General features: G+C 41.0%; 35 protein-coding genes (1 of these 35 running past the window's edge). 14 read left to right on the top strand and 21 right to left on the bottom strand.

The features are described 5' to 3' along the window. A partial coding sequence (locus V7783_RS13620; RefSeq protein ID WP_335679176.1) for a carboxypeptidase-like regulatory domain-containing protein occupies positions 1 to 441 on the bottom strand: 441 nt, incomplete at its 3' end. 43 nt (positions 442 to 484) lie between these two features. Further along, positions 485 to 1,339 carry a S1/P1 nuclease gene (locus V7783_RS13615; RefSeq protein ID WP_335679175.1) on the bottom strand — a complete coding sequence of 285 codons (855 nt, stop codon included), beginning with the start codon at positions 1,337 to 1,339 and terminating at the stop codon, positions 485 to 487. A gap of 219 nt (positions 1,340 to 1,558) precedes the next feature. On the opposite strand from V7783_RS13615, the gene V7783_RS13610 reads away from it, so the two are divergent. Together V7783_RS13610 and V7783_RS13605 are read left to right on the top strand one after the other, a co-directional pair. Further along, complete coding sequence (locus V7783_RS13610; protein WP_442961379.1) at positions 1,559 to 2,449, top strand: hypothetical protein; 891 nt, start codon at positions 1,559 to 1,561, stop codon at positions 2,447 to 2,449. Continuing rightward, positions 2,446 to 3,381 (top strand): hypothetical protein, encoded by a 936-nt coding sequence (locus V7783_RS13605; RefSeq protein ID WP_335679173.1) that lies wholly within the window; start codon positions 2,446 to 2,448, stop codon positions 3,379 to 3,381. The genes V7783_RS13610 and V7783_RS13605 overlap by 4 nt, the downstream gene beginning before the upstream one ends. A gap of 43 nt (positions 3,382 to 3,424) precedes the next feature. Here the strand turns inward: V7783_RS13605 and ushA are convergent, their stop codons facing one another. Both ushA and V7783_RS13595 read right to left on the bottom strand, forming a co-directional pair. Next, positions 3,425 to 5,062, bottom strand: a complete 1,638-nt coding sequence (ushA, locus tag V7783_RS13600) for a bifunctional UDP-sugar hydrolase/5'-nucleotidase UshA (RefSeq protein WP_335679172.1) — start codon at positions 5,060 to 5,062, stop codon at positions 3,425 to 3,427. Positions 5,063 to 5,148: 86 nt separating this feature from the next. Beyond that, complete coding sequence (locus V7783_RS13595; RefSeq protein WP_335679171.1) at positions 5,149 to 5,346, bottom strand: hypothetical protein; 198 nt, start codon at positions 5,344 to 5,346, stop codon at positions 5,149 to 5,151. 261 nt (positions 5,347 to 5,607) lie between these two features. On the opposite strand from V7783_RS13595, the gene V7783_RS13590 reads away from it, so the two are divergent. Beyond that, positions 5,608 to 6,351: a peptidylprolyl isomerase gene (locus V7783_RS13590; RefSeq protein WP_335679170.1), complete on the top strand. Its 744-nt coding sequence runs from the start codon at positions 5,608 to 5,610 to the stop codon at positions 6,349 to 6,351. A 54-nt stretch (positions 6,352 to 6,405) separates the two neighbouring features. On the opposite strand, the gene V7783_RS13585 is transcribed toward V7783_RS13590, so the two are convergent. After that, positions 6,406 to 6,825, bottom strand: a complete 420-nt coding sequence (locus V7783_RS13585) for an MAPEG family protein (protein WP_335679169.1) — start codon at positions 6,823 to 6,825, stop codon at positions 6,406 to 6,408. Positions 6,826 to 7,000: 175 nt separating this feature from the next. Here V7783_RS13585 and V7783_RS13580 point away from each other — a divergent pair, with 175 nt between their 5' ends. The 5 genes from V7783_RS13580 to V7783_RS13560 all read left to right on the top strand — a co-directional run bounded on the left by V7783_RS13580 (position 7,001) and on the right by V7783_RS13560 (position 12,380). After that, the gene (locus tag V7783_RS13580) at positions 7,001 to 9,880 is read left to right on the top strand and encodes an insulinase family protein (protein ID WP_335679168.1); all 2,880 of its coding nucleotides are present in this window, start codon (positions 7,001 to 7,003) and stop codon (positions 9,878 to 9,880) included. 127 nt (positions 9,881 to 10,007) lie between these two features. After that, the gene (locus V7783_RS13575) at positions 10,008 to 10,526 is read left to right on the top strand and encodes an RNA polymerase sigma factor (RefSeq protein WP_335679167.1); all 519 of its coding nucleotides are present in this window, start codon (positions 10,008 to 10,010) and stop codon (positions 10,524 to 10,526) included. A 12-nt stretch (positions 10,527 to 10,538) separates the two neighbouring features. Then, positions 10,539 to 10,919 (top strand): DUF6768 family protein, encoded by a 381-nt coding sequence (locus V7783_RS13570; protein WP_335679166.1) that lies wholly within the window; start codon positions 10,539 to 10,541, stop codon positions 10,917 to 10,919. 24 nt (positions 10,920 to 10,943) lie between these two features. Continuing rightward, positions 10,944 to 11,774 (top strand): alpha/beta fold hydrolase, encoded by an 831-nt coding sequence (locus V7783_RS13565; protein ID WP_335679165.1) that lies wholly within the window; start codon positions 10,944 to 10,946, stop codon positions 11,772 to 11,774. Between the two features lie 18 nt (positions 11,775 to 11,792). Further along, positions 11,793 to 12,380 carry a DUF1287 domain-containing protein gene (locus V7783_RS13560; RefSeq protein WP_335679164.1) on the top strand — a complete coding sequence of 196 codons (588 nt, stop codon included), beginning with the start codon at positions 11,793 to 11,795 and terminating at the stop codon, positions 12,378 to 12,380. 125 nt (positions 12,381 to 12,505) lie between these two features. Here V7783_RS13560 and V7783_RS13555 read toward each other — a convergent pair whose 3' ends face one another. After that, positions 12,506 to 17,842: a S8 family serine peptidase gene (locus V7783_RS13555; RefSeq protein WP_335679163.1), complete on the bottom strand. Its 5,337-nt coding sequence runs from the start codon at positions 17,840 to 17,842 to the stop codon at positions 12,506 to 12,508. A 202-nt stretch (positions 17,843 to 18,044) separates the two neighbouring features. On the opposite strand from V7783_RS13555, the gene V7783_RS13550 reads away from it, so the two are divergent. After that, complete coding sequence (locus V7783_RS13550; protein WP_335679162.1) at positions 18,045 to 18,449, top strand: DUF1801 domain-containing protein; 405 nt, start codon at positions 18,045 to 18,047, stop codon at positions 18,447 to 18,449. A 46-nt stretch (positions 18,450 to 18,495) separates the two neighbouring features. Here V7783_RS13550 and V7783_RS13545 read toward each other — a convergent pair whose 3' ends face one another. Next, a complete protein-coding gene (locus tag V7783_RS13545) occupies positions 18,496 to 20,676 on the bottom strand; it encodes an OsmC domain/YcaO domain-containing protein (protein ID WP_335679161.1) in 2,181 nt (726 codons plus the stop codon). Between the two features lie 250 nt (positions 20,677 to 20,926). Here V7783_RS13545 and V7783_RS13540 point away from each other — a divergent pair, with 250 nt between their 5' ends. Then, the gene (locus V7783_RS13540) at positions 20,927 to 21,361 is read left to right on the top strand and encodes an MbcA/ParS/Xre antitoxin family protein (protein WP_335679160.1); all 435 of its coding nucleotides are present in this window, start codon (positions 20,927 to 20,929) and stop codon (positions 21,359 to 21,361) included. Beyond that, entirely contained in the window at positions 21,361 to 21,834 is a 474-nt protein-coding gene (locus tag V7783_RS13535) for an RES family NAD+ phosphorylase (RefSeq protein ID WP_182717571.1), read from the top strand. The genes V7783_RS13540 and V7783_RS13535 overlap by 1 nt, the downstream gene beginning before the upstream one ends. 148 nt (positions 21,835 to 21,982) lie before the next feature. On the opposite strand, the gene V7783_RS13530 is transcribed toward V7783_RS13535, so the two are convergent. Together V7783_RS13530 and V7783_RS13525 are read right to left on the bottom strand one after the other, a co-directional pair. Next, on the bottom strand, positions 21,983 to 23,365 hold the full coding sequence (locus V7783_RS13530) for a Na+/H+ antiporter NhaC family protein (RefSeq protein WP_335679159.1): 1,383 nt from the start codon (positions 23,363 to 23,365) through the stop codon (positions 21,983 to 21,985). Positions 23,366 to 23,672: 307 nt separating this feature from the next. Beyond that, positions 23,673 to 24,578: an AraC family transcriptional regulator gene (locus V7783_RS13525; protein ID WP_335679158.1), complete on the bottom strand. Its 906-nt coding sequence runs from the start codon at positions 24,576 to 24,578 to the stop codon at positions 23,673 to 23,675. A gap of 176 nt (positions 24,579 to 24,754) precedes the next feature. Between V7783_RS13525 and exaC the strand changes: the two genes are divergently transcribed. From exaC to V7783_RS13510, 3 genes are all read left to right on the top strand, one after another. Further along, a complete protein-coding gene (gene exaC / locus V7783_RS13520; protein WP_335679157.1) occupies positions 24,755 to 26,275 on the top strand; it encodes an acetaldehyde dehydrogenase ExaC in 1,521 nt (506 codons plus the stop codon). A gap of 150 nt (positions 26,276 to 26,425) precedes the next feature. After that, on the top strand, positions 26,426 to 27,928 hold the full coding sequence (locus V7783_RS13515) for a S41 family peptidase (RefSeq protein WP_335679156.1): 1,503 nt from the start codon (positions 26,426 to 26,428) through the stop codon (positions 27,926 to 27,928). Between the two features lie 103 nt (positions 27,929 to 28,031). Then, on the top strand, positions 28,032 to 28,229 hold the full coding sequence (locus V7783_RS13510) for a CPXCG motif-containing cysteine-rich protein (RefSeq protein WP_335679155.1): 198 nt from the start codon (positions 28,032 to 28,034) through the stop codon (positions 28,227 to 28,229). A gap of 13 nt (positions 28,230 to 28,242) precedes the next feature. Here the strand turns inward: V7783_RS13510 and V7783_RS13505 are convergent, their stop codons facing one another. The 12 genes from V7783_RS13505 to V7783_RS13450 all read right to left on the bottom strand — a co-directional run. Next, complete coding sequence (locus V7783_RS13505) at positions 28,243 to 29,211, bottom strand: alpha/beta fold hydrolase (RefSeq protein WP_335679178.1); 969 nt, start codon at positions 29,209 to 29,211, stop codon at positions 28,243 to 28,245. A 210-nt stretch (positions 29,212 to 29,421) separates the two neighbouring features. After that, entirely contained in the window at positions 29,422 to 32,382 is a 2,961-nt protein-coding gene (locus V7783_RS13500; RefSeq protein ID WP_335679154.1) for a TonB-dependent receptor, read from the bottom strand. A gap of 72 nt (positions 32,383 to 32,454) precedes the next feature. After that, entirely contained in the window at positions 32,455 to 35,109 is a 2,655-nt protein-coding gene (locus V7783_RS13495) for a family 16 glycosylhydrolase (RefSeq protein WP_335679153.1), read from the bottom strand. A gap of 480 nt (positions 35,110 to 35,589) precedes the next feature. Continuing rightward, entirely contained in the window at positions 35,590 to 36,747 is a 1,158-nt protein-coding gene (locus V7783_RS13490) for a BamA/TamA family outer membrane protein (RefSeq protein ID WP_335679177.1), read from the bottom strand. A 158-nt stretch (positions 36,748 to 36,905) separates the two neighbouring features. Further along, the gene (locus V7783_RS13485; RefSeq protein ID WP_335679152.1) at positions 36,906 to 38,099 is read right to left on the bottom strand and encodes a hypothetical protein; all 1,194 of its coding nucleotides are present in this window, start codon (positions 38,097 to 38,099) and stop codon (positions 36,906 to 36,908) included. Continuing rightward, the gene (locus V7783_RS13480; protein WP_335679151.1) at positions 38,099 to 39,712 is read right to left on the bottom strand and encodes a VWA domain-containing protein; all 1,614 of its coding nucleotides are present in this window, start codon (positions 39,710 to 39,712) and stop codon (positions 38,099 to 38,101) included. Before V7783_RS13480 ends, V7783_RS13485 begins: the two co-directional genes overlap by 1 nt. Further along, positions 39,705 to 40,454 (bottom strand): VWA domain-containing protein, encoded by a 750-nt coding sequence (locus V7783_RS13475; protein ID WP_335679150.1) that lies wholly within the window; start codon positions 40,452 to 40,454, stop codon positions 39,705 to 39,707. The genes V7783_RS13480 and V7783_RS13475 overlap by 8 nt, the downstream gene beginning before the upstream one ends. A gap of 65 nt (positions 40,455 to 40,519) precedes the next feature. After that, on the bottom strand, positions 40,520 to 41,281 hold the full coding sequence (locus tag V7783_RS13470) for a hypothetical protein (RefSeq protein WP_335679149.1): 762 nt from the start codon (positions 41,279 to 41,281) through the stop codon (positions 40,520 to 40,522). Between the two features lie 203 nt (positions 41,282 to 41,484). Further along, a complete protein-coding gene (locus V7783_RS13465) occupies positions 41,485 to 43,809 on the bottom strand; it encodes a TonB-dependent receptor domain-containing protein (protein WP_335679148.1) in 2,325 nt (774 codons plus the stop codon). A 300-nt stretch (positions 43,810 to 44,109) separates the two neighbouring features. After that, positions 44,110 to 44,535 carry a hemerythrin domain-containing protein gene (locus V7783_RS13460; protein ID WP_335679147.1) on the bottom strand — a complete coding sequence of 142 codons (426 nt, stop codon included), beginning with the start codon at positions 44,533 to 44,535 and terminating at the stop codon, positions 44,110 to 44,112. A gap of 185 nt (positions 44,536 to 44,720) precedes the next feature. Further along, positions 44,721 to 46,769: a S9 family peptidase gene (locus tag V7783_RS13455; RefSeq protein WP_335679146.1), complete on the bottom strand. Its 2,049-nt coding sequence runs from the start codon at positions 46,767 to 46,769 to the stop codon at positions 44,721 to 44,723. Between the two features lie 92 nt (positions 46,770 to 46,861). Continuing rightward, positions 46,862 to 47,368: the 3' portion of a TonB-dependent receptor gene (locus tag V7783_RS13450; RefSeq protein ID WP_335679145.1), read on the bottom strand. 2,118 nt of this gene lie beyond the right edge of the window; 507 of the gene's 2,625 nt are visible here — the last part of the coding sequence; its start codon lies beyond the right edge, outside the window — the gene reads right to left on this strand; it ends in the stop codon at positions 46,862 to 46,864.

Here is a 47,368-nt window from a genome sequence, read left to right as displayed (position 1 = left end):
TAAATCTTCTAAAGTGAATGTTGCGGCAGGACCTGTTCCACCAGACATGCGGCTAATTGCACGACCTGTTACTACGATTTGTTCGATATTAGATTGTGGTTCAAGCGTTACGTTTACTGGGTAATCAGCACCTACTTGTAAGTTGATGTTATTAAATGATTGGTCTGCAAATACATCAGAATCTACTACAACACTGTAAGGGCCGCCAACACGAAGGCCTTTTGCAGTAAAGTAACCAGCATCATTAGTTTCAGTTTCTTTAGTTGAACCTGATGGAATGTGAACAATAGTAATTTTTGTGCCTGCAGCAGGGTTACCGTTAGGCCCTTTGATCTGACCTTTAATTGCAGAGGTCGTCTCATTTGCAAGCGCTGCGCCACTTACGCCAACACAAGCTGCGATAGCGAGTGAAAGTGCTGTTTTGCGTAGTTGAATTTTCATTATGTTGTTTTCCCGTGTTAAGGTTATGTTTAGTTTAATGATTTTAATTTATGTTAGCGGGCATCTTCAGTGCCTTTACTAACGGTTGTGCTGAACTGTCAAAAATTAAGTTTAACAATCCGGCAAGTCTTATTCCGCTTTGCTGTAAGCGGGTTTTTATAATTGGCATATTCTTATAAATATATTGATAACTGATTTTTGTTTCATGCTGATCATAAATAGAGTTTGCTATGTTATGTGATTCCTGTAGCCACTGAACTGGTGTACTTTGTAAGTACTCGGCAATCAACTGTTTATTATCTGTGTCTATAAAACCAGCAAATTCAGTGTAGGATAAATTTTCGTCTTCGATAAGTTTTGAATCCCACAAACTATGCAGATTGGTATCCTGCCCGAAGAATGTGACAGAAATATTATTGCCACCACGATCATCTTTTCTTCCAGCATGAAATGGTTGATGGCTGTCGCCGACTAAGTGTACAACAAAACGTAAACTGAATCTTTTTGCGTCTATTGAGCTGTTTGTATCTTTGAGAACGTCAATATTAAAAAGTAAGGCATCAAGGATATTAGAGACGGACTCTTTTGAAGAGTGATGAGAAGAAGGGTTATTTAAAGTGGCAGCATCAGCGTTGATATAGTGCCAGCGAGATGATTTTTTTTGCCAAAATTCACCGGGTGCAGAGCGCATTTCGTCAGCCCATGTCGCTATTTGCGGTAAGCTTTCGCCTTCAAGTAGCGGTTCTAATGCTTTAACTGTGGCTGGAGTTAAATGGGAATTGGCTACTTGCGCAACAATTCTGTGTCCATTTTGGCCCCACGCAAAAACACTATTACTGGTGAATAACAAAATCAAGCTACCCGCACTGATCAATAAGTTACCTATTTTTTGTAACATTTGTCATTTTCCAAACTGTAGTTCATAACTGAATCAATATTTCTAAAACCAATTGTCCTGATTTTCTAGCAAGATAGAAAGGACTCAATAAAATTCATAATTTCTTATTCTAATTATTATAAAAACAATCGCTTAACTTTATTAGGTAAAATTACTTGTTGTAATAAGTAATTTAAATTGGTCAAATAGAAGGGAGCTAAATAACACTGGCAGTAAACTTTGAATCGAGTACGACTAATTTCTTTAAAAACTATAATTGTTACAGTTTTGTTTCTGTTTGCCAGTTTGTTTTGGTGGGCAGGTAGTATCAGCGTCCCTAGTGGTAATGAGCCAATTCCAACATTTATAGATACATCAGTGCGTTGCCAAACAACGTCAGCTGCAAATCAAAATGTGTTAATTGTTTATGTGCCAATTAAATCAATGGCTAGTGATGTCACAAATGTTCTGTGTGATGATGCTGTAGTGGCAAAACAATATGGTGAAGTTACTACTTACTGGGGAAATAAGTCATCGGATACCATAGACTTTTTAGGTAAAGGTATTGCTGATCTGATCCTTGCGAAAGAAAATTTAATGGATGCGTTTATGGCGCAAACCACCTACAGCTATAAAGCAGTGGTTGGCTTTCCTAGTTACACCGCGTTTATTATTTCGAGTAAAGAAAAACCAAAAATAGAAAAACAGTACTTTTTAGATAAACGCATTGGCTTACTCGATTATCCCACCAGTCGCTCTGGGCATATACTACCAAAACAGATGTTTAAACAGTTAGATATTAATATTAATAACTTAAACATTACTTATGCCAGTTCCCATCAAGAGCTAAGGGAGTTATTAGCAGCAGGCAGTGTTGATTTGATTTCCTCTTATTGGCAAGAAAGCGATCAAGTACTGTTTTCAAAAAACTACATTACACCTATCAGCGATAATATCAGTGGTAGTCGCTGGTTTTTAAAAATGCAGTCGGAAAATACCGATTTATTGTGCGCTGTACAAGATCGATTAATGTCATTGTCGAAAGAACAAAATTCAAAGTATTTCAATCATGTTGAATCCTATTGGCAATGCAATGGCCAATCAGCACTGTTTGTTGGTAATCAAAGATGAAAAAATATATTAGCTTATTTTGTAGTGTATTTAGCTTGCTGTTAGCCGTCTTTTTTGTTGCAAATACAGTGCAAACGCAGCAGCAGGAGAAGCTCGCTCAATTACAGATTTTAAATCGCATTGCCTTAGATTTACCGCACATCAACTTGGCAAATGCATTTTTGAGTCACTCTGGTAGTGAAGATGATATTAAGCAATATATAACGCAACTTAACCAGCAATTAAAAATTAGCAACTTAGTTGTAGTGATCGCAATCGACGGTATTTCAATAAAAGCGATTGATGAGAGTATGGTTACAAATCAGCTGGTCACGCCAAGTAGAGATATTACGGTGGTGTTTTCACAAACACATCACTATACCGCAGCTTTTTTTATGCTAGTGATATTGATGGGGGCACTGGGATCTGCATTTATTGTCTGTTTAATTAGAATGCGCGACATAAAAATAAATTCATTGTCAGCGCTTAATAAAGGTAACCAAGAGCAAGTAGAGAATATTGTTTCAATTGTCAAAATTGATCTCAATAATAAAACGTTAGGCTTAAATACTAACCAAGAATTAGCGATTGCGCTTGCTAACAAGCCACTGTGTTTTTATTTAGCTTTAATCGAGTTTTGTGTTGAGCATCCTGCTGTAACACTCAATCAAAACAAAGATGTACCGGATGAGTTAATTGAATTGGCAAACAAGTATTTTTACCGTCTAACTCAGCTTGGTCACACTATTCGTAAGCGTCCTAACTTTACCAATAGTTTGGAAAAGACCTTAAGTGAAATTAGAGCCGCATTGGATGAGCTACTGATTGAACACCCTGAGCTGAAAGAGATCTATTATCCGCCTAAGGCGCATGGGGAAGGATCTCGCTCGCGGTTACACAGCTATGGCTTATCGAATATTAAAGTATCTGATATTGAAGTAATTGGTAAGTAATAGTGAGCAGATCTCACTCAATATAAGTGAGATCAGCTTTTAATTATTGTGGGGTAAACTCAATCGCTTTAACTGGACTATTTTCAGTAAAGAAACGTTTCAGCGCTTGCGCATCTGTTTCATCAGTACTGACAAAACCTTTACGTTTCAGCAAAATAGGGTAACCATCGCCGCCAGAGGCATTGTAGCTATTAATACTCATACGATAGGTTTTGCTTTTATCGAGGGGTTGTTTGTTGATCATCACTTTAGTCAACGTGTTATTACTGCGCTCAAAGCTTAAGTGATGGTATTGCAAGTATGCACCTGAGTCAGGTGGAAAGCTGGTGACCGTTTCTAGGTAATCCCAAAGCTCTTGGCCTTGCCAATCAATATAGGTAATGCGATTTTTAAATGGGTGTACTTTTAAAATATCTTTATAACTTACGTCACCAGCAGCAATACTGTCACGTACGCCACCACCACTGATAATGCCAAAGTCAGCGCCTACAACATTCATTTGTGACTGCACAATAACACGCGCTAAGTTGGTTTGTTGATAACGTACTTTATTACGATCACCTTCAAGCTTGGCATCAACATAACCAATTTTACCTTCAATCTGCTTTGCACCTATAGCTTGGTAATCAGCCAAAAAAGCCTTTAATTGAGGATCTGGTGTAATATAGTCATTGGCAAGTACGGGTTTTGTAGTGCCGTCTGCTTGTTCTTGATGAATGTATAAATTTACCGGCAGTAATTTATAGTCAAGCAAAGTGAGTTGGCCATTTTCGAGCTTAAATTCTGCTTTACCAACGTATTTTCCCCATTCATGAGCTTGCATGATCCAGGTGCCATTTTGTTGATCGGGTTTACATGCCATACCGGGTTTAAAGTTATCATCGTTTTTATTCTCGCTTGCCATACACACTGGTTCTTGTGAGTGGCCACCGATGATCATATCAAGGGTGTTTTTTTCAAGAGAGCGAGCTAGAGTAACATCGCCAGGCGCATTAATACCAAAATTGGCATCAACATAATGGCCCATATGAGTTACCGCAATGGTAATATCCGGCTGATATTGTGTTTTAATTTTGTCCGCTAATGCTTGTGTTACCGCAACAGGCTCCTCAAATTCAAGGTCGCCGATATATTGAGGGTTACCAATTTTAGCTGTGTCAGTCGTTGTTAGGCCAATTACCGCAATTGTTAGCCCTAGCTGCTGAAATATTTTATATGCTTGAAAGGCATTTTTGCCGGTTTTCTTATCAATAATATTGGCAGAGAGTAGTGGGAAATTTGCCCATTGTTGTTGCTGTTTTAAAACACTTAATGGATTGTCAAATTCATGATTACCAATTGCCATGGCATCGTAACCAATTAACGACATACCTTTAAAATCAGGCTCTGCAAATTGTAGATCAGATTCTGGAATGCCTGTGTTTATATCACCACCGGAAAGTAATAACACAGCATGACCATTTTGCTTTGCATCCGCGCGTAATTGGTCAATCAAGGTTTTACGTGCAGCCATGCCGTATTCGCCTTTTTCGTTATGCCAAAAACGGCCGTGATTATCATTGGTGTGTAAAATAGTGAGGTAGTGAATATCATCGGTTGATGAATGGGTATCAGGGGAAGGTTGGTTACTAGTGCATGCACTGATGCTTAGTAATAGAAAAAGAGAAATTAATATGCGCATAATGTGACCCGTGTTGTCAGTGTTCTGCTGTTCATTAAGCGCATAGTTTAAACTAGTTTTATTACTAAATAACGCAAATAACGTAATTATTCTATTTTCATATCGTCTTGGAAATTTAGTTTTCCTGTTGCGGCTAATTGACGTCGATGTAACTCTTGCTCTGCCAATGCTGATTTTTCATGGTTACTACCCACCATCCAGTTCAAAAAGCTGGCTGGCAACTTAGTATATGCTTCGCCCTGATGTAAGCCGAAATCGCATATCTGCTGTTCATTATTAGACATGGCAATGAATCCTGTTGTGTGTGTTTTTGTGTTGAAATAATACTAACAAAATAAATCAGTCTATTAAGACGATTTCGTTTTAAATAAAACTTACTTATAACGTGAGTGAATAACAATGAAATGTAACTACATGTAATTTAAATGTAATCAATTCGGTCTGATTTGTTTAAAGGTACGTTTTGCTATCGTATTTAGTTCATTGATTCTTTACTATTTGCATTGTATTTACATTAACACAACATTCTTCAGGACAAAAAAATAATGAAAAAACTATTACTGGGCACCTTGTTAGCTACAGCTGCGTTTGCAAGCAACGCGACTGTGGTTGAAATGCAGACTTCACAAGGGACAATTAAAATTGATTTATTTGATCAACAAACACCAAAAACAGTGGCAAACTTTTTAAGCTATGTTGAGAGTGAAGCATACAACCAAACGGTGATCCACCGCTCGATAGAGAAGTTTATCATTCAAGGTGGTGGATTTACTTTTACTGATGATTTTGAAGCGATTGAAACATCCCCCGCAATTATCAATGAGCCTGTGTTATCGAATGTAAAGGGCACAGTATCGATGGCCAAGCTAAGTAATAACGCAAATAGTGCTACAAGTCAGTGGTTCTTTAATCTTAAAGATAATAGCGCTAATTTAGATGTACAAAATGGGGGGTTTACTGTTTTTGGTCAGATCACTCCAGACAGCTATGCGGTGCTTGATAAGATTTCGGCGTTAGTACATTGTGGCGAAATTCCTGTAGTGGATATTACCAAAGAGCAGTGTGCAAATGCGGATACGACCTTAACCATCGCCAATTTAGTGGCTATAAACAGCGCGGTTATACTGGACGATGATCCTAACTCATCAGTAAATCTATCACCGAAAGAAAATACGCTAATCGATAACGTGAACCCAACGGATCCTAGTTCTGGTGATAGCTCAAGCGGTAGCATGAGCTGGTTATTACCATTATTATTATTAGGCTTTAAACGTCGTCGCGTAGCTTAACAAGAGTATGTACTGGCTATCGGGTTTATACCCGATAGCATCGGTTAGCTTTATTTAAAGCGCAAATACTCGCATCACTAATAAAACCCACATAGTTAAAACCAACAAACAGCCAAGCAAAAAACTATAATAACGCGGTTTTACGCTATTACTGCCTAGATGAATAATGCTGTGAATGACGCGCGAAATAACAAATCCCCATGCTAAAGCGACAAACACGTAACCAGCCGCATTGAGTTGTAGCCCTGTTACACAGGCAACAAAAAACAGCACCGGTATTTCGAATTGGTTAATATAGTTACGCCCGGCAATATGTACGTCATCGCCTGCCTTATCTAATTGCATAGTCGCAAAATCCTGCATCGAAATAGTTTTGTTACGTGCTGCACTAAAACGTCGGCGGCCCATCACTATCATTACGGTAAAGGTCAGCATGACTTGAGCGAACATAGCAAGTAATAGATATTTTTCCATTTTAGTTTCCTTTATTAATTATTTTTCTGTGTAGGGCTATTCAATTGCTTGTTTAGACTAACAGTTTGTTTTTGCAATTTACAATGTGTTACAAAGTATATAGGAAAATGATTGCATGCATTTTGATATTTACTGATCATTCAAATAATAAACAAGTGATGGATTAACTCTCGATATGAAAAAAATAATTACTCTAAGCGCGATTGCCCTTGCGGTACTAAGTGGTTGTGGTACTACAACTACATCAGTGCCACCACAAAGCGCATTATTGTCAGACACTCTGGTAATTAGCCCAAATGATACTCGCCAATATAAAACCCTAAAATTGGCAAATGAAATTGAAGTGATTTTAGTCTCAGATCCAAGCGCTGAAAAATCAGCGGCAGCATTAAGTGTGGGGGTTGGTTTATTACACGATCCAATGAGTCAACAAGGCATGGCGCATTACTTAGAGCATATGTTATTTTTAGGTACTGAGCGTTACCCTGATACCAAAGGGTACTCTGATTTTATGACCAAAAATGGCGGTGCACACAACGCGTATACTTGGCTTGATATCACTAACTATATGTTTAAAGTAAATAACGATGCCTACGACGAAGCGCTTGACCGTTTTGCTGACTTTTTTAAATCGCCAAAGCTTTACCCAGAATACACAGATAAAGAGAAAAATGCGGTAAATGCTGAGTGGTCAATGCGCCGTGAAATGGACTTTTTTGGTCAGTTTAAACTTGCCCGTAAAATGATGGGGGATCATCCAGCCAACCGCTTTTTAATCGGTAACCTAGAAACTCTCGGTGATAAAGAAGGCAGTTCACTGCATAAAGAAACTGTTGATTTTTATAATAAATATTACTCTTCTAATATTATGAAAGTGGCAATGATTTCAAACCTGCCACTTGGCGAGATGGAAGCCAAAGCACAAAAATACTTTGCTGATATAGAAGATAAAAAAATCGAAAAACCAACCGTTACTCAAAAACTAGATTTTGGTAACGTTGGCGGGAAACGCGTACATTACGCGCCAAATGAAGATGTAAAACAGTTACAACTTGATTTTACTATCACTGATAACAGCGACGAATTTGCCGTTAAACCTAACCGTTTTGTCGCGTATTTATTAAGTAATGAAATGCAAGGTAGTCCGGCCCAAATTCTGCGTGATAAAGGCTGGGTATCACAACTTTCTGCAAGTGCGACACCAACACACTACGGTAATTATGGTGCGCTGACAGTCGATGTACAGTTAACAGATGAAGGCATGAAAAACCGCGAAGCAATCGTCGCAACGATTATGCAATACATTGACTTAATTAAAAAAGAAGGCGTAGATAGTAAATACTTTAATGAAATTCGCACTTCACTCAATAATGAATTTCAATTTTTGGAAAAAGGCGATGAGTTCGGTTATGTTAGTAATCTAGCTGGCAGCATGCAGGATTATCCGCTTAACCATGCGATCAATGCGCCATATCATTATGCTAAATTTGATGCCGCTGCGATTAATAAAGTACTTAAGCAGTTAAATGCTGACACTTTACGTATTTGGTATACCTCTAAACAAGAAGAAACTGACTCACAATTGCATTTCTACGATGGTAAATACCGCATTGAAGATATCAGCGATGCAGAGATCGCCAGCTGGAGTAAGCCAAGCCAATTTGCGTTAGCATTGCCAACTGTTAACCGTTTATTACCAGAGAGCTTTGCTATTAAAACAGCACAATTTGCTGAGCAAAAGCATCCTGCTTTGGTGTATGACAAAAATGGCGTAAAAGTATGGCGTCAAGCAAGTCAAAACTTTGCCGAGCAGCCTAAAGGGTTGGTTGAAGTTTATTTAAACACGCCAGATGCGTTGACGGATATAAAAGCAAAAGTACTTTACTCAGTATGGGCTGATTTATACAACCTACAACAAAGTAAACTCAGTACTGAAGCCGCGGTTGCCGGTATGAGTGTTGGTCTTGAAGCGAGCAATGGCCTTATTTTATCTCTGAGTGGCTTTACAGATAAGCAAGATGCATTGCTGGCGCAAGCGCTGGAAAATATAAACGTACAAGTGACAGAGCAGGGCTTTGCCCAAGCTCTTGATCGTTACCAGCGCGCTTTGTTAAATGCACAAAAACAATTTCCTTTCTATCAAGCGTTTGATGAATATTCAAAACTGATTAGAACGGGTAGCTTTGATACGGATGCATTAGTAAATACAGCGGGTACACTAACTATTGCCGATTTTGAGCAGCTCAAACAACAGACATTTGGCAATAACGAACTGCGCGTATTTACCTTTGGTAACTACAATCAGCAAGATGTTGACTCAATTGCTAAAGAGCTAACGACAGTCTTACCTAAAAACCATCAATCTACCGCGTTTGCACGCAGCAAAGCCTGGTTGCCGCAACCTGGTGAAACTATCGTGTTGCAAAAAGACATTGATGTAGCCGATGTAGCGATTATTGATATGACCGTGCACCCAGTTGCAGGTTATAAACAAAAAGCACAAGCGCAAGTGCTACAAGGTCACTTTAGTACTATCGCATTTGATAAATTACGTACCGAAGAGCAACTGGCTTATGCGGTAGGCGGATTAGCTCGTCCAATTGAAGACTTCTCTGCAATTGGCTTGTTTATTCAAACACCGGTTAAAGATGCACAAGCAATGCAAGCGCGTTTTGAAGAGTTTAAAAAGCAATACGCTGTAGAGCTTGATAACATGAGTGAAGAAACCTTCGCGCAGCTTAAAAACGCAGCCTTAGTATCACTTAAAGAGCAGCCAAAAAATCTCAGCGATGAGATGGGCCCGTTAATTGGTGATTGGTATCGTGAAAACTTTGAGTTTGATTCAAAAGAAAAGTTAATTGTAGAAGTTGAAAAAGTAACCCTTGCGGATATTAAAGACTACTACAAAAAAACCATGTTAAACCCACAAGCTGCGCGTTTAAACGTGCAACTGCGTGGTAGTAAGTTTGCTGACAAAGCGTTTGCAGATTTACCTAAGCAAACTTTAGTGACTGACTTACAAGCGCACTTTGATGGTATTAAATTGCAAAAGTAACTGAGCTGTTTAAGCATTGATTTATAATGAGCCCAAGCAATTGCTTGGGCTTTTTTTGTGAAAAATAAAAAATTGCGAACCTTTTGCTTAGCAACACCGTCTTGTAAAAAAGATATTAAGGAAATGCATGAATTCGACGCAAATAGCGCTTGCTGTAATTAATGCGCAGCAGGGGGATGAGCTGGCTTTTAACTCATTATGTAACTGTTTATATAAACCAAGCTTTCTCTTCGCGATGAAGCTGTGTAAGCAGACAGACCTAGCAAAAGATATTACGCAGGAAGCGTGGGCTGTGGTGGCAAAAGATATTCGCAAACTAAAAGAGCCAAGTGTATTTAAAGCATGGTTGTTTAGGGTGGTGTATCACAAATTTATAGATACAACTAGACAAACTAAGGGCTTCGAGAGTTTTCAGCTAGATAAACATGAACAAACAAGAGATATAACAAGTAGTACTGAGCAATCTATTGATTTACTGAAATTGATAAATAACCTGCCGGATAGTGAGCGACATAGCATCTATCTATTTTATTTAGAGCAAATGTCAATTAGTGACATCGCCTTAATAACGGATGTAGCGGTTGGCACAGTAAAGTCACGCTTGCACCGAGCGAGAGCACAAATGGCAACATGGTTAAATGAATAATTGGAGATAAAAATGAACTTAGATGAGAAAATAAAACAGAGCTTACAAGCAGAGCAACACAATTTAGAGTCTATTTTGGAGAGTGATCCTGGCTTATTTAAGCAGCTTAGCGGTGTATATAATGGAAATATGCGACGTTGGACTATTTTAGGGACGTTTTTCGCTTTTATACTTACAGCCATTTTTATACTATCAGCGTATCAATTTTTTAATTCCGAGCAGCAATTGTTTTGGGCAGTGTGTTTTGTCAGTAGTTTAATGATGCAAATTGCCATAAAGCTGTGGCTGTTTATGGAAATGAACCGACAATCAATCATTAAAGAAATTAAGCGAAGCGAACTTGAAATTAGGCTGATGCTCAGTGAGCATTTAAGCTCCAACAGTCAAACCTAAGTTAAAATGTAAAAGGAAAATACAATGCAGTTAAGATCTTTAGGTATTAATACTAATCGCTTCTTGTTACTCACTCTCTTTTTATTGTTTGCTGCAAATGTTAAAGCGGCAGTTGTAAAAGTGGGAGAGTTTGAGTTGGAATATGAAGTTGCAGGTACTGGCGAGCAAGTTGTATTACTAGAGGCGGGGGGCAGTGCAGGCTTAGACGATTGGAACTCGGTTTTTAGTTCCATAGCTGAGCAAACTAAGGTTATTCGTTACTCGCGTGTAGGTAATGGCAACTCAACAGCAATTAAGCGGCATTTTACGTCAATGGACTATGCCGATCATTTGAGTGAGTTCTTGTTGGCGCTGGACATTTCAAAACCAGTAATACTAGTTGCGCACTCTTATGGTGGCAGTGTCGCGCGAGATTTTGCTGCAAAATATCCACAACAATTAAATGCATTACTCATGCTCGATCCTTCCTCTGAGCACGATGTAGATATACTGCGTGCCATAAATCTAGAGCAGGGTAATAAAGAAATCGCGCAAATAAAACTAAGTGATATGGCAAATGGGATGTCGAATCAATATTTAGACTTTTGGAGTAAAAGGCCCTTACCAGATTATCCGCAGATTAAAGATATACCCGTTACAGTTATAGCGTCAGTGCGAAAAGTAGCTGAACCGAGTAATTTGTTTTTTACAGACAAGGGCCGAATGATGTGGGGAGAAATGTGGCAGAATTGGGCTGCTGAATTTCCTCAAGGGCGCAGTGTGTTAACAGAAAAAAGCGGTCACTTTATTCAAAATGATGAGCCTATGCTGGTGCTACGAGAGTTAAAGCGACTAATGAAGTTTAAAGAGCGTTAGAATTTACAAGGAGTGATTATGAATTATGTACTTTGTTTTTTGCTGTTATTGTTTTCTGCTTTTAGTTATAGCAATACATTTACTGATGGATTGGTAAACGCCGCAAATGATAGAACAACGCACAATGTCCGTTATGACGGTGCATATCATCGTATTGCTTACCCAAACGGTGACGTACCAGCCAATATTGGCGTGTGTACTGACGTAATTATTCGAAGTTATAGAGCTCTAGGCATTGATTTACAACAGTTAGTGCACGAAGACATGCGCGATAACTTCTCTTCTTACCCTTCAAAAAGAATATGGGGTTTAACTAAAGCCGATAGTAATATTGATCATCGTAGAGTACCCAACTTACAAGCTTTTTTTAAGCGTCATGGCACAGTGCTGCCGATCACTAATAATGCTGACACTTATAAAGCAGGTGATATTGTCACTTGGATGCTACCTGGCAATTTGCCGCATATAGGTATAGTGGTGAATGAGTTCGCGGTAGATAACAAAACGCCGCTTATTGTGCATAACATCGGAGCCGGGCCGCAACGAGAAGACGTGCTGTTCCGCTATAAAATCACCGGACATTATCGCTATGAGACAGAGGATTAACGATATAGTGAAACTTTAAAGTATAAAAAATGCCAGTGACATGAGGCACTGGCATTGGTTACAACTAATTACGTTGTTAAGGGTTCGTTAGGCTGCGCTGTGAGCTACAGCGCAGTAAAATAAGCTTATCGCTTAAGTTTACGACGAAGTACGGCTGGAATTGCCAATAACATCAGTAGTAAACCTGAGGTTGAGCCTGAATCTTTGTCTTCTTCAGGTTCAACAGCTTCATCAACCATAACGGTAACACTTTGTTGGCTTTGTAATTCGCCGTCACTGACTGTAACGATAAATTGATATTCACCAGCTTGTGTTGCATTAAAGGTTGCAATAGCTGTGCTACTGTTAGCAAGCATTACGTCTGTACCTGATGTCTGTTCCCATTGGTAAGTTAATTCATCAGATTCGGCATCTTTTGATTTACTTGCATCTAAAGTTACAAAGTTACCAACAGTGGCATTTGTTCCTTTAGCGATGACTACAGGTGCTGTGTTCTCAATTTCAACAGGTGGTGCTTCTTTTTCAACCACAGTGAGTTTAAGTTCTTTTGCTACAGTAAACTCGCCGTCTGTTACTGTTACATTGAACACATATTCACCCATCTCAGCAGCATCAAAACTAGCAATGGCTTGGTCGGTATTAGCTAAGGTAGCTGTTGGGCCAGACACTTGTTGCCAAGTGAAGCTAAGTTCATCATGTGTATCGGTTGAGCCGCTGGCGTCCAGTGTTACAGTCTCACCTAAGAAAGTATTCTCAGCTTGAACCATTACAGTGGGTGCTGTGTTTACTTTATTTACCGAAAGAACGAATGGTTGGCTCGCTACATCACCTGATGCTACGCTGTCACGTACATGTAGAACTAGGTCTAGGTCGCCATAGGCACCGATATCAGGTGTTATTGTTACTGTGCTGCCACTTTCGTTACCAGACACTTGGTAACTGATATGCTCACCTTCAACTTCAATCAGGTTGCTGACTTTGTTTTTGTCGGTGTAAGTGACAGTGAAGCTAACTGGTTGGCCTGCATCAGAGGTCATATCTGCAACAGGTAATAACTCAAGGTTACCAGCCACTTCCAGATCAAGCGTTAGCGTTTCATTTTCAGCGCCTTCTAGGCCATTACTTAGTTCAAGCGTCTGTGTTTGACCGGCAGCAGTTTGCGTAACATACCCTTGGAATGCCACGTTAAATTGTGATTCCTCAGGACCGGTGTAATCCATACAAACAACTAACTCATCACTAAGAACATCAGTTAAGTCATTGAATGCAATTCCTTCACCGTAATAGTGTTCAACGGGTGAACCATTAATAACAGTACGTCCAGCATATGATTTAAAGCCGATACTACCTTTTTCGTCAGCCATTGAAAGATTGTCGTAGGCAAACATCATTTCATACTCACCTGGCTCGTAGTTGATGTTTGTTCTTAAAAAAGCTTCAAAATCAACAGATTGACCTTCTGTATTACGACGTTCTACGTTATCCCATTCAAGTACTAACCATTGACGATCGGCTGTGTAACTAGGTGTAACACCCGCATTGAGGTCATATTGCCCTGATAACGCATCAAAACGAGTTAACATGTTATCACCAACCCAGTATGGCGCAATCATGTGCTCAGGGGTTGGGATCGTTGAACCTGTAGGGAATGGAGTGTGCGCTGAAGGCAGACGACGGTTACTCCAATAGATAGCACCAGCAGGGCTTATCTTTAATGATGTATAGTTTTCAAGGTTAAAGAACGGGAAACTAACATCTAGATCAGTGTACATTAGATCTTTAAGTGAGTACTCAAAGCTATTTGAGTATCTACCTTCAACATCAACGAGCGTACGCCAACCATATTGTCGAAGATCTAAATAGCCAGGATGTGGTGAACCTGCAACACGCAAAGAACACATTTCATCAGTGGTACTTGTGGTAACTTTATAGTTACGTTCAACATTTTTCGATGATTGTTGTGTTCCTGCAACATGCCATGCTTGATCATTTACAATCACTTCGCTAGGTGTTGAGTGTGATGCAATTACTGAATCAGCAACTAACTCAATGCCTTCTGGAAGTGCTAAATCAAGGGCAAAGTTTCGCGCTTGTTCGGTGTTGTTGGCAATAACCTTAACATTGAAGTCAACGATATCGCCCACTTTTGCTTTGCTTTTACTGGCTGTAAAGCTTACATCTTCATCGACTTGCGATAAGATCAGTGGAATAAAGCCAACATTTCCTATGTCATTTGGGTTTGAGCCAATATCGACGCCGCCAAAGTAAATATCGCCTATTTCCATATCTGGGATGTTGTAACCAATATCAATGGTGTAATCTTCGTAACCTGATACTTTTTCAGGTGCGCTCACAGTCATGTTACCGGCATCGGTGCTTAATACAGCAGTCGCGACACTTGTTTCACGTGGGTCTGAGTTATATACATTTGATATCACAGTCCAATATTGGCCCTGCGCTGGATCATGAATAGCACATGTATTTGTTACTGTATAAGCAGTTGACATACATAGCATTTCATCCCATGACGGAATACCGTCGCCATTGCTGTCTTGGCCCATGAAAATAAGCTTACGCTGAGTATCATCGCCAATAATTTGTGAAATAATAAGCGGGGTATTCTCAGGCACAGTACTGAAAGTAACGAGTACTTCATCTAAATTATCAAATGGTTCACCAACTGTTGAATCTATAGACAAGGTTTTAGTTGCAACCTCTGCTTTTTGGAAACCATAATTTTTACTTGCAAAATCAGAGATATCACCAGTGATCATAGGTCCAATTGTTGCTACACCAGATGTACGGTGTGCATCAATAGTGACAAAATCAGGAAGACCTGTATCACCATTGTAAGTCCATACTGGTAACTCAAGCGTTGGTGATGCTGTATTTGCTGGCGTTAGTACGAGTTGCCCTTGATTGCCGATATAATCAATTTGCCCTGTAATGCCAGGTGCACGAACAGTTTTTGCTTTTACAACCAGAGCAACAGTTTCACCTTTTTTAACTGTAAATTCGCTTGGAGTAACTTCAATTTCAAATCCGTCAGTAAAAGTGTCAGATGTAGCTGTCCAGTTGCCATCTTCAGTCGCTTTAAAAGTACGGATCCAATTACATTCATCAACACACTCGGTGTTAACCATGTAAGCTGTATTCAAATTTTCGACAAAGCCACCTAGATTTGGATTAGCTTCTTGCATGTTTTCCATATTTTCATCAAGTACAAGGCCCACTTTATCAGCAAGATCAACATGCATTCGACCTGCGCCTGACTCACCCATAGAAGAGTTGTAACCACTTGATTCATAATTAGCTAAAAATTTAGAAGAATACAGATCATTACTCGCAGTCATCAATAATGCCGATTGTATTTCCAGTGGAGACCAATCTGGGTGAGACTGCTTTAATAGCGCCGCAGCACCCGCAACATGTGGGCTTGCCATTGAAGTACCCGACATCATCATCCACTGGGCAGTTCCTGGATTGGCAGTGAATGGCTGATCGGTTGAACCTGGTGCGTAGATATCAACACCCGGCGCTGCAATATCTACAAACAAGGTGTTTAGACCATAATACGAAGGACCTTGACTTGAGAAGTAAGCCAAATTATGGCCTTCAACATCTTCAATTTCAGCAGCGGTTGAGGTGATTGTCGCCATGTGACCTTTACCTGAAGATAGCCATGTAAAAATCTCTTGCGCATCTGAGTTTTTAATATGAATTGCAGGAATAGGATGTGGTACATCTGGTAAATCAGCTGAATCATAGAAACTAGATTGATTATAGATGATTAACCCTTCAGCGCCACCGTTAGCAACATTAATGCCTTTGTAATATAAAGGGTTAGAACTACGTTTACACACGACAATAACAGCTTGCTCTGACTCGTTAATATCTGGTGTTTCAGGGTCATCAGCAAAATCAAAAGTGCCTTCTGGGAACTCGTTATCACAGTTTGGTACCCAAGATGAGATAGGTTCATTTGGATTGTCAAACTCAGCAGCATTAACCACTAAGCCTGTTATTTCTTCAAATGTAACTGAGCGGCCAGTCATATCCAAAGGCGCAGCTGTGTCTCCACCGGTCATATTGCTTAACGTTTTTTCAGAGTACGCGATACGACTACTTGGCGTGCTTGCAGCTACTGTAGTTAACCAAGGAGATGAGTGGTCAGCACTCATTATTTCAGGGCCATTATTACCCGCTGCGGCAGCTATAAATATACCGCTTTTCGCGGCGTTGAAAAAAGCTTGCTCAATTGGATCTGTCCACGGGTCTTGTTCAAGGCCACCGATTGAGAAGTTGATCACATCCACATTATCAATCGCGGCTTGCTCAATGGCTGATATGATCGCGGTTTCAGGACAACCTGAGTATGGATCGCCCGCACTACCAGCAAAACATGCTTGGTAGGAAATAATATTTGCATGCGGAGCCATACCTGATAACTGTTCAAACTCAAGGTTAGTTGGAAGACCATCCCCTTGTACCAGAGCTTCTGTTAGTAAGTACTTTTGATTATATATAATATTACCCGCGGAAGTACCCGCAACATGCGAGCCATGGCTATGATAATCTTCACCATTTTCTGGGCGAGATTCTGCATAAACGGGGTCAGAATAAGTCGAAGTAATTTCAGGGTATGAGTAAACACCAATCAGTTTACTATTACAAAGTGATGCATCAGCTTGACAATCACCTAAAAAATTATCAGCACCTAGTGGGTTTATATGCTGGTAACCGTCATCGCCTACTGCTGCAAATGAAGGGTGATCAGTATTGATACCGGTATCAATAATACCAACAACAATCTCTTCACCTAAGTTTTTACCTGTGCCAGAAGCTGGGGTGTTCCAAACAGCGTGTGCGCCAGTGTCACCCACTGAATTAAAGGTTTGCAGTTGCTTCATGGTTGAGCGTTTGATGTGTTTTACACCCGGAACTTTAGCAAGCTGTAGTGCTTGTTGCTGGGTCATTTGAGTTGTAAAACCATTAAGCGCTACAGTGAACGAACGCTCAGATTGCACACTTAAACCTTGTAGCTTTTGCGCGTTACTTAGCACACTGGTTTGCTGTTGTTGTAAATAGTTTTGATATTGAGCCAATGCGCTTTGTTTTAAGTCTAAAGGACGATTTGACGAACGCGCAGCTTGAACAAGACTTTTAGTTGCAGTGTGACCGGCAACACCACCGTCATAAGAGGTTAAAGGCGCATCTTCTAATTGCACTATGTAGGTATGTGTACCCGAGATGTTTTGTTCTGCCTTGAAAATAGAGCTTTGTTTTTTTACTTGTTGATTAAGTTTATTAGGCCAGTCTAATTCAGGTTGTGCTTTAATTTCAGCTTGGTTTGCTGGTGCTGTCCACTGGCTATTATTGTTATTAGTATCGCTCGCAGTGGCCGCGGATGCAGCATATAGTGCACTCGTAACTACAACGGCAATTTTAGTTTTGTTAAACATAGAAACTCCAAAATGATAAAAGGGTGCTATGAATCTATTCAATAAATAATCTGTTGATGAATATTCAAGCAGCTGCATTATCACTAAAAGTTTTCAGTCTGGCATCACTGTGGCAACAAATGATACACAATGCTACATTTGTTTCGGTTAGTATTCGCCCTTATATTATGGGATTAGTTGTTTATTGGAAGGAGGCTTATTGATGGATGAACATGTAAAAAAAAAGTTTATAACCTATCCAGCAGCGGTCTCGATTGTTTTAAAACAAGTTAGAGCGCTGATACTCGCTGTTGCCGAGCAAGATGGCATCACAGATCTTGAAGAAACCCTAAAGTGGGGTGAGCCGAGTTATATCTCAAACAGTGGTTCCACAATCAGGTTTGATTATAAAGACAAAGCACCGCAGCATTTTTGTATTTATTTTAACTGTAATACTAAGCTGGTGGAGACATTTAAAGAGTTGTACGGCGATACCTTTGTCTATCAAGGCAATCGTGCGTTGGTATTTGAGCTTAGCCAAACACTGCCAAATAAAGAGCTCGCGCATTGTTTGTCGCTGGCTCTGCGCTATAAAAACATAAAGCACCTGCCATTGCTAGGTGCTTAGATTTAATAGTGAGTGTAGGCGTAAGTTTACCTCGCGCTCACACTTTTTACTTAGCCTTTGCAGCGCGTGCGGCGTGTAGTTTTTTATAGCTGTCAATTAAGCGTTGATGACGCTCTAACCCTTCAAGTTGCATGTTGGTTGGTGTTAAACCATAAAACAATACATCGCCATTGATAGAGCCGACCACGGCATCCATGACCTCTTGGCCAAACATGCGGGTAAAGCTATGAATGTAGTCTTCAATCTCAAGGTCATCACTGAGTGCGACTTCGAGTGTTGCGTGCATTGCTTGATAGAACAACCCGCGTTCAACGGTGTTATCGTTGAATTGCAAGAAGGTTTCAACCAGTTCCATTGTCGCTTCTAAGTCACCCAGTGCTAAGTAAATTAACAGCTTAAGTTCAAGTATCGTTAACTGACCCCAAACCGTATTTTCGTCAAACTCAACACCAATTAGGGTAATAATGTCGATGTAGTTATCAAGCTGGCTGTCTTCTAGGCGCTCAACTAAATCGGCAAGCTGATCTTCATCTAAGCTGTGCAGATTTAAAATGTCTTCACGGTACTTAAGGGCTTTGTTGGTGTTATCCCAAATTAAGTCTTCTACTGGGTAAACTTCAGAGTAATCAGGCACTAAAATACGACACGCTGTGCCTAGGTCTGAAAACTCAGCAATGTAAGCTTCTTTACCTAAGTCTTTTAAAATACCGAACAAGCTTGCGGTTTCTTCTTCGTTAGTGCCGGAGAAATCCCATTCAACAAAGTCATAATCGTGCTTCGCACTGAAAAAGCGCCATGAAATTTTACCTGTTGAGTCAATAAAGTGCTCAACAAAGTTTTCAGGCTCTGATACGGCCATGCTGTTAAAGGTGGGTTTTGGTACGTCATTTAAGCCTTCAAAGCTGCGACCTTGTAATAGCTCAGTTAAGCTGCGCTCAAGGGCGACTTCAAAGCTTGGGTGTGCACCAAATGAAGCAAACACACCGCCGGTTTTTGGGTTCATTAAGGTAACGCACATCACTGGAAACTGTCCGCCAAGGGAGGCATCTTTTACCACAACTGGAAAGCCTTGCTCTTCTAAGCCTTTAATACCAGCAACAATACCTGGGTATTTAGCAAGTACTTCTTCCGGTACATCAGGCAGTACAATTTCTTGTTCGATAATTTGGCGTTTAACCGCGCGCTCAAAAATCTCAGATAAACATTGTACTTTGGCTTCTGCAAAGTTATTACCGGCACTCATACCGTTACTTAAAAATAAGTTTTCAATTAAGTTTGATGGAAAGTATACGGTTTCGCCGTCAGATTGACGCACATACGGGATAGAGCAAATACCGCGCTCAATATTACCTGAGTTTGTGTCGATAAGGTGCGAGCCGCACAGTTCATCTTCAGGATTATAAATGCTTAGCGTGTAGTCGTCTAAAATGCCTTCTGGCAGGGAGTCGTCATCGGTAAGCGCAAACCATTTTTCATTTGGGTAATGAACAAACTCACTGTTGGCAATCTCTTGTCCAAGGAATTGGTCATTATAGAAAAAGTTACAGTTTAAACGCTCGATAAATTCACCCAGGGCTGAGCATAATGCACTTTCTTTAGTGGCACCCTTGCCATTGGTAAAACACATGGGTGATGCGGCATCACGAATATGTAATGACCATACGTTTGGTACGATATTGCGCCATGATGAAATTTCAATCTTCATGCCTAAGTCGGCTAAAATCGCCGTCATATCAGCAATAGTTTGTTCTAGCGGTAAATCTTTACCAAGAATGAAGGTGTTTTCATTGCCTTCAGGCTTTGCCATTAACATGGCTTGAGCGTCATTATCTAGGCTTTCTACCGCGTCAATTTTAAACTCGGGCGCAGTTTGAATAACTCGCTTAACCGTACAGCGGTCAACTGAGCGCAAGATGCCAGTGCGGTCTTTTTCAGAAATGCTTTCAGGTAGCTCAACTTGAATTTGGAATATTTGGTTGTAACGATCTTCCGGGTCAACAATGTTGTTTTGTGCAACACGAATACCATCGGTCGAAATATCACGAGCATTACAATACACTTTTATAAAGTACGCAGCGCATAAAGCTGACGATGCTAAAAAATAGTCAAATGGACTTGGCGCAGAGCCATCGCCTTTATAACGGATTGGTTGATCCGCAATGACTGAGAAATCGTCAAACTTAGCTTCTAATCTAAGGTTATCGAGAAAATTAACTTTAATTTCCATTGAGTTGGTCCACCTTCATGCGCACTAATAAGTAAGGCTGCTAAGTGTTTGCGCCAGACTTCGTCAGTGTATTTTCATTTAGCTGCAATTATCCGCTTTTTAGGGGAGTACATACAAGTAATAGTCGCGGTTAATTTTAAAAGAGTGAAGTTAGTGAGGGTAAAGTTAGCGAGGGTGAAGGTAAGGTTGTTACCTTGCTAGTTTTGACACTTGGTATTATAATTAACGACAATTGTCGCTGGAGGTGTTTATGGAAACTTTAAAGTTTGATTTTATAGAAGTAGTGAGTGGTGGGTTAATCACTAACAACTCTAATGCATTAGAAGAAATTACTGTTGCTACTACAGGCTTGAAAGCTTCTTCCATCTTCCTTCTTAGTAAATCGCTTGGATGGGAACAAAAACTAATAGCTAAGACTATTGGTACTACTACGCGAACATTAGAGCGACATGTAAAAGAGCGCAAACGTTTAGGTATTAACTTAAGTCAAAATGCATTGGAAGTTGCACGTTTGTCATCTATAGGTATTTCATACTTTGGTGATGTAAAACGTTGGAATGAGTGGTTGAACACCGCTCATACGCAGTTCGATGGCAAAGCGCCAAAAGAGTTTTTGCATACCATTCGCGGCCGTGAGTTAATTAAGCGAATTATTAATGGGCTAGAGTATGGATTCACTGCTTGATGATTTGTTATAGAATTGCCCCAACTGAACATAACAATTCAAATAACGCGCTATCAGGCCTAGGTGGGCTTTATGCAGAAGGTAGATGGCACATGGTTGGTAAACCTGTTGTTTACACAGCAAGTAGCCGTTCACTTGCAATGCTTGAGAGGTTAGTGAACGACTCTACGGATATACTTAACAAGCAGTTATCAGTCACATCGATATTAATACCTGATAAACTGAAAATTAAACGCTTGGTTGTATCTGATCTACCAAGTGACTGGGATGATCACCCTTATATATTAAAAACCCAAATAGTGGGTAGCGACTGGTTAACGAGTATGGGAGAAGCTGTACTGCAAGTTCCTTCCTCTGTTTGTTCAGATGAATATAATTTTATAATAAACCCCGCACATACTGATGCGCATGAAATAAAATGCGTTGAATGCCAACCATTTAGCTACCCTAAAAGATTAGCTTTAAAGCTTTAGTGATTTAGTAAGCGGCTGATTCGACCACTTACTATCTGGTACAAAGTTGCTTGCTCAATTAGAGTGGCTGGCTAGTTAAATGAGTTTTTTAACCTTAACCTTAACCTTAACCTTTAACCTTGCCAACTTTCCTCTTCAATCTATCTGCCTAAGCTATCACTAGAAATCCGACAAACGCGCAGGCTGCTGCAATGAGTGTATACGGCAATTGGGTAATTGCGTGGCTCATTAAGTTACAACCTGAGCCTTGGGCTGCAAGCACAGTTGAATCAGAGTAAAAGCATGCTTGGCTACCAAATGATGAGGCAGATAACAGCGCACCAATCACCAGCGGTATATTTGCATCAACCGCGACGGCAAGTGGCATTACAATCGGGATGGTTACTGCAAAAATTCCCCAGCTTGAACCCGTTGCAAACGCTAAAATGGCCATGGCTAAAAATACCACCGCAGGTAAATAGCCAGCAGTCATAAATGGGCTAAGTGACTCAATCACAAACTGTGGTAATAATAATTGGTCGCAGACATCTTTAAAAATGAACGCGGCAATCACCGTACCAATTGCTGGTAGCATGCTTTTAAAACCATCGAGCATTTTTTCAATCATTTCGGCAAATGGCATTAGCTTTTGCAACATATAAAAGGGGATTGTCACGGCAAATGTGGCTAATAATCCTTTGTATACATCAATATCGAAATACACAGTAAAGGCAACGAGTAATAAAATAGGCAGTAAAAAGTTATACAGTTTACCGTGGCTATCTGCGCTTTCAAAGCTTTCTTCAACGGCTTTTACCGCGTATTCATCGGCTGTTTGCACTTCGTTGTATTGTGCTGGGTCGACTTGTGGCTGCTGTTGCATTGCTTGTAATTGGGCTTTTTTCATCGGCCCAAATAAAGGAATAACGCCTAATACCACTAACGGTACGATTAACATGGCAAACCATGCGTACAACATGTATGGAATGGCTTGCATATACACAGCAATACCTTGGCCTTCGTCGGCAATGTTATTATCAACCAATAATCCGCCAAAGAACACGGCCCAGGTAGATAGCGGCACTAATACACAAATTGGTGCTGCAGTAGAGTCGACCACGTAGGCAAGCATTTCGCGGCTGATTTTAAATTTATCGGTAATGCGTTTCATGGTTTCACCCACAGTGAGCGCATTAAGGTAGTCGTCGATAAAAATCACGATACCGAGCAAGAAGGTCATGATCAACGATGAGCGTGGGCCTTTACAAAAACGCAGTGCAAAGCTGCCAAATGCAGCTGCACCACCGGTGCGCACTAACAATGCGATTAACGCACCAAAGCCACCGCACACGAGTATTAGCCAGCCGATGGTTTCATCGACCATCACTTTTAACGATGCCGCAGCAAAGTTACTCAGCATGGCAGCAGGGTTTAGCATCGCAAGGCCAACTAAGGCACCGATCAGCAAAGATAAAATAGGACGACGTAACACGATCGCCAAAATTACCACCACAATTGGCGGCACAAGACTTAACGCAGAAGGTTCAAGCATTTAAGTATTCACAAAATAAAAAGCACTTGAGTGATTGGCTCAAGCTACTTAACAAAAACAAAGAATGTTAGCCACATGGCTGATATTCCAAGTCACTGCTTTTGCACGCAATCATTACTGTTGGCTTTCGCGGTGGGATGAGCACAAGTGCGACACAGTAAAGTGCGTTGGCTTGGCGCCAGACGGTGCAGGGGATGCATGCCGCTATTGTTTATGCCGATAAAAACATCAGCGGGAAAATAATCTGCAATTGCGTTTGAGTCAACAAAAACTTTTAATTTAGTTAAAAATTCTTGGTGTTTGCATATTAATGCTTGTAGTGCTTAGGTGGTACGCCAAACGTTTGTTTAAATAAACGGCTAAAGTGACTCGGGTTGGTAAAACCGAGTTCATAACAAATTTGAGTCACTTGCTGGCCAGATTGCAGCAAGTGTCGGGCTTTTTTCAATCGTAGTTGTTGTTGGTATGTAGCAGGGCTTTGTCCAAAGGCGAGTTTAAATTGTTGATAAAACTTACTGCGACTCATACAGGCTATTTTGCATAACTTATCAATATCGAGCGTTTGGTTTAGGTTTTCAGCCATGTAATTGAGGGCCTGATTAAGGCTGCAGTTAATCATAGGTTGCTTACAGCTTGAGAGCATTAAATCGCGGCTTTGTTGTTGTAACAGGCGAGTGATTAATTCATTAACTGAAAGCTCAATTAAATAATGACGATCTTGCTCGTTTTCACTGAATAAACCAATCATACGTTCAAGTAACTGTTGGGTTTGTTGATTATGCTCGGTATGGATAAGTTTAGGGATGTATTGAAAAAAATCATCACTGCTTATTTGTTGCTGTATATTAAGTGCATCAGCCACTTGGCTAATTTTATCACGGCTAATTTCAATCGCTAAACAGGTGGTTGGTTGTTTAATTGACGCTTCTGGAAAATCAATCAACACACCTTGCTCCGGTGCTAGTACAAATGACTGCTGTGGTAAAAATTCTTTGTGGTAATCACTGTCGCCAACATGCATGATTTTTTTACCGCTGATCATGCCGCAAAATAGTAGTTCGCTGGAGTGCAGCGCCACTTTTTGTGCATCTTGGTAGGTATCATAAATACTCAGCTCAGCGTTATCTGAGGCAAAAGTAACTTTGTTTTCGATAAGTACATCAACCGCTTGGCGCTTTTTGGTGAGCTTTTCTTTGCTTAAATAAGCCGCCATTTTACCTCACTTGTAAGTCTGGACACACAGACACGTTTTTTGGACAGGTAATCAAGTTTGTATGCCTGTTATGCGCTAATGTCAATAAACGACGGATAAATAACCAACAATCTCCCGTCAAACTTAGTCAATCTGATTAAATTAAAAAGCAACATTTTGAATAAAGGACACACACAATGATTTACGCAAATCCTGGCAGCGACGGTGCGCTAATTAACTTTAAATCTCACTATGGTAATTATATTGGTGGGCAATGGGTCGAGCCAGTTAACGGTCAGTACTTTGAAAATATTAGCCCCGTTAACGGTAAGGTATTTTGTAAAATACCACGCTCAGATAAAGCGGATATTGAGCTTGCGCTTGATAAAGCCCACGAAGCAAAAGCGGCATGGGGCACAACCTCAGTGACGCAGCGTAGCAATATTTTATTAAAAGTTGCTGATCGTATTGAACAAAACTTAGAGCTACTTGCTGTGGCTGAAACCTGGGATAACGGTAAAGCAATTCGCGAGACCTTAGCGGCCGATATTCCGCTAGCAGCAGATCACTTTCGCTATTTTGCCGGCTGTATTCGCGCCCAAGAAGGGACAATAGGTGAGATAGATGAGACCACCGTTGCCTATCACTTTCATGAGCCGCTAGGCGTAGTAGGGCAAATTATCCCCTGGAACTTCCCAATATTAATGGCGGCATGGAAGCTAGCCCCAGCGCTTGCAGCGGGTAACTGCGTAATATTAAAGCCGGCTGAGCAAACACCTGCATCAATATTGGTGTTAATGGAAATCATCGGCGATTTACTGCCTGCTGGCGTACTTAATGTCGTGAACGGCTTTGGTAAAGAAGCTGGCGAAGCACTGGCAACCAGTACTCGTATCGCTAAAATTGCCTTTACTGGCTCGACTCCTGTTGGCTCGCATATTTTAAAATGCGCCGCAGATAACATTATTCCATCCACTGTTGAGCTTGGGGGGAAATCACCCAATATATTCTTTAACGATGTAATGGACAAAGATGATTCATTTCTAAGTAAAGCCATTGAAGGGGCTGTGCTTGCCTATTTTAATCAAGGTGAAGTATGTACCTGTCCGTCGCGTTTATTTATTCAAGAAGATATTTACGAGCAGTTTATTGAACGTATTTTAGAGCGCACATTAAAAATTAAACGTGGCAATCCGCTGGATAGTGAAACCATGGTGGGCGCGCAAGCGTCAAAAGCCCAGTTTGATAAAATTCTTAGTTATATAGAGATTGGTAAAAACGAAGGGGCGCAAGTTCTTACTGGCGGTAATGTTGAGCAATTAAGTGATGAGCTAAATGGCGGTTATTATATTCAGCCAACGCTGTTAAAAGGCACTAACGATATGCGCGTGTTCCAAGAAGAAATTTTTGGCCCGGTTATTTCTATGTCGACTTTTAAAGATGAAGCTGAAGCACTTGAACTTGCAAACAGCTCAGAGTTTGGTTTGGGGGCAGGGGTGTGGAGCCGTAATATGAACCGTGCTTATCACTTTGGCCGCAAAATAGAGGCAGGCCGAGTGTGGACTAACTGTTATCATATGTACCCAGCTCATGCTGCATTTGGTGGCTATAAAAAATCAGGCATTGGCCGCGAAACCCACAAGCTCGCACTTGATCATTACCAGCAAACTAAAAACTTGCTGGTTAGCTACAGTGAAGATCCACTCGGTTTTTTTTAAACACGGTTTAAGCGAAGCTGTAATTTAATTGAGTAATGTAAAGCGTGGCCACTGGCTGCGCTTTTTTGTATAAACTAGTTACATTTTAGAGCTGAGTTTGGTTTACTTAAGTATCAGTAAGTTAGAATATAATAATTAAAAAGGATTTATATGAGAAAGGTGATTAAATCATCCCCTAAGATACTTGTGGTCGTTATGTCTTTAATGGCACCAAATGTTTTTGCACAAGATGATAAAAACAGCTCTTCGCAAAGCTTACCGAGCACAGCTGCGCAGTGGCAAGCAACAGCGCAGCGCGACATTGAAGCCGCATATCAGCAATCAGTTGCCAATCACCCGGGTATGTATGACAGCTATAACCCAGACTTCCCTAAGCTACTTGAAAGCGCTAAACGAGAAGGATTAGCGCTTGCACAGCAGATCAATAATGCGCAAGGTTACGCAGCTGCAATTGCGCGTTTTAATACCGTTTTGCAAGATGGTCATGCCGGAGCTGTGGCGCTTTTACCTAAAGAATTAAAGCAACCACGCCGCTGGCCTGGGTTTTCGGCAGTATGGCGAGGTAATGGCTTAAAAGTGTATTACTCTGAGCATAGTCAAATTGCCAAGGGCGATAAAATAATACGCTGTAATAACACGCCAATTGAGCCATTAATGCGCAGAACCATTTTTACTTTTCGTGGGCAGGTTGAGCAGCCAGGCCATTGGTGGCATAACGGGCGGCGCTTACTTATTGATGATGGCAACCCTTTTTTACCCAAACTTAAAACATGTGACTTTGCCAAAGCGAATGGCTTCACTTACAGCGTGCAATTGCAGTGGGCTGAGCGCCCCGAAAGTGTAAAGCAGCATTTGGTTAATGCATACAATGGCGATGAACTCCCAATAGGTCTTCATTGGCCAAGCAAAGATATTGCGTGGATTGCAATGCCAACATTTTCGCCTAATGAGCAACAAAAAGCAGATTACCAGCAGCTGTTTGTTGATTTAGCAAAACAGCGCGCCCAGTTATTAACGGCCAAAGCTGTAATACTTGATCTTCGTCATAACCAAGGTGGTTCATCTTTTTGGAGCTTAAAAGTTGCAGAGCAGTTATGGGGGCAACAAGTTGTTAGCTATCGTAGAGCGCAAGCAGGCGAAAAAACTCAAGTTTGGTGGCGCGCCTCAAAAGACAATACCGAATATGTAGAGTCATTAAAGGTAATATTAAAAGACCAACCTGAAATGTACGAAATGGTTAAAGAAGTATCTGCGGGTATGCAGCTATCGCTAAATGAAGGAGCCCCGTTTTACGTAGAGCATAATCAGCCTCCTGAGCAAAGTTTAGCTGAAGTAACAAGCAGTGATTTTCAAAACAAAGCTATGGTGATAGTACCTGGGCAATGCGGTAGCGCCTGTCTTGATGCAGTTGACACCTTTAAGCTGTTTTCAAATACGGTATTATTTGGCGCGCCAAGTAGCTCTGATTCTACGTATATGGAAGTAAGGTTAGTCGATACACCATCTGGGTTGAGCAAGGTGATTATTCCTAATAAAGTATATGTAGATAGACCCCGTGCAAACGGATTCTACTATCAGCCTGATATTCCATACTATGGACTTGAATGGACAACAGAAGCCTTGCTTAAGCAACTTAAAAGCACCTTAGAGTAGCTGTATTAGCTTGTTTTGTAGGCATATTAAACAAGCTAGTTAATTTAAGCTTAGATTATTTACAGCGTATTTCACAAATAAAACACCGACAGGAGCTTCATTTATGAATCAATTAACCGAGAAAACTATTGCATGCCCGTATTGTGGTGAGCATATCGAAGTACTGCTTGACCCCGCTGACGTAGACCAACAATATATAGAAGACTGCCAAGTTTGCTGTAAGCCGATTAACTTTTTAGTTTTTGAAACGATGGATGAGGAACTCTCTGTCACCGTTTTTAGCGATGACGAGAGTTACTAGCTTTAACTTTTAATTATTTACTTGCTAATGCTTTTATAAACACGGCTTTAAAGCGATCAAAGTCTTCAATATGCGGTAAATGTCCTAAATCGGCCAGTTCAAATAGTTCAGCGTTAGGGATTACTGCTGCAGCCGCTTTACCTAATTTATCGTAACGGCCAAGCTCATAATCAACGCCTGATTTTTTCCAATTACGGCCAGGGCCGGTTCTATCTCGGGTGCCAATAATTAACTTAACCGGCATAGTGAAATTTTTAAACTCAGTGATCACCGGCTGGGTAAAAATCATGTCGTAGGTTTTGGCGTTAACCCATGCCACTTGCTCTTTATCAGGGCCTTGAATTTGGCCAGTAATAAAGTCGGTGAGGGCGGCGTAATCACTATTCCATTTACCGTCATAATAGTTCTTTTGTTGATACGCTTTAACGCCAGCGGGTGTTTTAGCAAGCTCATTTTTATAGAAAAAGTCGGTGTCTTTGTATTGCACAAATTGCAAATAATTTTCAAGGCCGATGGGGTTGAGCAAAACCAGCTTTTCTGTGCTTTGCGGATACATCAGCGCAAAGCGACTAGCCAGCATCCCGCCCATAGAGTGACCTAAAACAATTGATTTATTTATATTTAATGACGTCATTAAAGCGTGAGTATGCTGCGCTAAAGCTGCAAATGAAAACTGATAATCGGCTGGTTTTGACGATTTACCAAAGCCAATTTGGTCCGGTATAAATACACCATAGCCTTGTTTTTGTAAGTAGTTTGCAGTTGTACTCCAGTAATGGCCGTTAAAGTTTTTACCATGCAGTAAAGTTACAACCGGTTTGTCGCCTTTGGCGGGTAAGTAAGTGTAGGCCATTTTAAGTTGTTGGCCTTGGGATGAAAAATTATAATATTTAACGTCAAAGTCGTAACGATAGTTAGTTAGCTGCGCGTCGTAAGCGAGTGTATCTTTTGGCTCTGCGAATACGGTTGATGTAAAAAACATCGCGCATAGTAATATCAGTGTTTGCTTCATTGTTATACTCCTTTAATCGCTATTGTTGGCTACTAGCTTAACACGATAGTTTTTTATTTTGTAAGTTAGACCGCAGAGTTAAGTCACGTTTATACCCAAATACCTATACTCAAGAAGAAGTCAGCAATAAAAAAGCCGCTCAATAAAAAGAGCGGCTAAGTTGGGCTTCAAATCGCTGTATTAAAATGTATAACGCGCGCCGAGTGTATAGCGTGGTCCGTACTGGCGAGCAAATAAGAACTGCTCTTCATAACGGCCATAACCTTGCTCGGTTTCGTTCGTTAAATTTATTCCTTCTGCGAATACGGTGACATTTTCTGTCACGTCGTAATTCACACTCATATCCCATTGCGCATACTCTTTAGCATACTGTGGCGGTGCATCAGCTGAGCCTTGTGCTTGGCCTACACCAATTAAGTACGCGTCGCGCCATGCGTAAGTTATTTTAATTGATAAGCCATCCATTTCATAAAATGCTTGAAAGTTAGCCGAGTCACTTAAACCTGTTAGAGGTGCTTGTTGATCTAAGCTGTCGCTATCAAACTCGACATCACCATCAACAATGGTTGCATTCACGCCTAAGCCAAACCCCGTTTCACCAAATAAGTGTTGCACGGCAACTTCAAAACCATCAACTGATTTACTATCTGTATTGGTAGGCTGGCTAATGTTCCACAAAATTAGTGGATCATTACTGCTCGGTTCTATTTTGCCGTCAGCGTTACCATTACCGTTTGCGAGCATTTGCGCAAAAATAGCATCGCTGGTGGCTTGTTCGCCGCGCGCTTCTACATCTGACACAGCTTGTTGGTAACGAGGACCGTTGAGGATATCGTGTAAACCTTCAATGGTAGTTTCAGTTATGGTTGTTTGAATAAAGTTATCGACATCTTTTTTGAAATAACCAATTGATGCGTAACTGCCTTCGCCATAATAATACTCTAATGATAAATCAAGGTTAGTTGATTCATACGGTAAAAGATTAGTATTACCTTGGCTGCCAGTACGTGAGCCAGGTTTAGGGCTGCCTGTTAAGCTGCGACCGCCTGCAAGATTACCAAGTGGTGCCCGTGACATAGTTTTACCCCAAGAGATACGAGAGACTAAGTCATCGGTGATATCAACACGAATATCAATATTAGGTAGTAATACGTCGTAGTCGCCTTGTTGGGTTAAAAAGTTATCTGTACCACCAGCTTCATATTGCATAATCCATTCTGAGGCACTTTCCCAATTAACTTGTTTTTCTACGCGTTGGCGCACGGTGCTTTCTACATCAGTTTGCTCGTAGCGTAAGCCTGCATTAACTTGGACATAGAAATTTGAAACATCAAATTCCCACTTGGTATTTAGATAAATACTATCGGTTATTTCTTCTACACTGCTTTGGCTGTCGATACCATCAAAGTAGGCATCAGTTGAATAAACATCACCACCCATTACATCTTCTGTTAGATAAGCGAGTTGACGCGCAACGGCTTCGTCAAAGTCATAGGTGTAATAGTAATTAGGTTGTAAATCACTACCACCACCAGCAAATGCATCGAGTAAGTCACCGGTATCGTGGCGAGTAAACATACTGTCTGGGAATATCTCTGTAAACGAAGGGTTGAAGCCTGGTCCGCCACGCAGGCCACTCCATGCTTCATAGCCGCCAGTGGTTTGTTTGGTTCGTGCTGCGCCGAATTTAATGCTGTTTAAACCAATATCAAAGCTGTCGTTATACCAGGTTGTATCAAGCTGAAGTTGCTTAACTTGTGATTCACCCGGTGAGTGAATAAACTGGCTAAAGTTAGAATCTATTTCACCTGGGCTGAGCTCTGAGGTGCCATTTTTCCAATTTACAAGTGCGCTTGGGATATCGCCAGTTCGATAATCATAAAGTTTATTAACCAGTTGATCAGAACCTAATATAACTTGGCCAGCACTTCCCATGCCTTTATCTGCACCATTATCGGTCTCATTTTTTGAGTCATGATAGTCCAGTTCAATTTCCCAGTTACTGCCAATTTGCCACTCTAGGTTTAAGCCAATTGAGCGGGCTGTTACTTCAGTGGTATTGCGGTTAGCGGTGAATGAAGCGTCATTACCACCAATATCGGCGTATAATGCTGTGCCGTTTTCATCCAGCTCATAGCTATTAATATTGCCACCAAACTCGTTCCAAATACCCCAGCCAATGCTGTTTGAGCCTGTAACCGCTTCACTTGCAGTATAATCAACTGTGGCTACAAAGTTATCGACAGGTGCAAATTGCAAGGTTACTTGGCCATTTGTACGCTCGCGTTGTAGGTCTTCAATGCTGTAGTTCATATCTTTAGGGAAGAAGTGATTACCGACACGGTTGCCTTCTGCATCTACAGCGCGAGGGTCTACAAACGTGCCTTCCTCTAAGCTGGGTAAGTCAACGTTAGCTTGCCAGCCTTGAATATTAGCCGTTTGTTTTTGAAAATCACGACGTTGATGTGAAAATGAAAAGCCAACACCAAACATTTCATCATTAAAAGTATTGCTATAAACTGCTGATACTTCAGGCGTTACATCATTGCCTTGCTCATTTGAGCTGTCATAAATAGCTTTAGCAGAGGCACTGAAATGTTGGCCAGGTTGCTGTAGTGGGCGCGTAGTTACAATATTTACTGTGGCACCTAAACCACCGCTTGGAATATCTGCTTTAGCTGTTTTATAGACTTCAAGGGCGCTAACACCTTCAGATGCCAAGTTTTCCATATTAAACGAACGGGTGTTACCTGTGCCTGGCATCTGACGGCCGTTCAAGGTAATTAAGTTATATGATGGGCCAAAACCACGTACCGTGATTTGGCTACCTTCGCCGTTAGCACGACTCACTGATACGCCGGTAATACGTTGTAATGACTCAGCTAAGTTCGTATCTGGGAACTTGCCCATTTCTTCGGCTGAAATAGCATCCATTACACCCGTTGCATCACGTTTTAAATCCATGGCACGAATAAGCGAGCCTTTAATCCCTTTTACTTGGATCACTTCAATATCAGGGCTATCGTTTTCATTTAAGTTTTGTTCTTGAGCGTAAACGGGTGTAGCAGTTGAAATGCCTGCTGCAATGACAAGCGACACCGTTGCTGCAATATGACTCTTTTTAAAATTAATTGTGTTCATAATAGTCTGCTTATATACAAATTTGTTGCCAAGGCTGGCAAGCGCACTTACCAACCCGATTAATTGACGCTGTTATTGTTGCCCGATTATGGCGTTATCAATGCGATAGACCGCGCCGTTACCTGTGCCCCACGCAGGGAACACCATAACAACATTGATAGCACTAATATCAAGGCCTGCGTCATACAAGTCTTGTACATTAAAGGTAAAGGTTTGCCATTGGCCAACAAGTACGTCTTGTCCTTCATTACTGGCTGTTAAAGGAAATTCGGCAAAGTTATCATCAAGTGTTGATTCTATTTTAAATAGCCATTGCGAGTCAGGGTTTGAAGGCGCTGAGACTACCTTCATATCAAATTTCACAACACCATCGGCTAATAAATGTGAGGCATCAAACGATACCTCGTCATCGGCTAAAAAGCCCATAACAGTTGGCTCGCTACCAATCATAAATTGGGCAACTGTACCGTGATCGCTATCGTCAGCTTCTTCAGTCGGTTTAGAGCCACCACAGCAGTCCCAAATACTCCACTGCTCAGGCGTGCTGTCTTTAAATAACACTAAGTCACTACCGGTTGGCATAGCTGCTGGGTCGTAAATTTTTACGTTATCAACACGATACACAGCGCCTTCTCCTGTACCCCAAGCAGGGTAAATCATGACTACATCAATAGCGCTTACATCTAAGCCAGCACCTGCTAAATCAGTTAATGAATAGCTATAGGTTTGCCATTCGCCCAAAACAGGCGCATCACCTACGTCTGTTAACGGTAATTCAAGTGCTGTATCACTATCATTTGACTCTATTTTCATCATCCAAGTGGCGTCTGGACTGCTAGGACTAGAGATAACTTTTAAGTCAAAACTAAACACACCACTACTTAAAATGCTGGTTGCATCAAATGCTTTACCACCGCCGCCAGCGGATGTACGGGTATTAAAGCCCATTACTGTAGGTTCGGCACCGATGCTAAATTCTGCTGTTAAGCCATGCGCTTCATCGTCCATTGCTTCAACGGGCGTTGAGCCTCCACAGCAATCCCACATCGGCCAATCTAGGTTTTGTTCATCAGTGAAAATAGTGAGTTCTGATGACACTACATCGCCTTCAATCGTAACATTAGTGATTAAGTATTCTGCACCTTCACCTGCGCCCCATGCAGGGAACATCATTAGTACATCGATAGCACTTAAATCTAGGCCTTTTTCTTGCAGTATGGACAGTGGGAAAGTGTAGGTTTGCCATTGACCCGTAACAGGATCCACGCCTTCCATGCTTTCATTTAGTGCAATTTCACCTGTACTAGGATTACCATCACCGGCTTCGGCCTTAAATAGCCAAGGTGTACCTGCTGCTGGTGGAGTCACTACTTTCATGTCAAATGTTAGACGGCCATTTAATTCAAGTAAGGGTGAAGCATCAAATGGCGACGATGTTCCGCTAAAGCCTTCAGGTAAATGACCACCACGCGTTGAAAAACCTAAAACAGTGCCATTGTTGTCATTAATATTAAATTTAACAACTTCGCCTTTATCTGGATCAGCAATGATCTCTGGTGTTGTACCGCCACAACAATCCCAAGCAATCCAGTTTGCATCCAAGCTGCCATTAAAGATATCAAGATTTTTTGCAACGCCATCACTCGGTGGGGTAGGCACGGGTGCTGCACCTTCTACTAATGCATCGTCTAAGCTATCGTATCCTGGGCGAACGGTTTCACAACCTTTGCCAGTATCTGGGTTTGATGCACATTCATAAACGCGTACATAATCAATCGTGTAGGTTTGACCTTCAGTAAAAGCGCCTGCGTCTACGCCAAGGTTATTCACGTTTTCAGGCCAATCACCACCGACAGCAAGGTTAAGAATAATAAAGAAGTCTTGATCAAATGGGGCACTGTCCCAGTGAGTAACCAGTTCACCTGAGCCTTGCTCATAATATTCAGCAAACCAGCCGCGGTGTTTTAAACCAACCGCTTCGCCCTTTGAATTATAACGTACTTCAGATTGGCGTTGTGTTGCATACAGTTCATTATCAACATACCAACGAATTTCACCTTCTTGCCATTCCACCGCATAAGTATGAAAATCGTCGGCTGGGTTCATATCTTGCGGGAACTCAAATGCTTTACCTGTGTGTGCATTGTTTGGCCATTCTCGGCCATAATGCAAAGTGCCATGGACGTTTGATTCAAGTGAACCGTCTTCATTAGCTACTTTAAGGTTTACCGCCTCAAGAATGTCAATTTCTCCTGAGCGTGGCCACTCTCCATAGACAGAATCTGTGGGCATCATCCAAAATGCAGGCCAACTGCCTTGACCGGATGGAAGCTTAGCGCGCATTTCAAAACGACCATATTTGAAATCGGCTTTGTATTGCGTAGTCAATCGAGCTGACGTGTAGGGAAGGTCTGCACCTTCTTCTGCAGGTAGCGCAACGATGTTAAGCATACCATCGCTTAAAAAAGCATTTTCACTGCTGTCGGTATAGCATTGTTTTTCGTTATTACCGCCGCCGGCACAGTTAATTTCGTAGTTCCACTTGGCAGCGTCAATATTTGAGCTGTCAAATTCATCACTCCATACCATTTGCCAGTCAGAAACAGGCTCTGTTGGATCGACCTTAGTAAAGTTTGATTCGGTCTCTGCGCCACCACCACACCCTACAAGGGTTGCCATAGAAATAGCGACGAAGAGTCGGCTTAATGTGATTGTTGTCATGTTCATTAGTTGAACCCCAGTTCGACAAAAAATTGTAAGAACATCGTTGATGATTATAATTGTGTATTCCAACGAATCCTGTAAGCGCTTACATTGCGAAGTAAAAAATATATACCATCAAATGTAAGCGCTTACAAAAGCGTATGCCAATGTTCATAGTTGGTCAACAAAATTAAGTGTTTTTTTTAACTTATATTTAACGCTAGTGGTATTTTTGGTCTTTTAGTATTGGCTTTTATTATTTTTCTAATTATTTACTGTTGAGTAAAAAGCTGGACTTGCTCCGTTAACCATTGCATAAAAACACGGTTTCGCTTAGGAACATGGTCATGAAAATCGCTGGATGACTGCGCAGCGCTTAGAAGTGTCGGGCGGTATGTTATTGTAATAAGTGATTTGTGCGACGAGGTGCTCGACTTGTAGCATTTCGTTGTACTGTTATCTGAATCACCAAGACCAGGTTCACATGGCAATTATATAAGCGGGTTACCACGTAGAGCCTGCTTGAATATATACAACATCTTGCTCAGGGCCGTGGGCAACGTCTAAGCCAATATTTATTCCATAATGTTCATCGATTAAATATCTAAAGCCCATGCCAACAGTGTTTATTGTTTTTGTGTCAGCCAGTGTTGAAAAGTGTTCCGCTGCCCAACCCATGCCGGTAAATGCACTGAGTTTAATTTTTTCAGTGATTTTATAACTGCCTTCAAGTTCAGTGACTAATACATTGAGCCCTTGGTAGCGAGAGGCTGATACTCCTCGTAAACTAATGCTCGGCGGGATGTAGACAGGCAGCTTTCTATCGTCTTTATTATTTACGGTGTCAAATTCTACGCGCAACGCTAAGTTAGTTTGTGCGCTCACTGCCCAATAGTTTAGAGCTGAAAGCTTAAAGCTGGTGTAGTCTATATCACTGCCAATTGCTTGGTTATACATCATGTACTCGGCTTTATAGTTTAAACCTTGCTCAGGATTTAAGGGGTTATCGCGGCTGTCATATTCCATAAGCGCACCTAAGCCTGAGGTGTTGATATCAGTTTTTAGTTGCTCATTTAATAGTCCCTCCGGGATGGTCAAATTTTCAAAAATAGGTTCCGCTAAACTAAGATCAACATGACGATAAAGCTGTTTAGCACCAAAAAAGAAATTACTGTCTTTATAACGTACTTTTACATTTTGCAATAACGCGGGACCTTCAATATTAAGTGACAGCGGAGTAAGTAAATCGATGTCAGAGAAGGTGTAAAAATCCAGATTAATACTGGCGTAGCCGATAATGCCTTGATAGCGAATTCTGTCTTCATCCCAAAACGTGACATGGCCAAGGGCAGCGCCTTTGGTGCCATTTTTTGTTGCCAGTGCGCCGACAATACTGATACTTTGCGGTAACGTTGCACCTTCTTTTTTAGGCTTTTTATTTTTATTATCATGAAAAAAAAGCCCGACAACACCTAACCCTGGACCCACTGCGGGTTCGGTTATAAAAGTCGGAATTGGTAAAAATGAAATCGGTTTATCCGCTTTAGGCGTTTGATTATCTAATTGTTTCTGTGTGGGTGTTAGCACATGATCTTCATAGGCATTGTTGGCAAAGCTGTGAAAAGAAATACACATAAAGCTGATACAACAAAGTGTAAACATTCTGATCAATGTAGTTGTTCCTAATTAGATATGAATTTCGCGTTTAATAGCATTAGTGTAAGCCCTTTAGTTGTTAATTTAAATGGTAGATTTTCAGTAAACTATAAATAACAAGTAAAGAGCCTATGATGCAGGCAATAAAGATCCAACCAATGTACTTAAGGGTTGAGTGGACTTAGTACATCTTTTTGCTGTTTATTTTCATTTTTTAGTGCAGCTCTAAATTGTTTCAACAGCATAGTAAAGTCATGAGGCACAGCTTTATTGTTATACAAAGCTTGCTCAAAATATAGTGTTATTGATTGGTTTTGTTGTTGTAAGGCCTCACTTTTCTCTATCGCCGTTTGCCAGCTGTTTCGCCAAGCAATAAAAGCACCATAGTGTGCTTTATTCACGCCAGTATGCTGAATTACTTTTTTAAAGTGAGCGTACTCACTTTGTTGGTAGCGCAGCCAGTAAAATTGCCCGATTCGATAACCACCCCACACAATAGCTAAGCCAATGAAAGCGAAAAAAGTTCGCCATAACCATGTTTTTAAACTTGCGGGCGGATCAGCAACAATCACTTGGCTGCCTTTGACTTCTGCGGTTTGAATACTGTTTGTGCTTGGCTGGAAATAACTTATGGTAATGCTAGGCAGATTCAGGTTGCCCGCTTGCTTGACGACAATATCTTGTTGTTCGGTACGTAGCCCTGTGAGTGTGCCGGTTCTATCATTTAGAGTGTCATTACTAGTAGCAGTAATAGGGTAGCTTTGTTGTTGTTCGGTATTAGCTGTATTCATCATTTGCGGAATAAACAATGCTGAGCTATCTGTGATTGTCGCGCTAATTTTGCGTTCTATGCTTTGCCCTGCAACTAACTCGTCAGGTATTTTAACTTCTTCTTGCAAGGTAATGTTTTGTGCAATTATCACGGGCTTAAGCGTTTTCGCGAGTTCAGGCAAAGTGGCATTAAAAGTAACTGGGGAAGGCGTCACCTCACGTTCTACAGTTTGGTTATTTTCATCCATGAAGTGAATTTTCAATGTCGGTAGTTTTAGCTCAAAACGGCCATTGGTCATCGCGATCACAGGGTATTCTTTAATAACTCCTGTCCAAGTTGAGCTGCCTATACGCTCAGAGGTTGGGTAAGTACTTTTATTGCCTTTAACACTAATGACATTCACAGTGTCAACCTCATCAAAATACAAAGGCTTAGCAAACCACGTTGGCACTAAGACTTTTATTTTAACGGTCGTAACTTGGCCTACTAGTGGGTTTTCATTACTAAGGCTGACCGTGACTTTAGGTTCCGCGGCTAAACTGGGTAATGAACAAAAAGCCAGTAAACAAATGAATAGAAATCGCATTATTGGCTCCTTTGATTATTTGCTTCAGTGGCAAACTTATTTTTTAAAAAATCGCCCATTTCAGAATCCACACTGCGCATCCATTGTTCTTTTGCATCGGGGGAAAGGGTGTCAGCCACTTGGTAATCTTGCGAGTTACCATCTTGTTTTTGACTTACCTCATTACCATCGACCTCTGTGGTGATGCTTTGCTCCGCATCAACGCCGCCGGCTTGTGCCATGACTGCTGCAAAAGCATGTTCTGCAATGGCTAGGTTTCGCTGCGCATCTAAGTATTCAGGCTGTTGTTTTAACACTTGTTTAAAGCCAGCAATTGCTGCTTCATATTCTTGTGCTTTTAATAGTGCAGTCGCGCGATTATAAAAGCCTTCGATACTACTCAATGAGCCGTAAATTTGCGCGGCTTGAGTATACTTACCTAGTTCAAATAACGCTTTTGCTTGCCATTTTGGGTCAGAGAACAGCACTGCTGCACGGGCAAAATCTTGGTTATTGTAGGCCATCATCGCTTGCTGATCGCGGCTAAAGAACCAATCAGCGGTACTGGCATAGGTTGTTTTTGGAAAGCTAAATAAGCAAGCGGCTAAAAGCAACACGGCTAGGTGGCTGGTGGTTTTGATAGAGCTGGCTGACTTTTTATCAGTGTTTATTGATGTCCATCCTTTACGAAACCACAATGCACTTAATAACAACACCGGCCAAGTGAAATACCAGGCCATATCTTGATAGGGGCTGGTATTATTGTCGTCACGTTGGCGTTGATAGTTTTGCTCGACTTGCTCACCTATAGCAATAACATCTTGCATATCAAGTGTCAGCGTCTGGTGTGTTACTGCTTGCAACGATGAAAGAGTGTTGGAGTTAGGTTTAATGATTAAAGCTTGGCCTTCGTCGTTGGAGCGCAGTTGACCATCAGCAGAATTTATTACGCCGCCATCATCCGTGGCTATTTGCCACCAAATAAAGGGCTGTTTCAGTTTATTAAGCGCGGCAACTTGCGCTTGACTGATATCGTCAGCAATTATAACAATGCTTGCATAAGGTTGCTTTTCCATCAGTAAGATTGCTTGTTGCATTGCAGTGGAGGCATTATCAGCATTAACACTATGATTGCCAGGCATTACGTCGGGAGCTAAGGCCACTAAAAATGGTTGAAAAACGCTACTGTCTTCGGTAAATGGCAAGACATTATGACTGGAGCTTGCATAAGCAAACAGTGCTGTTTTAGCGCCATTGCGATAGCTGAGTAAATCAGCCACTTTTTGTTTAGCGCGGGTTAAACGGGTGGGTGATACATCGTTTACCTGCATGGCTTCGGTTACTTTTAATAAAATAATCAGCGGTGCTTTATCACTATTATCATCGGTTTGTTTAAACCATGCAGGGCCTGCGCAAGCAATCACTAACAGCACAGCACAAGCTAAGGTGAAATCAATGGGTTTTAATTTATCAAATAAACGCTGTTTGGGTGTCAGCGCTAATGCTAAGTGTCCAGCTATGGCGCTGGTGTGATGTTTACTGCTTTGCTGATTTTTTCGAATGATGTAGCAAAGTACCACAACAACGGGCAGTAGCAGTAAAAACAATGGCCGCAAAAAATGAAACTCAAACATGTTTAACATCCTTTGTGTGTTGTCTTTGCTTAGTAAACTCAACAATTACTTGGCCAAGTAACGCGATTACAAAGACTAATAAAGCAAAATACAGCGGTATACGCACTAAGCTGGTTTCTTTACGTGTTGTTATTACAGGGGTTACTACCGCCGCTATTTCATCGATTTGTTGATAAATTTTTTCTAACGATTGACTGTCTTGCGCACTGTAAAATTGCCCATCTGCAGTGCTGGCTATTTTCTTTAAAGTCGCAAAATCAACTCGGTACTGACCATCCGCATGTTCATCACCAATACCAATTGTAAAAATCTTTAATTGCGATTGCTTGGCAATTTGCGCGGCATTTAAAGGTGACATTCGTGAGCCAGTATCTGCGCCATCGGTTAATAAAATAAGTACTTTATTATCGACTTTAGACGATTCAAAGGTTTTCAATGCAAGTCCAATTGCATCACCGATTGCAGTATGTGGGCCTGCCATCGCAACTTGGGTGTTATCGAGTAATTGCTCGGCGCTTTGTAAATCTTGAGTAAAGGGCACTTGTAAGTAAGCTTGTGTGCCAAACACAATAAGCCCGATACGATCGTGTTTACGATCTTCTATATACTGACTGACTACATTTTTTACTGCTTGTAAGCGTTGAATTTTTTCGCCGTTAGCAGTGGGAAAGTCTTGTTCATCCATCGAGCCGGATAAATCGATTGCTAGCATAATATCACGACTGGTGGTTTCGCTTTTCACGCGGGCTCCCAGTTGCGTGGGGTTTGCCAGTGCCACAACCAGTGATAACCAAATTAAAATGGCACTTAGCCAACAAAAAAATCGACGTTTTCATTCCAGTTAGCGAAGTAACGTAAGTTCATTCGTGGGTTTATCTGGTAACTAACCACAAATTCATGGGTTAAAATATGGCTTTGATCTAGACCATAGTAGTTATCTTTATAGTTATCGGAGCCTGCAATAGTCGATAACCAAAATGGGTTGTAGTTAATCCAAATTTTATCTGTAACGGTAAATTTTGAGTACATACCAATAAGGCCATAAACCCCCATGGTTGAATAACCACTGTCGATTGAACCATCATCTTCTAACGCATTTTCACCCACTGAAACACCGACACCAGCAAGTGGGTAAAAGGTGAATTTTCCTTGAGGAGGTAGGGCTTTAATAAAGCTATATGAGACATCTAACGTTTCTTCTGCTGCGAGGTTGCCTCGCAAATTATAGTTGGCATCAATTTGTGTTGCAGTACCGTTGCTTAAATTTGTGGTGAAATTACGAAAGCGAAATGAATCGATAGAATCAGTGGTTTTATTATCTCCTCGCCAGCCGAATACATCACCATAAATGCCTTTAACTTCAATAATATTCATCCCAGCAGTGGTGGGATTGCCAGTATCATAAGTTTGACCTATTTTTAAATTAATGCCTTTGTCGGTAACGCCAACACCAGCTTGAGTGTATACGGCAAGCGGATCTGACATATCTTGTACTTCTTTTTCCTCAGCAGCGCAGATAGACACAGGTAAAATTAATGCTGTTAGCAATGTATAATTTGATAATGTCATGGTGTTTTCCTTACATCCTATTAATAATGCTACGAAAGATAGCTTTTTGTTTTATAAACGAGATTAGCATAAATTATAGTTGATTAAATTATAGTTGTTATGAAGTTTAAAATGAATGATTAGCGAATAAGCATAAAAAAACCGATCACAATATAAATTGTGATCGGTTTCAAAGTATTTAATAGCTACTTAACGCACTAAGATTAAAAACTATAGCTCATAGATACCCAAAAGCTACGGGCTTTTTGCGTGGTATTGTAATCAGAGGTACATTCATATTCTTCTTGTGATGTTGCTAACAAGCATGTACGGCTTGATAAATCGTCATCCAATAGATTATTAATACGTGCATTCAATGCGAGGCTTTCATTAATTTTATAGCTCGCAGCTAAATGATATAAATCATAGGCTTTGTAATATAGCTTTTGAGTTTCAGGCCCTTGTGGACCAGATACATTAGCTGTACCGCGGTATCTGTCACTGCGAATTTCTGAAATAAGTGAAATGCTCAAATCATCTAAAGGCTGCCAAGCAAGGGTTAGGTTATACATATTTTTAGGTGTATTCACGAGCGGTAAGCCTTCATCGCGGCCACTTTTCACTTCGCTGTCGGTGTAAGTAAAGTTACCGCGCAGTGCTAAGCGGTCGATAATTTGCCAGTTAGCAGCGACTTCAACACCGCGAGTTGCTGATTTATCAACGTTTGCTGCTTGTGTAAATGAGGTGCTACCAATGCCTGCCCAGCCTGCGCCAATCTCAACGCAAGGTTCATCACCAATGGCCACTTCACAGTTTGGTAAGTTATCTTGGTTAATGATTTTGTCTTTAAAATCATTGTAGAACACCGTTACATTACCGCTAAAGTTATCACTACCATTAAAGTAAGCGGCCATTTCGTAGTTTACACTGGTCTCTGGCTGTAAGTCTGGTGTGCCCACGAAAGGGCGCGTACCTTGGCCACCAAAACCGGTGATCCCTGGGAATAACTGATTTGGCTCTGGGGTTTTATAACCTGTGCTAACACCACCTTTAAACGTCCATTCATCGGCAGGAGAATAGGCTAAATATGCACGAGGACTCACTTGCGAGCCAAAAATATTGTGGTGATCATAACGGGCGCCAAAAGTCGCAGTTAGCTCTGAGGTTATTTCCCAGTTATCTTCTGCAAAAATCGCAGTTTGGCGGTGATCTTGAGTGGTACCTTCACGGAAACCATCACCGTACATACCAAATACACCATCTTCCATTTCAGCATCAAAATATTGTGCGCCAATTACAAAGTAGTGGTTATCAATATTTGATTCAAACTTAGTATCAATAATTAGGTTATCAAGTTTTAGGGTACGCATTGGGCGAGGTAAAAAGGTCTCATCCAGTTGCGCGTATATTGCATCAGTTAACTCTGGCTTATTACTGTCTTGATCTTTTACTGCTTGGTCCCAAATTGCTTGCACACCTAAACGCTCTTGTACATTAAGCGGTAGTGAGCGACCAAAGTTTTCGCTGCTACTTTGAGTGATGCTGCTGGTAAGCGTGCCAGCGTCATATCGACCAACATGGGCGAGTACAAATTGTTCCCGCTCAACACGTTGATAAGGAGTATACCCTACGCGAGGTTGGACATTACCACCACTTGCACGCCATAAGCTAATGGGGCTGTCTAAAGTACCTGTTTGACCTTCTGTGTTGTCGTAGCGCTGTTTGGCTACATCGTACTCAAAGGTAATTTCGTTTTGTTTATTTATTAGGTAGTTTATTGTTGCACCAGCATTCCAATTACGTGCTGCAACAATTTTTTTATCGCCAAAGCTGCCGTCATCAACCCACATGCTGCCATCTGGTAATGGTAAATTTTCGCTGTATGTTGGTTCACTTTCTTGGCGGTCATAGAAGCTACCACGAATACCATATGTTAACCCTTCAATGCCGCTTGGACCGGTTAAATATAGGTCGATTTTGTTATCGTTACCGTACTGGTCGTCAGTTTGAATATTGCTGCTTACAGTCACGCTACCATGTGTGGTATCAAGGTTTTTACGAGTGATGATATTAATAACACCACCAATGGCGTCTGCACCATATAGCGTAGACATTGGCCCACGCACAACTTCAATGCGCTCAATGGCCTCAAGTGGTGGCATGTACATAAACTGGCTGTTGCCGAAGTTATTTGGGCCAATGTTACCTACATCACTTTGACGACGACCATCGATCAGCACTAGCGTATAGTTAGCTGGTAATCCACGCATGGTAATGCTGATATTACCGTTTTTATCTTGTCCCGCACCGACATCGATACCTTCGATATCGCGAAGTGCATCTGCGAGGCTGGTGAATGGCTTGTTTTGTAAATCTTCGCGAGAAACAACTGAAACACTCGCAGGCGCATCTATTAATTTTTGTTCGTAACCTGATGCGGTAACAACCATAACTTCCATATTTTTAGCAGTGTTATCATCAGCAATAAGTGTTGTTGATGTTAATGCTGCACTGATCAATGAGGCCAAATAAAGTGGGCGGGATTTCATTGTACTTCCTTCATGAAAAGAATAAAGATTATAAATCTAATTAGTAACCGAGGTCGGCATGATAACAATTATCAGTTGCATGTTCAATTGTGTAAATGAAAATATTTACATTTAGTGAATAATATTTACTTTAAAATCAGTAAGGCTAGTCAATGTTAAATGGCCGGTGGCAATGATATGAGTAAAAAGCCCAGTGCTAGGGAGGTGGGCTTTTCACTCAGTTACGAAAATGTTTAATGAACAAAACATATTCGACACTTGGTGTGTTATAGAGTTGGGGGGCAAAATTCCCTCTAAAGTTTAATTCATCGCATTGTTATATTTTTCCGCTAGACTTTGTTTTTGCGATTCGGTTAGCGCTTTTCCAGCCAGCTGAAATATTTCATGTTCTTCTTCCGCAAGATGATGATGCACGAGATGGTGTAGTTTTTTTGCAGTCACCAACCAAGCTGGTGAGCTCATCTCGGTTTCTTCTAATTGCTCAATTAACTCGTCAAGCTCATGATGTTCGGCTATCCCATGACGGGCTTTTTCGTGAGTTAAATCATCAAACATTAAGGGATTATAAAAATAACGCTCTTCAAATTTGGCATGCTCTTCTAGCTCATGTTTTAAATTATCCATAAGCGATTGACGATTCGGTGAATCTCCATGTGTTTCAATAAGTGCATCAACCAGTGAACGTTGTTTATCGTGATCGTGACGTAGTGCTTCAAAAATATTCATGATTTATCCTTGCTTAACCTATTTACAGTTAACAGAAGCAAGTGGCGAGCCATGTTTTAAGGTATTGTTTTATATTGAAATTGAAAGAGCGAATAGCAAGAGGATATAAAAACAATGTAAAAGTTACAGGTTAAAATGAAAAAGGCCAACACTGTGGCTGGCCTTTCAAGAAGTAATTTTAGATGCTATTTATTCGCGTCTTTTACTGCTTTTAGCTTAGCTGCGTGGTCAATCTCAAATGCTGGCATATCTTTGTTGCCATCAATTAAGTAATTATCCATCCAACGCATTAGACGTAAGCTGTAATCATATTGTGCAGCTACTTTACGGTTACCGTGTCCTTCACCTGGATAATATACAAGGCGTACATCTTTGCCTTGTACTTTCATATAACGGTATAGCTCCATTGATTGTGCAGGGTGTACGCGAGGATCATCTTTACCGTGCATGATAAGCAGTGGTGTTTTTGATTGACCAGCCCAGTAAATAGGGCTGCGCTCTAAATACCATTGCCATTTATCCCATGGGTAAGAGCGGGCATGTACGAGGTTCATTTCATTGGAAATATCAGTCGTACCAAACTTTGAAAGTTGATTAGTTACGCCTACAAACATAACACTCGCTGCAAAGTGTTCAGTTAGTTTTGTTGCACCCCAGGCTGAGGCATAGCCGCCGTATGAACCACCGGTGATGCCAACACGTTTTGCATCAACTAAGCCTATTTCAACAAGATGATCTTTAAAATCAACTAGATCATCAAACTCTTTACCAGCGTAATCGTTTTGGCCTAGTTTAGAGTAATCCACACCTTTACCGGTAGAGCCGCGATAGTTAGGGTAAAACACTGCATAGCCGCGTGCGGCACCCATTTGCCCAGGACGAGAATAGTTAGTTACCCAGCCATCTTTATCATGGCTTTCAGGACCGCCGTGCACAGACATAATTAATGGATAACGTGTGCCTTCGCTGTAATCAAGCGGGTAAACCAGTACCCCATCAATCTCTACACCGTCACGGGCTTTAAGTGAAATAGTTTGTTGCTTCGCAAAACGTTTGTCATTCAACCATGAGTTTGAATCGGTTAAACGCTGTGCTTTAGAACCACGAACAATGAAGACTTCATTTGGGTGCTTAGCTGTATTGCCGCGCAGTGCGATGGTTTTATCTGAATCTGAAATGCTCAGGTTTGAAGCAATAAATTCACCTTCTTTAATTAGCTTCTTGTATTTGTTTGAACCAGTTTTAATACTCGCTACAAAGCTTTGCGTACCAACATTGGCAATAAAGTTTAATGTATTACGTTTATTAGACCATTCAAAATCAACAATATGACCCATAAAATCGGGTAACCAGTCGGTTACTTCACCGGTTTTAGTATCCGCTAGAAATAAGCGTCCAGTCGCAGGATCGTGCTTATCTTCTGCACCTAAAATTGCGATATAACGGCCATCATGAGATAACTCAGCGCCATCAAGTTTACCTTCGGTGGCAAATGACATGGTTACTTGGTTGCTGGCAATATCAAATAAATGCCATTGTGATTTAGTGTATTTATCGTCAATCAGTGCCGTAGGCTGAGTTTTAACTAATAATTTGTCGCCTTGTGCTGCCCAGTTAACGTCGCTGACGTAATTGGCAACATTCAGGGCTTGCGGGGTTAATGGCTTGTCAGCTTTGGCTAAATCAACAATAAACAGTTGTTTATTCTTTAAGCCTAGCTCGTATACTTCTGCCATAAAGCCGAGTTTTTTCAGTTCTTTTTCAGACTTATCAGCCGCTGGCATAGCTAAAATAGCAAGTTGCTTGTTATTAGGGCTTAATTGATAGCTTGAAATAGATGTGTCTTTTAGCGATAGCACTTTTTGCGCTTGACCACCATCAACCGGAATTTGGTATAAAGCAGTAAACTTGTCGTCTTCTAACTTAGCTAAAAAATAAATGGTTTTGCTGTCGTTTGTCCATTGAATACTCTTGATACTTACAGAGCCGGTAATGAAAGGCCGCTCAACACCTTCATCATCAACAACATAAAGCTCGCTGTAATTCGTGCCATTTTCATCTACGTATAATTCACGTGGTACAGAGCGGGTAAAGGCCACAGTCTCGCCATCAGGGCTGATACTGGTTTGTAGCACAGATTGAATTTTTGGAATATCTTCAACGGTTAACGATGTGGCAGCAACCGCCAATGAGCTTGAAAGCCCAATGGCCAGTGCTAAGCTAGTTTTTAGCATGATTTTTCCTTCGCTTGTTTTAATTATCGAAGGATTATAACAGCACGTACCTTAAATGTTAAAATATGCGGCTAATACGCAAGCGTTAACGATTAATGACTGTAACGTACGCCAAAATAGAAGCGTCGACCATTTTGGTAAATACCTGTTGGCGCATATTCATTGCGCTCATACAGGTAAGTGATTTCATCGGTGAGATTGATTGCTTCAATTACAAAGTCAAGCTTGTCAGATAGTTTGAAGGTAATGCTGCCGTCAAGTTGTCCAAAGTCATCCATCATGGTCTCTCCTACACCGGTGGCAAAATGAGTACGATAGTTGTAGGCCAAACGCGAACTTAACCAGTCATTTTCATAGTAACTGGTTAAATTTATTGTGTGTTTTGAAGTGCCAGGTACATAGTTATCACGCCCTGAAATGCTATCAGTGCGATCGCCATCGACAAAGGTATAGTTAGTGATCAAACCAAAACCATATATAAGCTCTTGTTGATAGCCAATTTCTACCCCTCTGATAGTACCGCCGCTGCCATTGATTGGCCTGTCAATGGTCATATCAATGCCTTCGTGTCGCTCAATAGTGCGTTTAAATTCGACAAA

The sequence above is a fragment of the Pseudoalteromonas sp. genome (genome assembly GCF_036960685.1).
Lineage (GTDB): Bacteria > Pseudomonadota > Gammaproteobacteria > Enterobacterales > Alteromonadaceae > Pseudoalteromonas.
The sequence above is the reverse complement of the archived record's forward strand: the minus strand, read 5'-3'. Positions and strand labels throughout refer to the sequence as shown.

Excerpts from the sequence above, each read along its gene's own strand:
- V7783_RS13615 (WP_335679175.1), bottom strand. The coding sequence starts at position 1,339 with ATGTTACAAAAAATAGGTAACTTATTGATCAGTGCGGGTAGCTTGATT.
- V7783_RS13605 (WP_335679173.1), top strand. The coding sequence starts at position 2,446 with ATGAAAAAATATATTAGCTTATTTTGTAGTGTATTTAGCTTGCTGTTA.
- ushA (WP_335679172.1), bottom strand. The coding sequence starts at position 5,062 with ATGCGCATATTAATTTCTCTTTTTCTATTACTAAGCATCAGTGCATGC.
- V7783_RS13595 (WP_335679171.1), bottom strand. The coding sequence starts at position 5,346 with ATGTCTAATAATGAACAGCAGATATGCGATTTCGGCTTACATCAGGGC.
- V7783_RS13590 (WP_335679170.1), top strand. The coding sequence starts at position 5,608 with ATGAAAAAACTATTACTGGGCACCTTGTTAGCTACAGCTGCGTTTGCA.
- V7783_RS13585 (WP_335679169.1), bottom strand. The coding sequence starts at position 6,825 with ATGGAAAAATATCTATTACTTGCTATGTTCGCTCAAGTCATGCTGACC.
- V7783_RS13580 (WP_335679168.1), top strand. The coding sequence starts at position 7,001 with ATGAAAAAAATAATTACTCTAAGCGCGATTGCCCTTGCGGTACTAAGT.
- V7783_RS13575 (WP_335679167.1), top strand. The coding sequence starts at position 10,008 with ATGAATTCGACGCAAATAGCGCTTGCTGTAATTAATGCGCAGCAGGGG.
- V7783_RS13570 (WP_335679166.1), top strand. The coding sequence starts at position 10,539 with ATGAACTTAGATGAGAAAATAAAACAGAGCTTACAAGCAGAGCAACAC.
- V7783_RS13565 (WP_335679165.1), top strand. The coding sequence starts at position 10,944 with ATGCAGTTAAGATCTTTAGGTATTAATACTAATCGCTTCTTGTTACTC.
- V7783_RS13560 (WP_335679164.1), top strand. The coding sequence starts at position 11,793 with ATGAATTATGTACTTTGTTTTTTGCTGTTATTGTTTTCTGCTTTTAGT.
- V7783_RS13555 (WP_335679163.1), bottom strand. The coding sequence starts at position 17,842 with ATGTTTAACAAAACTAAAATTGCCGTTGTAGTTACGAGTGCACTATAT.
- V7783_RS13550 (WP_335679162.1), top strand. The coding sequence starts at position 18,045 with ATGGATGAACATGTAAAAAAAAAGTTTATAACCTATCCAGCAGCGGTC.
- V7783_RS13545 (WP_335679161.1), bottom strand. The coding sequence starts at position 20,676 with ATGGAAATTAAAGTTAATTTTCTCGATAACCTTAGATTAGAAGCTAAG.
- V7783_RS13540 (WP_335679160.1), top strand. The coding sequence starts at position 20,927 with ATGGAAACTTTAAAGTTTGATTTTATAGAAGTAGTGAGTGGTGGGTTA.
- V7783_RS13535 (WP_182717571.1), top strand. The coding sequence starts at position 21,361 with ATGATTTGTTATAGAATTGCCCCAACTGAACATAACAATTCAAATAAC.
- V7783_RS13530 (WP_335679159.1), bottom strand. The coding sequence starts at position 23,365 with ATGCTTGAACCTTCTGCGTTAAGTCTTGTGCCGCCAATTGTGGTGGTA.
- V7783_RS13525 (WP_335679158.1), bottom strand. The coding sequence starts at position 24,578 with ATGGCGGCTTATTTAAGCAAAGAAAAGCTCACCAAAAAGCGCCAAGCG.
- exaC (WP_335679157.1), top strand. The coding sequence starts at position 24,755 with ATGATTTACGCAAATCCTGGCAGCGACGGTGCGCTAATTAACTTTAAA.
- V7783_RS13515 (WP_335679156.1), top strand. The coding sequence starts at position 26,426 with ATGAGAAAGGTGATTAAATCATCCCCTAAGATACTTGTGGTCGTTATG.
- V7783_RS13510 (WP_335679155.1), top strand. The coding sequence starts at position 28,032 with ATGAATCAATTAACCGAGAAAACTATTGCATGCCCGTATTGTGGTGAG.
- V7783_RS13505 (WP_335679178.1), bottom strand. The coding sequence starts at position 29,211 with ATGTTTTTTACATCAACCGTATTCGCAGAGCCAAAAGATACACTCGCT.
- V7783_RS13500 (WP_335679154.1), bottom strand. The coding sequence starts at position 32,382 with ATGAACACAATTAATTTTAAAAAGAGTCATATTGCAGCAACGGTGTCG.
- V7783_RS13495 (WP_335679153.1), bottom strand. The coding sequence starts at position 35,109 with ATGAACATGACAACAATCACATTAAGCCGACTCTTCGTCGCTATTTCT.
- V7783_RS13490 (WP_335679177.1), bottom strand. The coding sequence starts at position 36,747 with ATGTTTACACTTTGTTGTATCAGCTTTATGTGTATTTCTTTTCACAGC.
- V7783_RS13485 (WP_335679152.1), bottom strand. The coding sequence starts at position 38,099 with ATGCGATTTCTATTCATTTGTTTACTGGCTTTTTGTTCATTACCCAGT.
- V7783_RS13480 (WP_335679151.1), bottom strand. The coding sequence starts at position 39,712 with ATGTTTGAGTTTCATTTTTTGCGGCCATTGTTTTTACTGCTACTGCCC.
- V7783_RS13470 (WP_335679149.1), bottom strand. The coding sequence starts at position 41,281 with ATGACATTATCAAATTATACATTGCTAACAGCATTAATTTTACCTGTG.
- V7783_RS13465 (WP_335679148.1), bottom strand. The coding sequence starts at position 43,809 with ATGAAATCCCGCCCACTTTATTTGGCCTCATTGATCAGTGCAGCATTA.
- V7783_RS13460 (WP_335679147.1), bottom strand. The coding sequence starts at position 44,535 with ATGAATATTTTTGAAGCACTACGTCACGATCACGATAAACAACGTTCA.
- V7783_RS13455 (WP_335679146.1), bottom strand. The coding sequence starts at position 46,769 with ATGCTAAAAACTAGCTTAGCACTGGCCATTGGGCTTTCAAGCTCATTG.